Genomic DNA, 57,671 nt, shown 5'->3' with positions numbered 1-57,671 from the left:
AGTATGCCAATTTTTGTAAAAGAAGGTGCTATAATTCCTAAATACCCTATTCAACAATACGTTGGAGAAAAGGAAATTACAGAAATAACTTTAGATGTTTATTATAAGGAAGGTAAGGAATCTAGTGAATTATTTAGCGATGCTAATGATGGTTTCGATTATACAAAAGGAAGATATAGTTTAAGGAATTTTACACTTAGAGGAAAGGCTAATGAGTTAATAATTAACCAATTTAAAGAGGGTAAATACGTAACAACTTATGAAACGTTCAATATTCAATTTCATGGTTTACCGTTTGATATGGTTGAGGTACAATTAGATAATGAGAAAATTGCTCACAAGAGTCTGAAAGTAAATGGGATAACATCCATTGTTGTAGATAAGAATTTTTCTGAGTTACATATTCTAGGTATTAAGTCAAACGAATAGTGACCAAATACCTAATTTAGGGTCAAATAAATACAAACTATAAGTTTGTACACGTAATGTTTAATTAAATGTAAACTATGAAATTTAATAAAATAGTATTGAGTCTTACAGTTGTTGCTTTCATATCTTCATGTGCAACAAATCCATTCACAGGTAAGAAAACGATGGCATTTGTAAGTAACGATCAGTTATTTCCATCTTCATTTGCGCAATATAATGAAGTGCTAACAGAGAGTAAAGTGGTTACAGGAACATCTGATGCAGAAATGATTACTCGTGTTGGTCAGCGTATTGCTGCCGCTGCAGAACAGTATTTTAATGCAAACGGTAATCAAGGTTATTTGGATGATTATAAATGGGAATATAAACTTATTGAATCTGAACAAGTAAATGCATGGTGTATGCCAGGAGGAAAGATAGCATTTTACACAGGCATACTTCCTATTGCAGCAAATGAAACTGGTGTTGCAGCAATTATGGGACATGAAGTTGCACACGCTTTAGCAAACCATGGTCAGCAACGTATGAGTGCTGCTTACATTCAACAAGGAATATCTCTAGCAGGTAATGTTGCTTTGCAAGACGATAAAAACTTAGGGATTTATAATCAAGCTTTTGGTGTTGTTTCTAGTGTTGGAGGTATGTTACCATTTAGTAGAAGTCATGAAACAGAAGCAGATGACATAGGTATTTATTTAATGGCAATTGCAGGTTATAACCCTGACGAAGCTTCAGTGCTTTGGGAACGTATGAAAGCCAATAGTGGAGGAGAATCGCCACCAGAGTTTTTAAGTACACACCCAAGTAATGATTCTAGAATTGAAAATTTAAAAGCTTTAGCACCTAAAGCGAAAGCAGAGGCTAAGAAATTTGGTGTAACATCATTTAGACCTATAAATTAAAAAACTAATAATATTTGTTTACTTTAGAAGCTGCTCAATTTGAGCAGCTTTTTTATTACAAAAATTTATGAGTAAACTAGAAAAAGGAAGTAAAAAATTACTGAATGCATGGGCATTTTACGATTGGGCAAATTCGGTTTATACCCTAACAATTGCGTCTTCAATATTTCCAATATTCTATTCGGCATTGTTTGTGTCTCAAGTAGAAAAAACGGTTCCTGCTTTTGGAATGGTTTTTAAGAGTACAGCATTAATAACTTATGTCACTGCGTTCACGTTTTTGGTTGTTGCTTTTACATCTCCAATTCTTTCTGGTATTGCAGATTATGTAGGTAATAAAAAGAACTTCATGAAGTTTTTCTGCTACGTTGGTAGCGCGGGTTGTATCGGTTTATATTGGTTTAGTCTTGAAAGCATCCATTTAAGTCTACTGTTTTATTTCATGGGATTGATTGGATATTGGGGAAGTTTGGTGTTTTACAATTCATATTTACCAGATATTGCATTTCCAGAACAGCAAGATCGCATCAGTGCCAAAGGCTTTAGTATGGGCTATTTTGGTAGTGTTATTTTATTGCTTGTTAATTTAGCAATGGTAATGAAACCAGATTGGTTTGGATTTGATATTAGTATATCTCAGACCATTTTAAAAACAGGTACAGAAGCAGAAATTACAGAGGCCTTGCAGACAGCAAAGAATAAAGCATCGTTTGAAGCCATGAGAATCTCCTTTATTACAGTTGGTCTGTGGTGGGCAGTATTTAGCCAATATACATTTTACATACTTCCAAAAGGGGTGTCTAAAGGAGGTAAGGTGACCAAAGATGTTGTGTTTAATGGCTTAAAAGAATTGAAAGAAGTTTGGCATCAATTAAAACAAAACTTAAGACTAAAACGTTACTTAGTGGCCTTTTTTGTTTTTAGTATGGCAGTGCAAACTATTATGTTGGTGGCTGTTTATTTTGGTGAAGAAGAAATTGCATGGGGAGGATCCGATGCAAAAACTCAAGGATTAATTGTTAGTATTCTTGTAATTCAATTGGTAGCAATCCTTGGAGCATTTTTAACGTCGAGAGCCTCTGCTAAATTCGGAAATATAAAAACACTGATTGTAATCAATTTCTTTTGGATGGCACTTTGTTTTTATGCCTACTTTATGGAAACACCACTCCAATTTTATATTGCAGCGTCTTTTGTTGGTTTAGTAATGGGAGGAGTACAAGCTTTAGCAAGATCTACATATTCTAAATTTTTGCCAGAAACAGAAGATACAACCTCATATTTTAGTTTTTTTGATGTCGCTGAAAAAATAGGAATAGTTATAGGAATGGTCATTTTTGCTACCATAGATCAAATAACAGGTAGCATGAGAAATGCCATATTATTTTTGGTTCTCTTTTTTATTGGAGGTATTATCCTTTTATTCAGAGTACCAAGCAAAAATAAATAAATGTAGTATGTTTGTTTTATATAAAACTTAATTATGATGAAAATTACCAAACTAGCCTTCGCTTTTATTATTTTAATTTGTGTTTTCTCAATGCAATCTTGTGAAAATGAACCATTAGATTCGGATTTGATTTCAGGTGTCTCTGATGATACCGGAAATGATGATATCGGAAATGATGATGGAGGAACAGATGATGGAGGAACAGATGATGGAGGAAATGATGATGGAGGAACAGATGATGGTGACACTTCAGGAACAGGTGAGGATTCTACAGGAGATTATTGGCCAAGAGCAATTGGTAATATTTGGAATTTTGATGATACTTTTTATGGCAGTGTAACATATAATATGATTGGAACTGAAGAAATTAATGGAGAAACTTATTACAAGTTTGACGACTTATTTAATTCTGAATCTTGGTTACTAAAGTCTGGAGATAGTTATTATATTAGAACAGCAATTGGTGGTTATACATTACCTGGTTATGATGTTACAACAAGTTATATTACAACTAAAATGTTAGTAGATACTGCCGAAGTAGGAGAGGAATGGGTAAGTAATGTTAGTTATACAATTTCTTATGTACCTAATGATTCAAATTACCCAGATGTTCCAGATATTGATTTTAGTGCAGTGTATAATTTTGAAATGATGGGAAGAGATTTAACTCGAACTGTAGAAGGTGTTGAATATGAAAATGTTTTACATGTAAGACTTACATTAGTAGCAGCAGGAACAGGTTCTATTGTAGACTATTTTTATGCGAAAAATGTTGGGTTAATTGAGTTTGTTGGCGACCAAAGTGCTGGAACATTAGTGAGCTATAGCCTTAATTAAGGTACAATTTTAAATAACAAAAAAAAAGGATAAGTGTACGCTTATCCTTTTTTTTATTTTTCGTTGTAAATAAAGATTAATCACTAATTTCAATAGATCTTACAATTTTTGCTTTTTGTGTTTTGCATCAATAGTTAAATCAATATTTCCAAAACCAGCTAAAAGCATTTTTAGATTTTCTCCATTGTGCACCAGATAGTGTTGTGCTTAAAAGAAAAACGAATACTGTAATTGATTATAGTCGTTTCATAATTGTTTAATATTAAGTTTTTTTACTTAATTCTTTTTAAAAGTTATGCTGCCATATTCCGAATCAATAAAAACTAAATTCTCTGTGTTTTGATCACCATGATGTCCTATATATTGTTTTCCGATGTTACCAACGTTTTTTACTTTATATATAAAACCTTCAGGTTCTCTAAAAGTACCAAAGTCAATTCCAATATTAAAATTGAAGTTAAAATCAGTATCAAACCCAATTGTTATTCCGGTGAATTCAGAATTGATGTTTACAGTCTTAGTTTTTGATACCAAACGATCAATTTTTATGGAACCATAATCGGAACTGATATTAGCAGTTTTGAAGACTGTACCAAGTCGTAGCGCTAAATAATCACCATTACCATCTAAATTGTTGATGTTATCAATTTTGAGTGAACCATAATCACATTCGTAAACGACATTCTCGGCAATTTCAATGATTGAGGTGGTGTAATCGGCTTCAAGATTTAAATCTTTAACTTTTGCAACCGTAAATTCGCTATAATCGGCTTCAATGGTGCCGTTGTTTATAAATTCAAAATAACTGTTTCTAGTGTAATCTAATCGTATGGTGTTAGATGTTCCCATGAGTTCTTTGGTGGTGACCTTACCATAATCACATTTTATATAGGCATTGCCTTTAAGTTTGTCTAAATTGATGTAGCCATAATCGTTAAAAAGCTTTACGTTGTTTGTAATAGGCATTTTAACCACATAGTTAACTTCTATCTTTACATTGTCCCCTAATTTTTTATTCCACCAAGATGTACTAGCGCTACTGCCTTCAATTGAGGTAATTGCTGTAACTTTATGAGGTGCAGCTTGCCAAGCGACATCGAGTTCTGCTAATTTTTTATTGACCTTATCCTCATTATTACCTTCCACTTTTATGGTGACTTGAATATCTATGCGGTTTTCGTCCCACGTAATAATATCAATATTCCCATATCTACTGGTAATATTAAATGTAGCATCAGCATTTACATTAAAAGATTTTTTTAGGATTTTCTGTTTTTCGTGTTTTGCCGCTTTAGGTGTCTCATTTGATGCTAGTAAAAGTGTTGGCATCAAGATTAGAAAAAAGCAGAGTTTATAAAATGTTCTCATTGGAGTTGGATTTAAATTGTTTTACAGTTTCAATTTGTTCTAAAACCGTATTTAAAATATCTATTCGTGTTTGAAAGTTGGAAATCATCGCATAAATAACACGTTGGTTTTTTCCGCTTTCGGTTAAATCTGTTTTTAATTTTTTATAATCTTTTTCAAGTATTTCAATTTGTGCTAAGGCATCTGAAATAATTTGTTCAGTTAAAGGAGAACGTTCTTTGTTTAGTTTCTTTAGTTCATTTTCAATAGTAACGGTAAAAAAGTCTTGTGTCTCTGACATTTCTATTGAAACACTTGCTAAATCTAAAGTTTCAGGTTGGTTTGGTATTGCGGTAAACACACCAAAACAAATCGCAATGACAGCAGCGACTGCCAGATAAGGTTTCCAGTTGAAACGAAATCTTTTATTGACTTCAGTTGAAACCAAGTCAGTAGCTTTTAGCTTTTCTAAAAATCGTTGTTCATGATTGCGTTGAGGAGTTTCAATATTAAACTCATCTTGTAAGTCATCAAATAAATCGTTTATATGGTCTTTTTTCATGAGGCTTTTAATATTATTTTTTTTCGCAAACTCTCTTTTGCTCTAGATATCATCGTTCTACAATTGGCATAAGTAATATCCATGATTTCGCAAATTTCTTCGTAATCGTAACCTTCAATTAAATGTAATGTTAGGCTTAAACTGTAATTAGGTTTTAACGTCTTCATAATATCCAAAATCTGTTTTACTTTTTCGTTTACGGGGTCACTTTCTACAATACCCATATCATCTTCTACTTTGTAAATTACAGTATCTAACGGAACTTCGTTTTGTTTTATAGTTTTGTTGTAATAACCAATACTATTGTTTATCACGATTCGTTTTAACCATGAACCAAACATATTAGCGTCTTCTAACGTATTCAATTTTGTAAAAGCCGCTAAAAAAGACTCTTGCATAATGTCTTCAGCTTTAAAAGAATCTTTTACAATTCTTATTGCTGTATTGTACATAGCTTTGTTGTATCTGTTATAAATTTCCAACTGTGCACGTTGGTTACCAGATTTACAAAGTTGTAATAACTGTTCGATATTTTGATTGGTTGATGTCAAAAAAACAATTGCTTTTACTTATAGAGGACGACTTTTTGTTATTGTTACAGTTTGAAAAAAATAAAATAATATTTAGTTATAAAGGTAATGGCATAACAATTGAAAATACAGTAGTGTGAATAACTTTGAATATCTTATAATCAATTGATGTTCAGTATTTAGTTAATTATTAATACATTTAAAATAATGTTGTTCTGTGGTTATTAATGACAGAATGACTTAAATATATATATGGGAAAATCAAATTTTTTAAATTTAGACAATCTGTCATTTCAGGATTTTGATGAGAATTCAGAATTAATTCCATTAATGACTCCTGAGGATGAAGAGTTAATAAACAAAGAATCTTTACCAGATTCGTTACCAATTTTACCGTTGCGAAATACCGTTTTATTTCCTGGTGTTGTAATTCCGATTACAGCAGGTAGAGACGCATCTATTAAACTAATTAATGATGCCAACAAAGGCGGAAAAGTAATTGGTGTGGTATCGCAAATAGATGAAGCGGTTGAAAACCCAACAGCTAAAGATATTTATAAAACAGGTACAGTTGCGCGTATTTTAAAAGTTCTAAAAATGCCTGATGGTAACACAACAGTGGTTATACAAGGTAAAAAGCGTTTTGCTATTAATGAGGTAATTTCAGAAAAGCCTTATTTAACAGCGACTATTTCTGATATTCCGGAAGCAAAACCAGCAAAAGATAATGAAGAATTTAGAGCCATTATTGAGTCTATTAAAGACTTGTCTTTAGATATTATAAAGGAAAGTCCAAACATACCTTCAGAGGCTAGTTTTGCGATTAAAAATATTGAAAGCGATTCGTTCCTAGTGAATTTTGTATCGTCCAACATGAATCTTAAAGTCGAAGAAAAGCAAGAGTTACTAAAGATTAATGATCTTAAAGAACGAGCACTTCAAACGCTGAAATTCATGAATATGGAATATCAAAAGCTTGAGCTTAAAAATGATATTCAGAATAAGGTTCAGAGCGATATGAACCAACAACAGCGTGAGTATTTCTTACATCAGCAAATGAAAACCATTCAAGAAGAATTGGGTGGTGGAGTATCTTCTGGAGAAGACATAGAAGAGATGAAAGCTCGTGCTAAAGATAAGAAGTGGGATAAGAAAGTGAAGGAGCATTTTGAAAAGGAATTATCAAAGATGCAGCGCATGAATCCGCAAGTGTCTGATTATTCTATTCAACGTAATTATTTAGATCTGTTTTTAGATTTACCTTGGAATGAATTTAGTAAAGATAAATTTGATCTTAAGCGTGCCATGAAAATCTTAGACCGTGATCATTTTGGTTTAGACGATGTTAAAAAACGTATCATAGAATATTTGGCTGTTTTAAAACTAAGAAATGATATGAAGTCTCCGATTTTGTGTCTTTATGGACCTCCAGGTGTTGGTAAAACATCTCTTGGGAAATCTGTAGCAGAGGCTTTAGGAAGAGAATATGTGCGTATTTCATTAGGTGGTTTACGTGATGAGGCAGAAATTAGAGGTCATAGAAAAACCTATATTGGTGCTATGCCAGGACGAATTATTCAGAGTTTAAAGAAAGCTAAAACTTCGAATCCTGTATTTGTCTTAGATGAAATAGATAAATTGTCTACAGGTCATCAAGGAGATCCATCGTCTGCTATGTTAGAGGTTTTAGATCCAGAGCAAAACAATGAGTTTTATGATAACTTCCTAGAAATGGGATACGATTTATCTAAAGTGATGTTTATTGCAACATCTAATAGTTTGAATACTATTCAGCCTGCATTAAGAGATCGTATGGAAATCATAAATGTAACTGGTTACACGATTGAAGAAAAAGTAGAAATTGCAAAAAGACATTTACTACCAAAGCAGTTAAAAGAACATGGTTTAACTGATAAATCCTTAAAAATTGCAAAACCACAACTCGAAAAAATAGTAGAAGGTTATACACGCGAATCTGGAGTAAGAGGTTTAGAAAAGCAAATTGCAAAAATGGTACGTTATGCGGCCAAAAACATTGCAATGGAAGAGGAGTATAACATCAAAATTTCTAATGAAGATGTTATTGAGATTTTAGGAAGTCCTAGAATGGAGCGCGATAAATACGAAAACAATGATGTTGCTGGTGTAGTAACAGGATTAGCTTGGACAAGTGTTGGCGGAGATATTTTATTTATAGAATCTATTTTATCTAAAGGAAAAGGTACCTTGTCTATTACAGGTAACTTAGGTAAAGTCATGAAGGAATCTGCAACCATTGCGATGGAGTACATTAAAGCAAATGCAGAAGAGTTTGGTATTGATCCTGAAGTTTTTGGAAAGTATAATGTACACATTCACGTGCCAGAAGGAGCGACTCCAAAAGATGGTCCAAGTGCAGGTGTAACAATGCTAACGTCGTTAGTTTCTCTGTTTACGCAACGTAAAGTAAAAAAGAGCTTGGCAATGACAGGTGAAATTACGTTAAGAGGTAAGGTATTACCAGTTGGTGGTATCAAAGAAAAAATCTTAGCAGCGAAACGCGCACGTATTAAAGAGATTTTATTATGTGAAGATAACAGAAGAGATATCGAAGAGATTAAACCAGAATATTTAAAAGGTTTAACGTTTCATTATGTAAAAGATATGAGTGATGTTTTAAAACTAGCACTTACAAAACAGAAAGTAAATAATGCTAAAAAGCTTTAAACTAATCGTAACATTTTTATTAAGCTTTACATCGTTAATGAGTATTCGTGCTCAAGACAATGTAAGGCTTAAAGATGTTATATTAGATGGAAAGCCTGCAAAACTAAATGCTATTACTGGTGAAATCACGTTGATTAATTTAAACAGTCAATCGGTTCAAACGGACATTGATTCAGTAAAAACAAAATCCAAGCCTGTTTTAATTACAGATTCAATTAGTACCATTTCTTTAAAGGAATCTAAATTAATAGAAGATAACACCTCCGATTTTTACATTGTAAAAGAAGGCGATAACTTATTTAAACTCTCGGTAACGTACAAAACGAGTTTAAATGAATTAAAAAAAGCCAATAATTTAGAGACTACACTTATTCAAAAAGGTCAAAAATTAAGAATTAGAAATTTTGATGTGGTAACTAAAAACTCAAATCCATCATTTTGGATTGTTAAAGAAGGAGATAATTTATATCGTATAGCTTTAGAGAATGGAACTACGGTAAAGCGTCTTAAAAGTTTAAATGGCTTAAAAACTGACACCATTAAAATTGGTCAAAAGTTGAAGATTCAGTAGAAAAAAATGACACGTGAAAAATAAAAAAATCATATCATCGTTTTAAGATAGATTTAGTTACTTTGCAAAGTCTATGATTAAGAGGATTCTTACTTTATTTTTAATGCTCATGGCATTACCAGCATTCGCCCAATTGGGTGGAGAAGCGACTTATCAATTTTTAAACTTAGTATCCTCTCCAAGACAAGCGGCCTTAGGTGGTAAAATAATTACTAATTTCGATCACGACGTTACAGAGGCACTTTACAATCCCGCTTCCATTAATTACGAAATGGGCAATCAATTAGCAGTAAATTATTCTAGTTATTTAGGTGGTATTAGTTACGGAACAGCTGCATACGCTTATACTTGGGACAGACACGTACAAACCCTTCATATTGGAGTCACCTATATTAATTACGGGTCTTTTGATGGTTACGACGTAGACGGAAACTCAACAGGAACATTTAATGGTAACGAAACTGCTATATCTGCTGGTTACAATTATAACATTCCATACACAGATATTTATATAGGTGCTAATGTTAAGATTATTACATCGGCTTTAGAGCAGTACAATTCTATTGGTGGCGCTGTAGATTTTGGTGCAATGTATATTAACGAAAAACTCGATTTCCACGCTGCTTTAACCATTAGAAATATTGGAACACAGTTTTCTACTTATGCAGGACAAAATGAACCTTTACCATTCGAAGTCAATTTTGGAATGTCTCAAACCTTAGAAAATGTACCTTTACGTTGGCATGTTACTTTAGAGAATTTACAAAAATGGCCAATCGCTGTCTCTAATCCAGCACGTGCTACAACGGATTTAGATGGCAATCAGACAGAAGAAAAAGTTAGCTTTTTAAACGAAGGATTACGGCATTTAATTTTAGGAGCAGAATTATTTCCAGAAGGTGGTTTCAATCTAAGATTAGGTTATAATTTTAGACGAGCAGAAGAATTAAGAATCGTAGATCAAAGAAATTTCTCAGGACTCTCAGTTGGTGTAGGAATCAAATTAAATAAAATGCGTTTTAGTTATACGCATGCTAGATACTCAGGAGCTTCTAACACTAGTTTTTTCGGACTTCAGATAGATTTAGGTGGAAGACGAAATTAAATCAAATACAACTTCAATGAAAAAAATTGTTATTGCCATAGATGGATTTTCGTCTACAGGTAAAAGTACAATCGCTAAACAATTAGCAAAAACACTGAACTATATTTATGTAGATACAGGTGCCATGTATAGAGCGGTCGCTTATTTTGCCCTTGAAAATAAATTTATTAGTGAAGATGTTTTTGATAAAGAAGCATTAATAAGTAGATTAGGAGATATAAGTATAACTTTTAAATTTAATGAAGCTGTTGGTTTCGCAGAAGTTTATTTAAACGGAAAAAATATAGAAGCTGATATTAGAACCCTTAGAATTTCAAAATTTGTAAGTCCAATTGCTACTTTATCTGAAGTTAGACGAAAGTTAGTAGAGCAACAGCAACTTATGGGTAAAGACAAAGGTGTTGTTATGGATGGGAGAGATATTGGAACAGTGGTTTTTCCTGATGCCGAATTAAAAATATTTATGACAGCTTCTGCAGAAACCAGAGCAAAGCGTCGTTATAACGAATTATTAGATCGTGGTGATCAATTGAGCTATGAAGATGTGCTAGAAAATGTAACCACAAGAGATCACATAGATTCTACAAGGGAAGATTCTCCATTGGTAAGAGCAGATGATGCTTTAGAGATAGATAATTCCAACTTAACTATTAAAGAACAATTAGAACGTTTAATTGGTTTAGCAGAAGAATTGATTTCTAAATAATGGTGCCAAAGTCTCTCTAATTTTACTAAATTACAGCTACATAATTTACAAAATAAGAGCAACATGAAAATTAAACATCTTTTAATAGTAATGTTTGTTAGTATTTTTAGTTGTTCAGATGACGAGTTCTCATCTGCAAATAAAATTATTGATGAATGGAAATTGTCAGAAATAAGAAATTACACCACTGCAGGCAGTTCTATAGTAGATTATTCAGATGCCAATATTATATATGATTTTCGTGAAGATGGAACCTTAATAGTATCTGGAGCGGAACAAGGTATATATACAAATGGTATATACCAGTACGAGATAGAAGAAGGTGTGGTAGAGGGTATTTCTGATTTAGTTATTTTTACGGTAAAAATAGATCAAACCTATTGGAGCTATGACTTAACCAATGGTACAATGAAATTAGGTTTGTCTCATGTCGATGGACCTGATCTCATATTTAAGAGACATTAAAAAAGCGACTTTATTTCGAATACAGTACGTAGCCGAAATAAAGTCGCTTTTTTTAATAAATTATATAGTCTTACCTATTATAAATTAGGAATAACTAATTCTTGACCAGGATGAATTACATCTGGATTCTTTAAAATATCAGTGTTTGCTTGAAATATTTTTTGATATTTTCCAGGCTCACCATAATACTGTTTTGCAATTTTTCCTAAAGTTTCACCAGAAGCTACTGTATGTCTTGCGTACACAGATTCATCAGCAACATTAATATCTGCCATAATATCAGCAGGATTATCTCCACCAACTTCTTTTATTTTATCCCAAATTAAGTTTTTATCGTATTGTGTAGCGGCTGTACCTTTTACTTGTAGTACACCTTCTTTTTCACTAATATCACCATTCTGAATGTTTAATTTTTCTCCTAAATCTAATACTTCTTGATATTTTGCTTTAACCATTGTTTTAATGTTTTAATTGTTAATACTATTGTAAATATACCAAATTATGTGCCAAGTTTTTGCTATAAAGCATCATTTTGATATTCTTGTTTATATGAAACAAAAAATAGACTTAGGTCACTTTATTTTTAATTATATGTATAAATATCATTCATCGGGATACAAAGAATATTTTACCCAATAGCGATCAACGCCTTCGTAATACCATAGTTCTAATGAATTTACAGTAATTAAATACTCTTGAGTGTAAGAATTCCCATTTTCAGTAATACGTGTTATGGTGTTATTATTTAAGTCCATACTAAATGTGCCATAGGTATCTCCATTAAAGTTGTAGTTTCCTGTTAGAATGTTACTATCATCGTCATCTTCATCTTCGTCCTCATCATCTTCAGTGAAAATTATGAATTCACAACATATAGATTCTGTTGAAGTCAAATTATTAATGCCTTTACTGTTTATTAACCATTGGCCCATGATGCTCGATTCTTGTAAGGGGATAATATCATTACTATTGTCATTACAGCTAAACAAGCATAATAATGAAAACGCAAAATAAAAAAGTAGTTTTTTCATAATTTTAATCCTTTGAGATAAAATTAAACTGAAAGAATTATAAGGGCATAATGGTTATGTTATGGTTTTGTAAACGTAATGTGATATTCATATTTAACTCACCTATTTTTAGGGTATTATATTTAAATAAATATGTTTTGTATAACTCTATAAATGTTGTACTTTTGCACTCCTTTTTAGCGGATTAAAGAAAGTAGAAGAGGGAACAAACAAATATAATTAATAACTTCTGTAGGTTTTTCCGCGAATCTTTCAAAAAACTATAGAATACAAATTATTATTCAGCACATGTCTGAAAAAGAAACAAATCAAGCTGAGGTTGAAGCAACTGAAGCAGTAAAAGCTCCAGTAATCTCTGAAGCACAAGCAAACCCAGAAAAATTCTTAGCAGATTTCGATTGGCACAATTACGAAGAAGGAATTGAGCAAGTTGAAGACACTAAATTAGAAGAGTTTGAAAAATTAGTATCAGAAAATTTCGTTGACACTTTAGATGACGAAGTTGTAGAAGGTACTGTAATTACAATCACAGATCGTGATGCAATTATTGATATTAACGCAAAATCTGAAGGTGTAATTTCTCTTAATGAGTTCCGTTACAATCCAGGTCTTAAAGTTGGTGACAAAGTTGAAGTATTAATTGATGTGCGTGAAGATGCAACTGGTCAATTAGTATTATCGCACAGAAAAGCTAGAGTAATCAAAGCTTGGGAGCGTGTTAACAATGCACATGATACTGGAGAAATCGTTAACGGTTTTGTAAAGTGTAGAACTAAAGGTGGTATGATCGTAGATGTATTTGGTATAGAAGCTTTCTTACCAGGATCTCAAATCGATGTGAAGCCAATTAGAGATTACGATCAGTATGTAAATAAAACTATGGAATTTAAAGTTGTGAAAATCAACCACGAATTCAAAAACATAGTAGTTTCTCATAAAGCTTTAATTGAAGCTGATATTGAAGAACAAAAGAAAGAAATCATTGGTCAACTAGAAAAAGGACAAGTATTAGAAGGTATTGTAAAAAATATTACTTCTTATGGTGTGTTTATCGATTTAGGTGGTGTAGATGGTTTAGTTCACATTACAGATTTATCATGGTCACGTATCAACCATCCAAATGAGATTGTTGAGTTAGATCAGAAATTAAATGTTGTAATCCTTGATTTTGATGAAAACAAATCAAGAATCCAATTAGGTCTTAAGCAATTATCTAAGCATCCATGGGAAGCTTTAGGTGAAGGTGTAAAAGTTGGAGATAAAGTAAAAGGTAAAGTTGTTGTAATCGCTGATTACGGTGCTTTTGTTGAAGTAGAAGAAGGTGTAGAAGGATTAGTTCACGTAAGTGAAATGTCTTGGTCAACGCATTTACGTTCAGCTCAAGATTTCGTAAAAGTTGGTGATGAAATCGATGCTGTTATCTTAACTTTAGATAGAGAAGACAGAAAAATGTCTCTTGGTATTAAGCAATTAACGCCAGATCCATGGACTGATATTACTACTAAGTATCCTGTAGGTTCTAAGCATTCAGGTATTGTACGTAACTTTACAAACTTTGGTGTTTTTGTTGAATTAGAAGAAGGTATCGACGGATTAATTTATATCTCTGATTTATCTTGGACTAAGAAAATTAAGCATCCATCTGAGTTCTGTAACGTAGGTGATACTTTAGAAGTTGTTGTATTAGAATTAGATGTACAAGGGCGTAAATTATCTTTAGGTCATAAACAAACTACAGATAACCCTTGGGATAAGTACGAAACTGAGTTCGCTTTAGATACAGTTCATAAAGCTGCTATCACTGAAATGGTGGATAAAGGAGCAACAATTGATTTTAACGAAGATATCGTTGCATTTGTACCAGCACGTCACTTAGAGAAAGAAGATGGTTCTAAACTTGGTAAAGGTGAAGAAGCAGAATTCAAGATCATTGAATTTAATAAAGAATTCAAACGTGTTGTAGCATCTCATACAGCAGTATTTAGAGAAGAAGAAGCTAAAATTGTTAAGCAAGCTGTTAGAAAACAGACTGCTCAAGCGGCTGAAGCTAAACCAACTTTAGGTGATGCAAATGATGCTTTACAAGCTCTTAAAGATAAAATGGACGGGAAAAAATAATCCCAATTCCTTTGAAAAAAGGAATCTCATTAATCTATAAATTAAAGCCTCTCGATTTTCGGGAGGCTTTTTTTTATATTTATAATTTAATATTTATGAGAGTTGTAAAATATATAATAGCAATATTGGCATTTATCATTGTTGGATTCTTTATTCAAAAATCGTTTATGGAATTTTCATATGCTATGGTTAAAACGGATAATGTAATTTTTGAAAACAGGTTGGTTTCAAAACAATTTTATTCCAATTTATTATTTTCACTCGCTATTGGGGCCGTTCCAATTCTTTATTTAATTATTCGAAAAATTACTAAGATTCATTTTTTTTACAAAGGTGTAATTGCTGTAGGTTTATTAATTGGAACCGGAATTATATCTTGGCTTTTAAGAGTGTTTTATATAAATAGAGAGTTAAAATTTTTATCGAGTGTAGACTTTTTGGCTGAAACAAAATTAACATATCCTATTAATGAATTTTATTTTGAATATTTTCTATTCTTAGGGTTCGTTGTTGGAACATTGGTTAGTATTTTAATATTCAGAATAAAAAAGAAGACTACTTAATCGATTCCTGTATTGTTATCTTTCCTACTCTGCGCCTTTGCAAGAATAACCATTGCAAACAAAGATTTTTATCCTAACTTTGTAAACCAACAATGCTTGGAAACTATATGAGTCATAAAGTACTACTAAACTCAAAAGAAGTTAATATTACCCTTCATAGATTGGCTTGTCAACTTATTGAAAATCATGACGATTTTTCTGAAACCGTTTTAATAGGTATTCAACCTAGAGGGAAATTTTTAGCCAATAGATTAGCAAAAATATTAACTGAAGAATATCAGATTAAAGATATTGAACTCGGTCATTTAGATATCACATTTTTTAGAGACGACTTTAGAAGAGGCGAGAAACCCTTAGAAGCAAATACTACTATTATAGATTTTATTGTCGAAGATAAAAACGTGGTTTTTATTGATGATGTCTTATATACAGGTCGAAGTATTAGATCTGCACTAACAGCTATCCAATCGTTTGGAAGGCCAAAAGATATTGAGTTATTGACCTTAATAGATAGACGTTTTAGTCGTCATTTACCAATTCAGCCCAATTATAGAGGACGACAAGTTGATGCTATTGACAACCAGAAAGTAAAAGTAAAGTGGGTTGAGAATGAAGGAGAAGATGCTGTTTATTTGGTAGATAAATAAAATTTTTAATACATATAGAGAATCGCTAAAAGCTAATAAGCTTATAGCCAAAAGCCAATAAAAAAATGAGCGAATTAAGTGTCAATCACTTATTAGGAATTAAATATCTTACCAAAGAAGATATCGACCTTATTTTTGAAACTGCAGATCAGTTTAAAGAGGTTATTAATAGACCTATAAAAAAAGTACCATCATTAAGAGATATTACCATAGCAAATCTGTTTTTCGAAAATTCTACGCGTACTAAATTATCGTTTGAGTTGGCAGAAAAACGTTTGTCAGCAGATGTTATTAATTTTTCAGCATCGCAATCTTCAGTTAAAAAAGGAGAAACACTTATAGATACCGTTAATAACATATTATCTATGAAAGTAGATATGGTTGTTATGCGTCATCCAAATCCTGGAGCTGGAGTATTTCTTTCAAAACATGTAAATGCAAGTATTATTAATGCAGGAGATGGAGCACATGAGCATCCCACACAAGCCTTGTTAGATTCGTATTCTATTAGAGAAAAATTAGGAAGTGTAAAAGGGAAAAATGTAGTTATTGTTGGAGATATTTTGCATAGTCGTGTTGCACTTTCAAATATATACGCACTTCAATTACAAGGAGCTAATGTTATGGTTTGCGGACCAAAGACATTATTGCCAAAATATATTAAAGATTTAGGTGTTAAAGTAGAAACCAATCTTAAAAAAGCTTTAGAATGGTGTGATGTTGCTAATATGTTACGTGTGCAGAATGAACGTATGGATATTAGTTATTTTCCTTCAACAAGAGAGTATAAGCAACAATACGGAGTTAATAAAGAACTATTAGATAGCTTAGAGAAAGAGATTGTAATTATGCATCCAGGGCCTATAAATCGTGGTGTAGAAATTACAAGTGATGTTGCAGATTCTAAACAAGCCATTATATTAAATCAAGTAGAAAATGGTGTTGCTGTAAGAATGGCAGTAATTTATCTTTTAGCATCTAAAATAAAACAATAGCATATGATCATAGATAGAGACCAAAATATTACCATAATTACTCAAGAAAAAGCATCTGTTACATCTTTAGTTAGTAAAATAGAGGAAGGATATGCTGAATATGAAAATTATCATCTTATTGTTAAATTGTCTAGTTTAGATGAAATTTCATTAGAAGATATTATTGAATTTTTACGTTTAAGTAATAATCATCGTGGATCTAAAAAGAGCTTTGTTATAGTTTCTGAAAAAGTGGATTTAGACAGTGTTCCAGATGAAATCGTTGTAGTGCCAACAATGCAAGAAGCTTACGACATTATTGAAATGGAAGATATAGAGCGTGATTTAGGGTTTTAAAAACCATTTATTCGTCTGCTTTAAAAGATTTCAATACCTTAATATTTAAGAAAAAAATATTTAATGAAATTAACTATTCTTGGCTGTCATAGTGCAACACCTGGTATTAATATAAATCCAACGTCACAAGTTTTAGAGATTAAGAACCATATGTTTTTGATTGATTGTGGAGAAGGTACACAAGTAGAGTTAAGACGTAATAAGGTTAAGTTTTCACGCATTAAACATATTTTTATTTCACATCTTCATGGAGATCATTATTTAGGTTTAACAGGCTTAATAAGCACATTTGGTTTATTAACTCGTGAAACAGAACTTCATATTTATGCACCAAAAGGATTAAAAGAAGTGATAACGCTTCAAATGAAACTATCGGATAGTTGGACAAAGTACCAACTTATTTTTCATGAGTTAAGTTCTAAAACATCTGAATTAATTTACGAAGATGATAAAGTTGAAGTTCATACGATTCCTTTAAAACACCGCATTTACACAAATGGGTTTCTATTCCAAGAAAAAGAGAATGAGCGTAAAATTGATATTAATTTAGTAACCGAAGCTAATATTGATAAAGCATATTTCAGGAAATTAAAACAAGGCTTTGATGTAGAAAATGAAGACGGCATTTTAATTAGTAACAAAAAAGTAACTAAAGATCCGATACCAGCAAAAAGTTATGCGTTTTGTAGTGATACTATTTATAATGAAGATATCATTCCAATTATTAAAGACTGTTCAGTTTTGTACCATGAGTCTACTTTTTTAGATAAAAATGAATCGCTTTGTGCAAGAACAAAACACAGTACAGCAAAGCAGGCCGCTACGATAGCCAAAAAAGCTAATGTTGGTACATTAATATTAGGACATTATTCTACACGTTATAATAGCTATAAAGAATTTAAATCTGAAGCAAAAATGGTGTTTGAAAATGTATTACTGTCTAAAGATGGTAAAGCATTTAATTTTGATTAGCCTCAATTTTAAATTCATTTAAATCTAAAATCCATTCAACGGCTTCATCTAAACTCTTACAGCGTTTTAAACTTTTACTAAAAAATTCTTTTTCTAAAGAAGCATTGAGATAGCTAAAGTTAGAGTACGTTACAATTGCAGCGGCAACAAAAATATCGTATTCATTATTGAAATCAACCCAAAGTTGTGGATCAAAAGAGTATGAGTTATAACGGTTAGCGATATAACCAATTTTTACACCTTTCATAATATGGTCATTAAATCTAGATATTAACTCGGTAGCAATGTTAATATCTACATGAACACCTTCATTTATCTCTGATAGTAAAAATTGCTCTGTAACATATAGTGTTCCAAATGAAAATACTTCTTTTTTATATGTAAAACGCTTAGAATATTTACTGTCTTCAAATCTCATTTATGTGTTTTTATGCTTAAATTTATAGGGAATATTGTAATTGAAAAAATAAAAAAGGAATAAAATTTTAAATAAATTTGTAATGAATGCAGACTTAGGTAATTATAGAAAATCTTACGAAAAAGGAGAATTATTATTAGATAATGTACCAGAGAACCCAATTGAGCTATTTAGAAATTGGTTTGTAGAAGTAGATAGCCATTTTAATGTCGATGAAACCAACGCTATGACTATTTCTACAATAGGTTTAGATGGTTACCCAAAGAGTAGAGTAGTGCTGCTTAAAAAATACACACACGAAGGTTTTATTTTTTATACCAATTACAATAGTGAAAAAGGAAAAGCGATTCTAGCAAATCCCAATGTCTGTTTATCCTTCTTTTGGCACTCTGCAGAACGCCAAATTATAATTAAAGGTAAAGCCGAAAAAATTGCAGAAAACTTAAGTGATGGTTATTTTGAATCTAGACCTCGAGGAAGTCAATTAGGTGCTATTACTTCTAATCAAAGTGAAGTTGTTAAAGATAGAGCAGAATTAGAAAATAAATTAAAAGCTTTAGAATTAAAATTTGAAGGTAAAGAAATAGAACGACCGAATAATTGGGGAGGATTTATTATTAAGCCAGTAGAACTAGAATTCTGGCAAGGTAGACCAAACCGACTTCACGATAGAATTCGTTACCAATTACAAGAAGACTATAATTGGAAATTAGAGCGGTTAGCACCATAATTTAATTTGGCTAATTTGAGATCTTATATTAGAATTATCGGTTGTCTTTATCTAAGAATAAGATCTTTTTATTAGGCCTCATTATTTTAAAAATCGCAATACCGAATAATCGACGAAATACATTATTTACATGTTTAAAAACATAATATTTAGTTTGTAAAGTGTATTTAATCGATGATTTACATTAAATATCGACAAACTACATGCTGTTTACCGATTTTAACGTTTTATTAACAGTTAAACAAAAATGTGTGGTTAATTTAGTATTCCCAAACCTAAATAACCTACATTATGAGAATCGCTAAACTAGTCCCTATCTTAGCTATTATTACACTTTTTAGTTTTACATCTTGTGCTAAAGACACTATGGAAGACGAAGCTTTAAACTCAATTGAAGTTCCTGTTGCTCCAGATGCTAAAGACATTGAGATTGAAATTATGAGTCTTATTAATGCTTATAGAATCAATGAAGGTTTAAGTGCTTTACAACATCACCCTACGGTTAAAGCTGTTGCTTCTACACATACAGATTACATGATAGAAGTTGATAATGTATCTCACGATAATTTCTTTTTAAGAAAACAAAGTTTACAAGAAAATGCAGATGCTAATGTTGTTTCAGAAAATGTAGCTTATGGTTTTAGTTCAGCACAATCAGTTGTAAATGCTTGGATAGCTAGTCCTAGTCATTTAGATAATATTATTGGTGATTTTACAGATTTTGATGTGTCTGCTGAGCAAAATAGCAATGGTAAATGGTATTTTACAAATATGTTTATTAAGCGATAATAGTATAGTTTAATAGTGTTGAGTTTTATCTAATCCTTCTCATATACTATATTTAATTTTAAAAAAGGAACAGCAAATAATCTCTTTTTAAAAACAGATTTCCTAGATTTTAGAGACCAATCATTAGAGCCAAATCGGGTATACTTTAATGCCTTTTTAGTATGCGTATGAAGAAGACTAGGTGTTGTAAGATACATCGAGCTTTTTAGTTTTACGTTGTCTGGTTTTACCGTTTCGAGACTAACAAAGATGCCTTTTTCTGTAAAAGGTATAGCTTTATCTTCTAAATCAAATTTATAATTTTTTTTATCTATTTCTGGTTTTATAATTATGCTTTCATAATATAAGAGTTGGCCAGGAAATCCTAAATCATTAATAGTATAAAAAGCCAATCTGTAATACGTTTGATGTGTTTCGTAGAGCTCTCTACTAGAATCCTTAAATTTTATGTGTAGCTCAATTAGCTTTCCTTTTTTTTGTTTTGGATTTTCAATTAAGGTTGCTGTTTCGTAACCAAAAGGTATTGTAGCAGGAAAAACTTGGTTTCTATTTCCTGTTGTTAGTTTTATAGAATGATTATAATAGGTCTTCGCTTTATTGAGTATAAAAACTTCTTCTAATTGTTCTGTTTTAGGTGAAAGTTCAAAATTATAATTTAGATTTTTGGAACCTATGAAGTCTGCTAAACTAATTTTTTGAGGGTGATAACCTATTAAGGACACCACTAGAGTATCTTTACGGGATACTTTTATAATAGATATGCTATAGTTGCCTAATTCATCGCTATAAGCACCTATATTTTTACCTTTTATTACAAAGTTGGCATAGGATAATGGTTTCTTAGAAAGACTGTCTAAAACGGTTCCTTTTAAAGTTTGGGATTGTGAGGTAGGGGATAACCATAATACTATGAATGGTAATATGTACTTCATTTTTAATAGGTTTTATTCAATATAAAAAAAACGATATTTAAAACTATTATTTTGAAACATATTGGATTTAATTTTATTCAATAGTCATGCGTAAAAAATAAACACAAAAAAAAGCAAGCTCTTTACAAGCTTGCTTTTATTACAATTCATTATTAGAATAGACTATTATTCTTGATCTATAATATAGAAATATGAACGTCTATTTAATTGGTGCTCTTCTGCAGTACAATTAGAATTATTGCCACAGTCATTTAAAAGTTGAGTTTCACCATAACCAATAGCGCTTTCTATTCTATTTGTAGCGATATCTCTTGATAAAAGATAATCTCTAGTAGATTTAGCACGCCTATCTGATAGTTTCAAGTTATAGCGATCACGACCTCTACTATCTGTATGAGATTCAATTTTAATAACCATTTCAGGATGCTTACGTAGAACATCTACGATGTTTTCTAATTCATATTCTGCATCAGTTCTAATATTTGATTTATCAAAATCAAAGAATATTGGATTAATTACAATTTGATTATTTTTAATTAAAGAACTTAGAGATAAATCTAAAGTATTAACCTTTTCGTTTTCTTTATCTGTAGTAATAGATTTTTTGTCATCCTTATAATCAGGCTTGCTACCTAATACAGTATAAGGCTTACCACAATCTACATCAAAAGTATACATACCATCTTCAGTCGTTGTAACTTCTTCAATTATTTTACCTGTTTCGTCAATTAATTGTACTGTAACTCCACTAAGGATAATATCTGTACCTTCTTCTTTAGCCGTACCTGTAATTACTTGTTTACATTCATTTATTGTGTAACTGTAAATATCATCACTTCCTTTACCACCTGGTCTATTAGAAGAGAAGAATCCTTTTTTAGTTTCACTATTTATGAAATATGCAAAGTCATCATAACCACTATTAAATGGTGCTCCAAGGTTTATAGGTTCTGAGGTTGCTTCTTCTGTTAAGATATTAGACTTAAAAATATCTAATAAGCCTAAGTTTAAATGTCCATCTGAAGAAAAGTAGAATGTACCATCATTACTTATGTAAGGAAACATTTCTCTTCCTTCAGTATTTATGGTATCTCCTAAATTTTCTGGAGTACCATATGTGCCATCAGAATTAATTACAACTGAATAGATATCAGTCTGTCCAATGCCACCTTCACGATCAGATACAAAGTATAATGTTTTATTATCTGGACTTAAAGCGGGATGACCTGTTGAAAACAATTCGTCATTAAATGGTAATTCTACAACATCTGACCATTGCTCATCAACTAAAGTTGCTTTATATAGTTTTAGATGTGTTGTACCTTCCTTATCGTATTTAAGTCTATTACGTTTAGATGTATTATCTCTAGTGAAATACATAGTTTTACCATCATTTGTAATAGCAATAGAAGCTTCATGATAATTGGTATTTATTTTATCGGCTTCGATTTCAGTAGGAGTACCATAAGATTGTGTACCGTCTTCTTCATCTTTAAGTTCAATTTGTAAAATATCTAGAAAAGGTTCTTTATTCCAATTATATACTTTTTTGTCATCACTGTTAGCAGAGGCAAAGTAAAGTGTATTGTTAAACACATAAGATCCAAAATCTGAATTTTCCGAATTGAATGGTAAATTTTCAATGGTTACTATAAGGTCATCATTCTTTGAAGTTAATTTATCAAAAATGTCAACTTCATCAGGATTATAACCTTTAAGTCTACTATCTCCTTGCTGTGCGTCGCTTAGTTTTTTAAACCAAACATCTGCTTCTTCGTATTTTCCAACACTTCTTAGTGATTGAATATATTTATAAATATACTCTGCTTCAATATTACTATGTTCTGTTAAAGCTTCATTGTACCAATAGGCCGCTTTTTCAGAGTTAGAGTTATTATAATAGGCATCACCTAAACGGGTTAGTACGTGTGCACTTTTATCTCCTTTGTCAACAGCTTTTTCATATAATTCTATGGCTTTAACGTAACCATAATTCTCAAAGAATTTATCCGCTAATTTTGTTTGTGCAAAAGAAAACGAACTGCTTAAAATTATAACGAGCGCTAATATTTTGATCTTCATAATTGGGGTCTTTTTAGAAATATCTTGGCGATTTAATACGTTTACTTTTAAAGACTTCAAACATTAGTAATACTTCATGTGTACCACTTGTGTAAGGTCTAATATCTGAAAGTGGATACTCGTAAGCGTAACCAATTCTTAATTGTTTTGATATTTGAAAATCTGCAATACCACCAATAGCAGCAGTATATTGATTAACTCTGTATGCTCCGCCTAACCAAACTTTATCATTGAAGAGAAAGTTTGCAGAAAGATCAAAAGATAAAGGCGCTCCGTTTGTTGCTTTTAGTAATGCTGATGGTTTTAATTTAACACTATTACTTAAATCAAAAACATAACCACCTGTAAAGTAATAACTAATACGTTCTAGAGCAACATAGTCTACAGAACCACTACCTCCGTTGTTATAATCTGTATTTAAAATTCTCGGTGCAGATAAACCAAGATACCAACGTGATGAATGAAGATATAAACCAGCTCCAAAATTTGGACTCCAACGGTTAGATACATCATTGAAAAATTGATCGTTTACCACAGAAGGATCTGTTAGTAATTCTTCGTCTAGGCTATAATGCGTTAATCCACCTTTAATACCAAAGGCTAATTTTACGTTTTCTGTAGCTTTAATAGTATATGAGTAATCTGCATAGAGGTATGAGAAATTTTCATATCCTAATTTATCATTGATAAAGGATACTCCTAATCCCATGTTTTCATTACGCAAAGGAGCATGAATAGATAATGTTTGTGTTTCTGGTCCTCCATCTAAACCAACCCATTGACTTCTATGTAAACCCACAACACTTAGTGTTTCTCTACTACCAGCATAAGCGGGATTAATAGAAATGGTGTTAAACATATATTGCGTAAATTGAGGTAGCTGCTGAGCAAAGACAGTAGAACCACTCAAAACTAGTATCGCAATACTTATAATTTTTGATAACTTCATCGGTTAAGTTTTAATTAATTTGTGGCTACGTAGATAGGACCTGCAATAGGTGCTAATCCACTATTTTTTAGATTAATAATATAATAATATGTACCTGTTGGAACTTTTCCAGAGCTACCTACAGAAGAACTGTGTGCATCTCCATTCCAATTGTTTAAGTAATTATTAGACTTGTAAATTTCAGCTCCCCATCGATTGAAGATCTGAAGCTCTATTACAAATCCACAATCTTCAACACCAGTAATGGCGAAGAACTCATTGTAAGCATCTCCATTTGCAGTAACTGTTTTAGATATTACAACATCATCTTCTCCACATGCTAATACAACACAATCATCATCTAAGGTTACATTTACTTCTATTTCTGAAGAACAAAGGTCATCTGAAATACTGTACATAAAAGTATAAACACCAACTTCTGCAGTAGAAGGGTCAAATAAACTTCCATTAATATTAGCATCACCAGAAGTAACACTCCATGTTCCATTCATATTAAAATCTCCAGATAATAAATCGAACAGATCAAATTCAGTATCAAGTATACAACGGTTTGCATCTGTCGCTTCTATTACATTACTTAATTCTACAGTGATAGTTTGAGTAAATATACCTTCGTTACCACAATCATCTGAAGCCGTCCAAGTTCTAATAATATTATAAGTGTCAACACCATCAGCCTGATTAGTTGTCTCGTTAAATGATACAGCTATATTACTTGAGCATGAATCTTCAAATACTAAACTAGGTACTACAGGAATACTATCGCAAGTAACGTTTAAAGTTGTGTCAAGCGAGCCTGATAGTGTAGGAGCGCTATTATCTTGAACAGTTATTATTTGAATATGTATCGCTTCATTTCCGCAAGTATCTGTTGCTGTCCATTTACGCTCTATAATATAGTCACTATCACAAGATCCATTTGTAATTTCTTCTACAAAAACAACATCTGCAGTACCACAACTATCAGTAGCAGTTAATGTTTCTGCTGAAGGTACAGCATCACATTCAGCATTTAAATCAGCTGGTAATGTTTCATTAAATACTGGTGCAGTTGTATCTTGGATTGTAATAGTTTGAATAAAACTTGTTGTATTATCACAATCATCAGATAAAGACCAAGTTCTTGTTATAATAGAAATTGATGGACAAGTTCCGTCTGCAACACTATCAGAATAAGTAGCTTCTAGATTAGAAGCACAATTATCTGCTTCGTCAGTAACATCACCAGTTAAGGCTAAATCCGTAACATCAACATCACATTCTAAACTGATATCCGCAGGAACTGAAAAGGTTGGTGCTGTTGTGTCTATAATTGTAATGGTTTGAGCAAAAGTTGTAGTGTTATTACAATCGTCAGTTAAAGACCAATTTCTTGTAATAATTGTTGAACCAGGACAAATCCCGTCAACTATACTATCAGTAAAAGTCGCTTCAAGATCCGTAGCACAGTTATCAGCTTCGTCAGTAACATCACCAGTTAAAGTTAAATCAGAAATATCAGCATCACATTCTATTGTAATATTAGCAGGTACTGAAAAAGTAGGTACTGTGGTATCGCTTACAACAATTAACTGTGTGCATTCTTCACTATTTAAAATTGTAGTTTCATTCTCATCATGAATTCCATTTGCATTGGTGTCTTCGTATGAGGTAATCGTGTAAGTACGTGTAATTGTTTGTTCACAAGTACCTTGATCGCTACTATTTTGAGCCGTAATTTCAATGACTCCACAAGGATTATTTCCTATTGTACCATCACCATTTCCTAAGGCTTCAAACTCTGCAGTTGTGTAAGCTATTTGAGAAGGTAAATCTCCGTAACACTCTAAAGTAGTTTCCTCGAAAGTAGGACAAGTAACTTCAAACTCACAACATATAGCTGCTTCTCCTGATAAGGTAATTGTATTACAAGAATTTACATCTTGTATTTCAACATTATATGGTTGATCACCTGAAATTGCATCAGAAGTCCAAGTAAATGTATCGTTACTGTTAGTAACCCAAGTACCAGGTTGACCATTACCATTTGCTGTAAAAGGTACAGACCCTGTAAATGTAGCAACTATGGTATATGTAGAACCATCATCTGAACATTCTAATGCTTCGGTAGTTACCAAGGTAATGTCCGCAGTGAAATTAACGGTTACAGCTAATCTTTCTATACTCTCACAACCTTCAGAAGTAGTTTGAGTTGCGTAATAAGTTTCCCCATCAACTAACATTTCTGTAGAATCGATTGGTGATGTGCTAGTTTCGTCAGTATACCATTGTATGTTTTCTCCAGTAGCATTTAGATTAGCAATTGTAGGTTCACTAGATGCACAAAACTCTTGAACATCATCTCCAGTAGGCATTGGAGTTTCATTTAAACTCACTGTAATAGTTGCAGGCGATGATATGGATCCAATGATATCTGCAATTGTATATTCTACAGAGGCTCCAGTAAAACTTGGTAAAACTTCAAAGACTACAATGCCATTGCTACCAACAGTAAATGTTCCTTGTCCAGAAATAGTTACTGTATTAGTAGGTGTTAATGTAATTGGATCTATAAGTAGAACAGAGTTAGGATCTATGCTGTAAGTTCCTTCACTATCATTTTCTAAAACATTGATTTCAATTTCTGTGTTTTCTTCAATAAAGCAAATAGAATCATCATCAGCCATTGGAGTTACTAACTGAGAAGGGCATCGAGCACCATCTCCAGGTTGTACATCAATTAGACTACTAAATAGTGTTGCTACCAAATTCCCTGTGTGTGGTGTAGCAATCCTATAAATATTCCCTGAACTGTTGTTTGCTATAAACATATTTCCAAGTATATCCATGTAAGCGGTTCCAAAAGAGTTATTAGTCTCTGAACTTAACCCAGTTACTAAACCAAGGTCATCTACTGTATTAGTATTGGTATTAAAACGCAATAACTTTCTGTTAGTTGTACTTGTAACCATGTAGAAATTTCCATCTACAGGATTGTGTGTTATATCATTAATATTTACAGTATAGTTTAATAATGTTGTAGCTGTTAGGTAATTAGGGCTTGACGGGTTTAAGTCAATAGAAACAAATTTGTTCTCACCATGTAAAACTAACATCCCATTATCGTCTATATCTCCAGAACTGTAATCTCCAATAGTAAATGAACCAGTAATAGGAAGAAACTCAACATTCGCAGAGGCGTCAATTTTTACAATATTATTGGTGAATTGTTGTAAACCATAAATATTATTATCTAAAGTATTATAACCTATGCCGTTAACAAATTGAGATACTGAGGTGTCTTCAATTAATGGAGCTTTTATTAAGGTTTGCGTATGTGTTGCTAAATCATAAGAATATAACCCCGAAACAAAATCATTTTGACTGTCTCTTTCATTAACAATAATATAAGCAAAACCATCGTCACAATCAAAAGGTGTATTTAAACATTCAGCAGGTGAAGAACCTGTTAGAACTAGAGATCCACACTGATCAGATATTGTAACATTATAAGTTTCAACAGAACTTTCAATTTCACTAGAAATCCAAGTAGTAGTACCATCGTTATTATCCGTAAATGTTCCTGATTGTCCATCTCCAGAAGCTGTAAAAGGAGCTGTACCAGTAAACGTAGCTTCAATTGTATATAGAGTTCCGCCGACAGCAACGCAACTTGTTTCTTCAGGACTAACCAAAGTCATGTCGTCACTAAAATTAACTGTAATGGCTAATCGTTCTGTGCTTTCACATCCTTCAGAGTTTGTTTGAGAGGCATAATAAGTAGTGCCATCATTTAAAGTCGCATTAGAATCTAACGCTGTATTATTGTTAGAACTAGAGTACCACGTGATATTATTTCCCGTAACCTCTAAATCTGCTATTGTAGCATTTTCGTTCTCACAAAATTCTTGAGTTGCTTCACCTGTTGGTGCTTCAGTATTATTTAAATTAATTGTAATCAGACCTATATTAGAAGAATATCCAATAACATCTAAAATAGTATATTCAATAGACGTTCCTGTAAAAGTAGATAAAGCTTCAAAAGTTACCTCGCCGTTAGCGCCTATGGTAAAGGTACCTTGACCAGCAACAGTTACAGAACTTGAAGCCACTGAAGTTGCAGGATCAATAAGTTGAACAGATGCTGGATCTATAGCGTAAGTTCCTTCAGAATCATTAGCAGCAACATTTATTATAACATCCGACATATCTGAAGTAAAACATATATCGTCAGGGTTTGCCATTGGTTTTGTAGGTTGCGAAGGGCAACGCGCACCATCACCAGGACTAACGCCAGGTAGATTACTGTAATAAGTCGCTGTTAAACCACCTAAGTGAGGTGTTCCTATTTTATAAGTATTTCCTGAATTATTATTTGCTACATACATGTTACCTAGAGCATCCATGTAAGCTGTACCAAAAGAATTATGAGTTTCTGACTCTAAACCAGATACTTGTCCTATAGTACTTATTGTATTTGTTGTTGTATCAAATTTTAATAATGATCGTGATCCTGTACTAGTTAACATGTACAAGTTATTGTCAACAGGACTAAAAGCCATGTCATTAATAGTAACAGAATAATTTAATACAGTATTAGCAATTAAATAATCTGGACTTGTTGGATTTAAATCAATTGCTACAAACTTACTGCTTCCGTATATATATAGTATGCCGTTTTCATCAATATCTCCAGAGGCATAATTATTACTAGTATAATTAGTTAAACCAGTAACGGTGAATAATTCTAAATCTCCATTACTATCAATTTTAACAACCTTATTGCTACGTTGTAATAAACCATATAAATAATTATCCACAACATTGTAACCAATTGCGTTTACAAACTGAGAGGTTGTCGTATTCGGGATAAGTGGATCTTTAACTAAACTAAGTGTGTTTGAAGATAAATCAAATGTATATAAACCTGTAACGTATCCATTAGAAGTTATTACGTTTGTTAGAATATAGCCAAAACCATCATCACAATTAAAATTGAGATCTGCTTCTCCTCTTGACATACTTTCTAAATCATCGTAGTTAGACTGCGGGAAATTTTTAGAAAGTGAAGCTGCATTTAGATCACCAGTCGGCAATTGTTTAGAATTAGACGTATTTTGTTTTACCGGAGCCAATACTTGACTAAAAGCGTTAGAACTTACCATGACAAAAACCATAATTAACGCTAAGGTTAAAATAGGTCTCGTAGGTATTTTTGATTTGGGACTGTATAAGTGTTTCATTTTGAACTTTATTAAGTTAACCAGTTTATGATTACTTTAAAATTTGATTTTGCTGTTTTAATGATGAAAATGTTTTGTTAAAATTTAAATACTTGTGCTATACATAATCATATACATTTAAATTAATTTTGTTACCTATGTTCTCAATTTTATTTAAAAGAAATAGTTTAATACTCTTCATCGTTGGCTAAAGCTCTTAATAATTAATAGCTTTAAGCTTTGGTATTTAGAAGGTAAGAAACCTATTACAAATATAATAGTAATATTTGCTTTCTTATTTAAATTTATTAAACAAATTTTATAGTCGCTTTGCGATGTTTTATTTTTTTCGATAATTAAATAAAATAATTACGGTTTAGACTGGTTTAGCCTAAATTAGATAATTAAAATATTCAGAGGGAGGGAATACTTGGTATACAATACCAAAAAATGGATTTATTAAAATATTTATTAATTTGGGGTTTTTAAAATCATTTTATTACTGCAAAAGAACTTATAACTAATATGTTATCCAAATATCAATGTTAAAGGGGCAATATACTCGTCAAAACGGACATACGCAACCTTTTGTCGAAAAAAAACGCGTTTAATCGAATAAAAATGAAAAAAGTTATACTTATTAGACATGGAAAATCATCATGGGAGCATGATGTAACCGATAGAGACAGGCCTTTAAAGGCAAGAGGTGTAAACGATTCTGAGTTGATTTCTAAGGAGTTAGGAGTTAAAGGTGACATTCCTAAGACCATTTTTTCAAGTCCTGCAAATAGAGCCTTAAGTACTTGTAAGATTTTTCTAAAATCACTTGATATTTCAGAAAGCGAAATTACCGTTGTTGAAGACTTATATGATTTTGAGGGGCAAAATGTTATTAACTTTATAAAAACATTACCAAATGACGTTAATGAGGTTATGATTTTTGGTCACAACCATGCTTTCACGTCAATTTCTAATATATTTGGGGACACTTATATTGACAATCTTCCAACTAGTGGCTTAGTTAAGCTAAACTTTGAGATTGACGATTGGAAAGATTTAAAACAGGGAATTACAGAATTTGTAATTTTCCCAAAGGAATTAAAAGCATGATAAAAAACAAAAATGTTTACATTAATAGAGAATTAAGTTGGTTAAAATTTAATGAACGGGTTCTGCAAGAAGCTGCAGATAAGGATGTTCCACTGATTGAGCGCTTACGTTTTTTAGGTATTTTTTCTAATAATTTAGATGAATTTTTTAAAGTACGATATGCAACTGTTAAACGAATTTATGAAGCAGGAAAAGGTGGTAAATCTGAATTAGGAGGTATTAAAGCAGGAGATCTTTTAGAAGAGATAACTCAAGTTGTTATTGAGCATCAGAGTCGGAGTTTAGAAATTTTAGAAGAAATTGATGTTGAGCTTAAAAATGAGAATATTTATCATATAAATGAGACTGAAATTGATGAGGCTCATCATGAATTTATAAAGAATTATTTTTATCAAGAGTTAAGTCCAGCTCTGGTTGTTATTATGCTAAATGAAGATGTGGCATTGCCAGATCTTATGGATATTTCTGCGTACTTAACAGTGAAAATGACGAACTCAGACGGGAAAAATCAGGTGGCACTGATTGAAATTTCTTCCGAAATGGATCGTTTTGTGGTGCTACCAAGTACAACAGATAATAACTATATTATTATGGTAGACGATATTTTAAGATATTGTTTAGATGATATTTTTAGTATCTTTAATTACGATACGATTAGTGCTCACATGATTAAGATTACAAGAGATGGTGAGTTAGATTTTGATAGTGATTTAAGTAAGAGTTTTATCGATAAACTGTCGGAAAGTGTAAAAGATAGACAAAGTGGTGTTCCTGTTCGGTTTGTTTATGATCAGAGTATTGATAAAGACACTTTAAGTTTTCTTTTAAAATATATGTCTATAGACGAAAAAGAAAGTATTATTCCAGGAGGACGTTATCATAACCGGAGAGACTATATGCGTTTTCCAAGTTTAGGAAGAACGGACTTATTATATGATAAAATTAAACCACTTCCCGTTAAGGGCTTAAATTTAGAAGAGAGTATTTTTAAAACTATTGCTAAAAAAGATTATTTAGTTTATACGCCTTATCATACGTTTTCATATATCGTGAGATTTTTAAGAGAGGCCGCTTTAGATCCCAAAGTAAAGACTATAAAAATTACTATTTATAGACTTGCTCAGATTTCTCATGTAGCCAGTTCTTTAATTAATGCAGCTAAAAATGGTAAAAAAGTAACAGTTTCAATTGAACTTAGAGCACGTTTTGATGAGGCTGCGAATATCAATTATGCAGAGCAAATGCAAGATGAAGGCATAACCATGTTATTTGGCGTTACAGGCTTAAAAGTACATTGTAAAATGTGTGTTATTGAGCGCGAAGAAAATGATAAGTTAGTGAGATACGGATTTATTAGTACTGGTAATTTTAATGAATCTACAGCCAAAATATATACTGATTTTACGTTAATGACGGCGAATTCGAAAATTTTGAAAGATGTAAATAAAGTATTCGACTTTTTTGAAGCTAATTATAAGGTTAATCGCTACAAACATATTATAACCTCACCTCATTATACAAAGAGCAGAATATTTGCATTAATTGATAACGAAATAGAAAGCGCTAAAAACGGTAAGCCAGCTTATATTAAGCTAAAAATGAATAGTATAAGTAGCTACAAAATGATTGATAAATTGTACGAGGCAAGTAGAGCTGGAGTAAAAATACAAATGATAGTCAGAGGTCTTTGTTGTTTGGTGCCAGGAGTAAAAGGTATGAGCGAGAATATTGAAATTATAAGTATCATTGATAAGTTTTTAGAACATACGCGTTTATATGTATTTTGTAATCATAATGATCCCAAAATCTATATTTCTTCTGCAGATTGGATGACAAGGAATATAGATAATAGAGTAGAAGTAAGTTGCCCTATTTATGATGTTGATATTAAACGCGAGTTACAGCATTTGTTTGATATCTGTTGGAATGATAATGTGAAATCACGTATCATAGACGAAAAACAAAATAATTACTATCGCAGAAATAACAATCCAAGTGTAAGGGCTCAATTTGATACATACAAGTATTATTTAAATAAATTAGAAGGATAATTATGCTGAAAATACAGAAATATGCAGCAATAGATATTGGATCTAACGCCGTTAGGTTATTAATCTCTAATATTATAGAACAAGACAACGAACCTACCATTTTTAAAAAAAATTCCTTAGTTCGTGTGCCTATTAGATTGGGAGCAGATGTTTTTCTTAAAGGTGAAATATCTGAATATAACCAAGAACGTATGATTGATACAATGAAAGCGTTTAGTCTTATTATAAAATCACATGGAGTAACACGTTATAAAGCTTGTGCAACATCGGCAATGCGAGAGGCTAAAAATAGCATTCCATTATCAGAAAAGATATTAGAAACTTGTGGTATAAATATAGAGATTATTGATGGAGAGGAAGAAGCAGCTATTATTGCGGCAACCGACTTGCAATCCTTTATAAATCCTAATAAAACTTATTTGTACGTAGATGTTGGTGGAGGAAGTACTGAGTTTTCTATCATCCATAACGGCGATAAAAAACAGTCTAGGTCATTTAAAATAGGAACAGTAAGGTTATTAAATGATATTGTTAAAAATGAAACTTGGCAAGAATTAGAGTACTGGATTAAAGACAATACTAAGCAGTATGATAAAATAGAGTTGATAGGTTCTGGTGGTAACATTAACAAAATTTTTAAAATCTCAGGTAAAGATGCTGGTAAGCCGTTAACTTATTTTTATCTAACCAGTTACTATAAGATGTTGCAGAATTATTCTTATGAAGAACGTATAACAAAGTTAAATCTAAATCAAGATAGAGCAGATGTTATTATTCCTGCAACCCGAATTTATTTATCGGCGATGAAATGGAGTGGTTCAAAAGATATTTACGTACCAAAAATTGGACTTTCTGATGGTATTATAAAAAGTATGTATTTTGAAACTGTTTCTAGTGTAGAGCTATAAATTAAGCAATAAACAACCCATTCGACCGATATTTTTTATAATAAACCTATAAATTATCCTTAAATTATTATTTAATTTATCTTCGAATTCTCAAATCGAAAATTATGAAAAAATATTTATTTGCCTTATTATTTGTTTCGGCAACATCAATTGTAATGTCTCAAGATATTCTATATGGAGTTAGAGGCGCACTTAATGTATCTAACTTAGATTTTGATCCAGATGCTAATTTTGAAAACAAACACAGAAATGGTTTTGCTTTTGGTGGCTTCGTAGATTTTAGTCTTTCGGATGATTTATCGCTACTAACAGAATTACAATGGTCTGCAGAAGGTGCAGAAGATCGTAACCTTAGAGCAGATTATATTAAACTTCCAATTCTTTTAAGATTTGCATTGTCTGATGATCTTACTATAGGCGCCGGACCACAAATAGCATTAAAAACTTGGGGCTATAGAGATGGTTTTTCTACGTTTGCATTTTCTGGAGTAGCAGGAGTAGAATATATGATCACAGACGAATTGTTTCTTGATGTAAGATATTATTACGGAATCACTAATATCCTCGATGAAGATTCAACAGATTTAGAAGCTAAAAATCATGTTATGCAATTTGGTTTTGGAATAAAACTCTAAAACATATCACTTACAATATATTTTATAAGCCTTAACTTTTGTTGAGGCTTTATTTTTTAACAAATTTTAAAGTCTGTATGGTACCATTATCAGCACTGAAACTTATAAAATAAAGTCCAGATAATAAGCTGTTCATATTTATGCTTGTTGTATTTAATTCTGAATTTGAAACTAATTTTCCTTCTGTGTTAAATATTGAATACTTTAAATTTTGAAATAATAAATCATCAGAGATTTCTAGTAACAAATTATCCTCAGCAGGATTCTTTATAATGCTTATTAATTGAGTTTTACGATCAAAATTAGTTGTAGAAAGGACTTGCTTACTAAATGTTATAACGGTGTTGGTGTCAGTAGCAGAACGATCTTCACTGGCAGAAAGACTTGTCAGGATTAAATTTTCGCCATTATTTATAATTTCAAAACTAAAGGTATTTGCAGGTTCATCATTTAATAATGAAAAATAGGCATTTTCAAAGTCGCTAGATGGATCGCAAACATTTGTTGTTGGTGTAAAATTTAAAATATCAATTTCATCTCCATTACCTAGATAAATATCATAATCTCCATTAAATGTGTTGCAGACTCCAGTGCCATCAAAGGGAATTAACCCAAAAATAATATCAGGTTCAGATCCAAAATTTAGACTGGGTGATTCTGTAGATTGTTGGTTGTATGTTATTCCATTATCTGTTACGGCTTGTAAATACCAATCTCTAATTAATACAGCGTTTGTTTCTGTTTTCTGGTACACTATTGAATCTCCATTAGCGTTACTAAGTGTTAACGTTTGTTCGTCTCCGTTACCAGATATTACATAAGAGTGAATACTAGGATAAGTGTAATTATTAGTTAAAACTGGTAAATATAAATTCTCGTAAATGCCGTTAGGTTGATTATAGCAATCTGCTAATGTGATGGTAGCTTGATTAATTGTAATCTCAGTATCTGTTGAAGAATATGAGCCATTTATATAATTACACGATGATGAGGCGGAAAATTCTAAGTAATTGTCCGAGTCATTAGTATTTGTAAAAGTAATAGGTAAATTATCATACACATTGTTATAAGTTGCCCCATTTTTAGTAACAGATTTTAAATACCAATTATCAACTATTTGCTCATTAGGAGTATTGATTTTTGTAAAGTACCCAGTTACACCTTCGGGTGTTTCATCATTGGTAAAAAGTATACGGTTTAGTTCTAAAGAAGTGGTGGTGCCATTCTCGGTTATACTATAAGTTAAATCATTAGGAGCTCCATCGTTAATATTGAAAAGAAGACTAATAGCTGTTTCCCAACCGACGTTGTCTTCACTACAAGTAGAGAGGTCCCAATTTGATTCAGTAATTTCAATAATATTTTCTGTGGTGGATGTTGTATATAAATCGAGATAGGTGTTACCGCAATAACTTTGAATCGTTATACTATTACTATTAATTTCTATTGTAATTGGATTGGAAGGGGTCTCATAAATGACATCGAATTCAAAGAATGAATTCATGGTCCATTGACCTAATAATGCTTCGTCTTGAGAATAACAAATTGATGATAAGAAAATAAAGGCTAAGTAGATTTTTTTCATAATGAATATCTTTTGATTATGCTAAAGCTACAAAATTATCCATGAATAGTTTCCTTGTCTCCTAAGTTTTTCATAATACTAGCTTCGTAATCAAGAAGTTGATCCCATTTTTCGTCAACCTCTTTTCGGTCTCCATATTGTCTAGCAAAATTTAAAAACATCGTATAGTGTCCTGCTTCACTAATCATCAGTTTTTTATAAAACTTGGCTAGTTTTTTGTCTTCTAGTTCTTCAGATAGTAATCTAAAACGCTCACAGCTTCGTGCTTCAATAAGAGCAGCGTAAAGCAAACGATGTACTAACTGCGTTGTTCTGCTGCCTCCTTTAGGAAAAAACTTTATAAGGGCAATTACATAATCGTCTTTTCTATCTCTTCCCAATGTCCAGCCGTTTTCTAAGAGTCTATCATGTACCATTTTAAAATGGCTCATTTCTTCGGTAGCTAAGGCTACCATTTCTTGTACAAGTTCCGTGTATTCCGGGAAACCTACAATTAATGAAATAGCAGTACTTGCAGCTTTTTGTTCGCAATAGGCATGATCTGTTAAGATCTCTTCAATATTCTTTTCAACAATATTTACCCATCTAGGGTCGGTTGGTAATTTTAGTCCTAACATAATTATTTTTGTGTTACATGTACCATATTTATAGTTCCATTATCATTAACAAATAGGGTATGGATCGCAGAGCGGTTGCTTTCTGGTATTGCATAAATAACATCTATAAGTACTGTGTTTTTTAATGAAGGTTCGTCATCTACTTGTATAGATTGTAAGACGCCTAGTTTATCAAAGTCATATAGTGGAGAATCTGGTACATAATCATCGCGATAACCAAAAAGTTGATTTGCTTTGTGTTTATCAAAACTTTCTTTATAAATGAGTTGACCTTCTTTTTCTACAAGAATATCAAACTTGAAATTTCTATAATGTGTCTGTTGGTTTATGGTGTCTTTTATTTTTGAAAACTGAACAGCATTAGACATATCAGCATAGGTCTTTATCTTCACGCGATATCCATTACTCATTAACGTATCTATTTCTTGTTCTAAATAGGTTTCTGGTATAAAGGTGTTGGTTTCAAAATTAACAGTTTTATTAAACTTTTGTATACTTTCAGATAAGGCTTGACTTTTTGTTTTTCGGCCTTCGCAGCTCGTGAAGCTAATTATGATGATTAAAAGTCCTAATAAATGTTTCATCTAATTGATTTTTAAATAAATTGATTATTTATTTTTTTGCTCTTTAATGGTTAAAACCATAGAAATAATAATTAAAAGACTTGATATGGTAGATATCCAAAAACTACGATCAAATTTTTCTGCAAATATAAAATTGATAATAATTAAAAGCGCACTAGCCATAAGAACTACTAAAGGTAGGTGTTTTTTCATTCGTTATGATTTTATAAATTCTAATGATATCAATTCATATGGAATAAATATCCATTATCGACTATATGTCTAATCCAAAAGTCTGTCTTAAAACCTCGAGGTTAGGATTTTTTTCTGCTAACTTTTCGTATTTCTCTAAAGGCGTAAATGCGTATTTTTTAGCCACTTCTTCGTTAACTGTAATATCTAATTTAAGGTCGTAATTCAGTAATTTCTTCTTTAAAAAAGCCATTAATGGAAACTCTGCACGCTCCAATTCAATTTTATTGGTATTATTAGAATATGTTAAGTAAATGGTAGTGTCTTTTAATTTAGGCATATCCATTTGTAAAATAGACGCCATGATTTTTTCACCTTTCTGATCCATTTTAGCGGTGTACTCTTTCCAAGCTTCTGTTAAAGCTTCTTGTTTTACTGGCTGTTTTGGTAAGTTGTCTTCGTCAATAACAACTTCCATTTGTCGTAATTGATGTGCTCGCTTTTCTCTTATGCTTTTTAAGGATAAACCAGATGTGGACTTTTTAGACTGACTTATGGCTATTTTAGGAGTATTAACAACTGGATTTTGAATTGTTGAAACTGGGGCTTGCGCAATTACAGCTTCTTTTGAAACGATAGCTTTTGCAGGAGCTTCCGCTTTAGGTTTTGTAACAGGAATAGGAGTAATACCTTTTGCTCTAAAATACGAAGGTGGTATTATGAAGTGCTTAAGATTTTTTTTTTCTCCATCAAAAGTGATAGAGGCAAGTTGCATAAGCGTTAATTCAACTAATAAGCGTTGATTTTTACTGGTCTTATATTTAAGGTCGCAGTCATTAGCCAACCGAATCCCTTCCATGAGAAAACTATGAGATGTTTTCTGTGATTGTTCCATGTATTTCTGGCTCGTATCTTCACCAACTTCTAACAATGGAATAGTCGCCGGATTTTTACAAACCATTAAATCTCTAAAATGAGAGGCTAAACCAGCAATATAATGATGGCCATCAAAACCTTTAGAAAGAATGGTGTTAAATTGTACTAGTAAATCAGGAATCTTATTTTCTAAAATAAAGTCAGTACTTGTAAAATAGGTTTCGTAATCTAGAACGTTTAAATTCTCAGTAACGGCCTGTCTTGTTAAGTTTTTACCAGAAAAACTAACCACGCGGTCAAAAATAGATAAGGCATCTCGCATAGCACCATCTGCTTTTTGAGCAATAATGTGTAAGGCATCATCTTCTGCGGTAACACCTTGTTCTTTGGCAATATATTTTAAATATTCTTTAGCATCTGAAACCGTGATACGCTTAAAATCAAAAATCTGACAACGCGATAATATCGTTGGGATAATTTTATGCTTCTCTGTTGTTGCTAAAATGAAAATACAGTGCTTTGGTGGCTCTTCTAATGTTTTAAGAAACGCATTAAAAGCGGCTTGAGATAACATGTGTACCTCATCAATAATATAAACTTTATACTTTCCTACTTGTGGTGGAATCCTAACTTGATCAGTTAAACTTCTAATGTCATCTACAGAGTTGTTAGATGCAGCATCGAGTTCAAATATATTAAAGGCAAAATCTTCGTCTTCTGAAGTGTTACCATCACTATTTATCATTTTAGACAAAATACGAGCACATGTTGTTTTACCAACTCCTCTTGGTCCAGTAAATAATAAGGCTTGCGCTAAGTGATTGTTTTCTATAGCATTGAGTAATGTATTGGTAATAGCTTGCTGGCCCACAACATCCTGAAAGGTCTGTGGTCTGTATTTACGAGCTGATACTACAAAATGTTCCAATATTTACGGCACTATATTAAACATCCTTCGATGTTATTAAACTTAAATAAGTAACTGAATTACAAATTTAAGAATAACCAATTAATAGCTGTTTATATGAATTAAAATTTAAGATGAGTTATTAACAATTTATGTACTTTTGCAACAAGTAGATCGCCTTATCGATTCTAAATTTATTTAGGGTAGGAAAGTCCGAACACCATAGTGCAATCATAGTGGCTAACAGCCACCCATCGAAAGGTGAGGAAAAGTGCAACAGAAAGTATGTACAGGTAATGCTGTAGTGAAACCAGGTAAACTCTATGTGGTGCAATGTCATGTATACTAACGTTTGAGCGTACACGCGCGATTGTTAGAGGGTAGGCAGCTAAAGTTTGCTGGCAACAGTAAGCGTAGATAAATGATAAGGGCTTTTCTTTTTAGGAATTCATTTCATGAAAAGAAAACGTACAGAATTCGGCTTATAGATTTACTTAAACAAACAAGCTCTTTGATAGTTCAAAGAGCTTTGTTTTGTTATAGTGTTTTTGATGTATCGTTGTGCTTTATTTTACGGCTTCTAAAGTTGGTCGTTCAAAAAAGCTAAACATATTACCTCCATAACCTTTAGAATAGGCAAAATATTGTAATTGGCTCAAATCGGTATGTTTTGAGTGTTCTACAACCAATATGCCGTTGTCTTCTAATAATTCATTTTTAAAGACTAATTCTGGGATTTTTGAAAAGGCATCCAATTCAAGTGCATAAGGAGGATCTGCAAAAATGATATCGTGCTTTTGTTTAGACTTTTCTAAAAATTTAAAAACATCACTTTTAATAGTGGTAATGGTCATGTCAAAATCTTCGGCTGTTTCATTTATAAATTTAATACAACCAAAATTAGCATCTACAGCAGTAACGTTTTCTGCTCCTCTTGATGCAAATTCATAACTAATATTACCAGTTCCAGAAAACAAATCTAACACAGAAATGTCATCAAAATAATATTGATTGTTCAAAATATTAAAAAGGGCTTCCTTAGCCATATCTGTAGTTGGTCTTACAGGTAATTTTTTAGGGGCAGTTATACGTCTGCCTTTATACAATCCAGATATTATACGCATTAAAAGGAATTTAAAATTAAAAAGTGTTGGTGAGAATAGCGTTTGTCTATTTCTGCAGCTATTACAAAATCATAAGCTCTTTCTATAAAAGTCACATCTCTTACATAAGTATAGAGAATTACATATAAGTCATCTCCGATTATAATATTGCCACTTAACTGTATATGTGTGGTTTCTGCATTGAGTTTTAATTGTTCGAAAACGAATAAAACATAATAGATAAAATCTTCTTTACTATAATAGTTAAACACATTAAACAGTTGAAGTTTATTGTTTTCTACCACTATTAATTCTATCGTATCTGTATTTACATTGATGTAAACTACGGAGTCTTCAGACGTTTTGGAATCTTGTAAAATGGAATCTATTAGTATACTAGATGAATGTTTGTAAACAAACTCTCCAAAAGTTTCAAAGATGTAGTTGTTAATGTTTACATAGGGTACGTATACATTTACACTATTATTTATAGCAATTTCATCTTCAGTAATAAAATCGTTTCTAAGTATTTTTGAGTTAAATTTTAGATAATCGACTTTATGTTCTGCATCATATAGATTTTTAGGAACTAATGTTGCTAATTCATTTTGATGAATTACAATCACTGAATTAAAGTCTCCAGAGAAAACCGTGTTACTACTTAATTCTGCTTTTAACTCATTAAGAACATCAATAGGTGTAAGTTTTTGTTCAAATGGAATAGTTTTGAGAAATTCAATAGTGTTGGTTGTTCTATTTAATATACAAAAAGAAAGCCCATTCAAATTAATTTGAATGGACAGTTCTTTAATATCGTTTATTTTCAAACTATTCTTTATTTGTGTAGCTTTTTGGCCAGTTTCCTTTAGTGAACACTTCTTCCATAGAACCTACTTTTAAAGCCGGACCGTTAACACCGTCAACAGATACTACTTGTTTTTCTTTTTCTACTAAGTAAGGCTCTTGGTCATCTAAAACAATTGATTTATCTACGCTTGCTTCAAATACTGAAAACTCATCTAATTTTCCAGCTTTAAGAACAAACTTAGCACCTTCTTTACCAACAGTAACATCCATCATTTTTTTGTAACGATCACTTCCTTTAAAAAGAGAATCTTTTACAGAGTAATAACTTAGCGTATCTATTAATGTAATAGTTTTCATGGTTTCTACACCACCAAATGCTTTGGTGCGCTCTTCATCTAAAACTAAAGTATCACGTCTTTGTGTAATTGGCACTTTTCCTGTTTCTACAAATTTGATAAGCTTATCAAAATTGTCTGTGTAAGATCCGTTAACATCTTTATAGGCTAATTCAGAATCTCTAATGTCAATTAATCTATCAATAACAACAGAAAAACGTTTTTCTTTTAATTCATTAAACTGTATTTCTTTATATACAGACATATAAGTTGTGTAACCTAAGAAAATAATTAAAATCCAAAGTAATATATTAATTACCGGCTTTATTTTCTTCGGAACAAATTTATCAATTACCCACACAATCACTATAGTCAATACTATAATTAATACAATTGCTAAAATTACCATAGATACATTTTTATTAGTTAAGGTCTATCGCAAATCTACAATTTTTTTTTGTTGCTTAAAACTATCTAAATAAAATTAATTAAAAAAATACAACTTAATTGAATATGGCCTCTAAAAATAGAGAATAATAGTATCTTGCTATATATTTATTTTGAGTTGATTTCCACTTTTTTACACGTTATAAAATATATTCTTTTTTAATTAATTAAAGGTTTTTTTAGACCAATTAAAAAGGGTGAAATATCGTAAAAAAGACAATAATTGAATGTAAATATCAGCTATAATCAATTTAAAATGTTTTAAATCAGTTCTGTATATGATTTCTAATGCTTCTGCATTCTATTCGCTTTTAAAATCTAAATTTCCTTTTGCACCAACGTCTAAACAAGACATGGTGTTAATGCAATTGTCTCAATTTATTTTTGATACTAATAAAAATTCAATCTATTTACTAAAAGGGTACGCAGGTACCGGAAAAACGAGTATTATTGGTACAATTGTATCAAATTTATGGCAAGTAAAGCAAAGTGCCGTGTTATTAGCACCGACAGGAAGAGCAGCTAAGGTCATTTCAAATTATTCAAAAAAAGAAGCTTTTACCATTCACAAGAAGATTTATTTTCCTAAAAAAGATAAAGGAGGAGGAGTTAATTTTGTGATGCAACCTAACAAGCATAAAAACACAATTTTTATAGTTGATGAAGCATCTATGATTCCGGATACACCATCAGATACAAAAGCATTTGATAGCAGTTCGCTTCTCGATGATTTAATGCAATATGTATATTCGGGTCATAATTGTAAATTATTATTAATTGGCGATAAAGCGCAATTACCACCTGTAAAATCAGATTTAAGTCCAGCCTTGGATGAAAACAAACTCAGTTTAAACTATAATAAAGATGTTGTAGGAATAGAATTGGATGAAGTTGTAAGACAAGAACAAGATTCCGGTATTTTAAGCAACGCAACAGAATTAAGAGCCGTTTTAGAATCTAACTTTTATGAGAGTTTTAAATTCGATTTAAACGGATTTACAGATAGTGTACGTTTAATTGACGGTTATGAAATTATGGATGCTATTAACGATGCATACAGTGCAGATGGTTACGAAGAAACCGCTATTATTGTTAGAAGTAACAAGCGTGCAAATGCATACAACCAACAAATAAGGCAACGTATTTTATTTAATGAATCAGAATTGTCTGCTGGCGATTATTTAATGGTGGTTAAGAATAATTATTTTTGGTTGAAGCCTGCAAGCGAAGCTGGATTTATTGCTAATGGCGATATCATTGAAGTGCTCGAGATTTTCAGCATTAAAGAATTATATGGTTTTAGATTTGCCGAAGTAAAACTGAGATTGGTAGATTATCCTAATATGAAACCTTTTGAAACGGTTTTACTGTTAGACACAATTGATGTAGAAAGTGCTTCACTCAGTTATGAAGAATCTAACCGCTTATACCAAGAGGTTTCTAAAGATTATGAAGGTGAAACAAAATACAAGCGCTTCCTTGGCGTTAAGAATAATAAGTATTTTAATGCCTTACAAGTCAAGTTTTCTTATGCTATAACTTGTCATAAATCTCAAGGTGGACAGTGGAATACCATTTTTGTAGAGCAACCGTATTTACCAAATGGTATGGATAGAGATTACATACGTTGGTTATATACAGCGATTACTAGAGCGAAGGATAAACTCTATTTAATAGGCTTTAAGGATGAGATGTTTGTTGAAAAGAATGATTTTTAGTCTAAAAGTCTAAAAGTCTAAAAGTCTAAAAGTCTAATTAATCTATATAAATATGACAGAAACAATACTAAGTATATTTTTAGGTATCGGTCTTTCCGCTTCAGTAGGTTTTAGAGTGTTTTTACCTTTGTTCGCGTTAAGTTTAGCAGCCTATTTTAATGTTTGGGAACTTAATGAATCTTGGCAATGGATTGGCAGTGTAACAGCTGTTATTACGTTGGGCATAGCAACTATAGTAGAAATTGTAGCGTATTATATTCCTGTGGTTGATAATTTTTTAGATACCATAGCTATTCCATTGGCAACTATTGCAGGTACTGCAGTTATGGTCTCGACGGTTGCAGATTTAAGTCCTGTTATAACTTGGGCATTAGCGATTATTGCAGGTGGAGGCACAGCAGCAGCTGTAAAAAGTTCTGCAAGTGCAACACGATTAGGCTCTACAGTATCTACAGCAGGTTTTGGAAATCCAATAGTTTCAACAATAGAAACCGGAACCTCAATAGTAATGTCCATAGTCTCTATATTTTTACCAATACTGGCTATTATTTTAGTCTTCTTTATATTCTATATGGTTTTTAAACTCTATAAAAAGTTACGCGGAAATTGATCGAAATCGGCTTTTAAATCTTATTTTTGAATCTGAACTCATTTTATAGAGATGAAAATTATATCCATGATTCCTGCACGTTATAGTGCGTCGCGATTTCCAGGTAAGTTGATGCAAAATTTAGCAGGAAAATCCGTTATTTTAAGAACATATGAAGCCACAGTTGCCACTGAATTATTTAGTGAAGTCTACGTGGTTACAGATAGTGACATCATTTTTAATGAGATTGTAAATAATGGTGGTAAAGCTATTATGAGCATTAAAGAACACGAATCTGGAAGTGATAGAATAGCGGAAGCTGTTGCTCATATAGATTGCGATATAGTAATAAATGTGCAAGGAGACGAGCCTTTTACAGAACGTGAAAGTCTGGCAAAAGTTGTTGAAGTCTTTAAAGCGGATAAAGACAAAGAAATAGATTTAGCCTCTTTAATGGTAGAAATTAGCGATTGGGAAGAAATTAGTAATCCCAATACGGTTAAAGTTATTGTAGATCAGCAAAATTTTGCGTTATATTTTTCCCGAAGTCCAATTCCTTTTCCAAGAGATAAAAATGTAGGAACCCGTTACTTTAAACATAAAGGAATTTATGCGTTTAGAAAAGAAGCTTTATTAGAATTTACCGTTTTACCAATGCAGTTTCTTGAAGCTTCAGAGAAAATTGAATGCATCAGATATTTAGAATACGGAAAACGTATTAAAATGGTCGAAACCAAAATAGAAGGAGTAGAAATAGATACACCAGAAGATTTAGAAAAAGCTAAGCGTTTGTGGAAGTAGATTACAGCAACATAAAAGTCATTGGTTTTGATGCAGATGATACGTTATGGGTTAACGAAACTTACTTTAGAGAAGCTGAAGAAGAAGTTGGTCAACTATTATCGCATTACGAGACGCCAAATAAAATAGACCAAGAGCTATTTAGAATGGAAATTGTAAACCTTCCAACATACGGTTATGGAGTAAAAGGTTTTATATTATCTATGATTGAATTGGCTGTGGATTTATCCAATGGAACAGTTTCTAATGATGTCATTTCTAAAATACTAGTTCTAGGTAAAGACATGATTAATAAACCCATTGAATTGCTCGATGGAGTAGAAGAGGTACTTAAAGTATTGTCTAAAGATTATAGGTTAATTGTAGCTACAAAAGGCGATTTATTAGATCAAGAACGAAAATTAGAAAAATCAGGATTGTTAAAATATTTTCATCATATTGAAGTCTTAAGTGAAAAGCATGATACTAATTATGAACACTTATTAAAACGATTAGATATTAAGCCAGAAGCTTTTTTAATGGTTGGTAATTCCCTTAAATCTGATATTTTACCATTAGTAAAAATTGGATCTCAGGCCATTCATGTGCCATTTCATACCACTTGGCAACATGAAACCGTATCAAAAAAAGAAGCTAATGGATCGGATTATAAAACGGTAGAGAATTTAACGGAAATTTTAAGTTTTTTTAATTCGTAATTTGAAAATATTAGATAAACATACCTGGAATAGACAAGCTCATTTTGAGTTTTTTAATACATTTAATGATCCCTATTTTGGAGTTACTATAAAGGTAGATGTCACTAAAGCTTACGAGTTTTCTCGTTTGCACGAGGTGTCTTTTTTTGTGACTTATTTGCATGCAACTATGAGTGCTGTAAATGACGTAGAGAATTTAAAATACAGAATAAACGACGCTAACGAGGTTGTTGTTTTTGATACTATTCATGCCTCTCCAACGATATTAAGACCAAATAAAACGTTTGGATTCACGTTTGTGAAATATGATGAAGATATTCTTAAATTTCAAGCTAATTTTTTAGAAGAAAAAGAAAGAGTATTTAATTCAAATGATTTGTTTCCGCCTGAAAATTCAATGGATTGCGTACATTGTTCATCGTTGCCATGGGTTAATTTTACAGGTCACAAAGAACCGTTTAAAGGTGAAAAAGATTCCATACCAAAATTAGCTTTTAGTAAAATGGAAAGTATAGGATCAAAAAAAGAAATGCATGTAGCAATAAGTGTTAATCATGCCTTGGTAGATGGCTACCATGTTGGACTTTTTAATGAAAGATTACAATTTCATTTAAATAGTCAAGAAATCTAAACTAAGTTGTTATTTTTGTTAAAGATATAAAGTAAATGATATACAAAAATTATCCAATGGTGTCCAGAGTAGTTTTCGGACGTGGAAGTTTCAATCAACTCGATGAAATTCTCGCGCCAAAACGCAAAGGACGTAATGCACCATTTATATTTTATGTTGATGATGTCTTTAAGGGCAATCATTGGTTAACGTCTAGAATACGATTGTCTTACAAAGACAAAATTATATATGTTCCTACATTAGAAGAGCCTAAAACAGATCAAATAGATCAGTTGGTAGAAGATATTATCCTTGAGTATAGCGAACTGCCATCTGGTATTATTGGTATCGGAGGTGGTATTGTTTTAGATGTTGCAAAAGCGGTGTCTTTAATGCTTACTAATAAAGGAGAGTCTAAAGATTACCAAGGTTGGGATTTAATTAAACAACCAGCTATTTTTCATGTTGGTATTCCTACAATTTCTGGTACAGGAGCAGAAGTATCTAGAACTACGATTTTAACAGGTCCTGTAAGAAAACTAGGAATTAATAGTGATTTTACACCTTTTGATCAAGTAGTCTTAGATCCAGAATTAACTAAAGATGTACCAAAAGATCAATGGTTTTATACAGGTATGGATTGCTTTGTACATTGTGTAGAATCTTTAACAGGAACATATTTAAATGCCTTCAGTCAGAGTTATGGAGAGAAAGCATTTGAGCTTTGTAAAGAAATATTTTTAGAAGATACTTTAAGCAAAGAAGAGGCTCAAGATAAGTTAATGATGGCATCATGGCACGGCGGAATGAGTATTGCGTATTCTCAAGTTGGTGTTGCACACGCATTAAGTTACGGTTTAGGCTATTTATTGGGTGTTAAGCATGGTATTGGTAACTGTATTGTATTTGATCACTTGGAGGATTATTATCCTGAAGGTGTTGCTATTTTTAAGCAAATGAAGGCCAAACACAATATTGAGTTACCTCAAGGTATTTGTGCTAATTTAGATCAAGATCAATTTGATAAAATGATCGATGTGGCGTTAAGTTTAGAGCCGCTTTGGGAAAATGCCATTGGTAAAAACTGGAAAACCATTATGACCAGACAAAAACTTCTGGACCTTTACAAAAAGATGTAATTCTAATTCATGTTTTTTAACCTTATAAATCAAATAGTTGTAGATGCTTTGGTTAGCTAAATTTATTTATTTTAAGTTATTAGGTTGGAAAGTTGTTGGAAACACTACTTTTTCTCAAGACACCGTTAAAAAAGCGGTTATAATAGCAGCTCCTCATACAAGTTGGGCAGATTTCTACATATCCCTTTTGTTAAGAAAAGTGACTCACCTCAATACTAACTTTATTGGAAAGAAAGAACTCTTTACATGGCCATTTGGTTATTATTTTAGAGCTGTAGGCGGAAAAGCTTTAGATAGAACTTCCGGACAAAACAAAGTAGAGTCTATTGCAAAGTTTTTTGAAGGCGAAGACGAGTTTAGACTGGCATTATCACCAGAAGGAACGAGAAAAAAAGTAGATAAATGGAAAACAGGATTCTACTATATTGCTAAAAAAGCCAACGTTCCTATTATTATGTACACGTTCGATTTTAAAAATAAGCAAAATAAAATATCAGAACCTTTCTATCCTACAGACAATGTAGAAGCCGATTTTAAATTTATGAAATCTTTTTTTAAAGGAGTTGAAGGAAAAGTAAAAGCATATAGCTAGATACTATGATTTGTGGCACAAGATTTGATTTATATAAAGTGCGATGAAACATAAAGTAAACTCTGAGTCCCTAAAAAGAAACATTGTAAATTAAATATTATAAAAAAAGCTATCTATTAATTTAGATGGCTTTTTTCTTTTAAAAACTGATCTAAAAGCGCATTGGTTTTTCCTTGTAGTTTATTTTTAAAGAATTGCATACCACCAAAAAATATACCTTTAATTCCCATAGCTTGTTTTGCCCATTTGTGTAAATCAAATTCATCAGTCTGTTCTATAATTAGACCATCTTTAAATTTAAATGAAGCATCAATTTTGTTATGTACTTTTCTACCTGTTTGACTAAACGTATAAAACGCTTCCCAATGTGCAGAACCAATGGTGTCATTGGCTTTTATTTCTGAGAATTCAACTTTAAACCCTTTTCCATTTTGAGACTTACAGAGCATTAACCACATCGCTTTGGCACGTTCTCCTTTTAAAATACCAAAGGCAGGATCTTTAAAGACAACATCGTCATGATAACAAGACACCATAGTTGGACCATCGCTATTGTTTAAAGCTGTGTAAAATTTTTCTATAATAAGTGTCATCATGTTCAAATTATTTTAAGAGTTATAAAACCATAAATATCAAAATTACGTAAGTAAAGTGCTATTGATAACTATTCTTTTATTTGAATGGGATTTAATTGTCATGAAAAGGAAAAGGCCATCTTTAATTAGGTGGCTTTTTTATTCAATAGTAATTTTGTTTCTAAAACCAATATCAGTGCGTTCGTCAAACAGAAAATCATAATAATTTGCTTCGCCTTTTGTACCATTAATTAAAATTTTGGCTCTTCCTATTTCTAATCCAGATTTATTATATGCTTTGGCAATTACTTCTTTATTCAGGTCTTTATCAAATATTAGGTATAACGTGAGTTTATTATTTTTACTGCTAGAATGACTGTCAATATCATAAACACCAGTTTTTAAACCATTTTCTTGTAAATCCTTAGAAAGGGTAATCTTACACTCTAATGTCTTGTCTACACCTTCAGAAACCCCTTCAAAAAACTCAGTCGCACTTTCTCCAACAACTTCTCCTCCTTTGTTAATTCCTTCTTTTGTCTTCGTCGCTATTCTGTTACAAGATAGAAAGCTTAATAGAATAACTAAGGTTGCTAATTGGTAAATCTTCATATCGAAAATATTTTATAATTTAAAAATAAATAAAGTTACTGCAATTAATGCGTATACTTTTTAATCTTATCCATGATCTTCTGTAATTTAGAATAGACAAAAGCATTGGTTTTTCCATAATAAAATGAAATAAAACAAACTGTGGTAAGAAAAACTAAAGCACCAAGTATTGCTTGCCAAGGTTCTAGAGTTCTACCAATAAGTTGGTGTAAGCCAAGACCTGTAAAACTACCGTAAATGATAATAAAATGAATCACGTAAATGGATAAGGTTTTTTGCCCTATTCTTAGAACTAAAGGCTGCTTTATATAATCCTCTGCCAAATAGAATAACCCAAATAAAACTAAAACATTTCCAAGTCTAGTGAATAAATAATTATAATAAGCAACGTCTTTACAAATTGAAATATCAAAAACGTGATACAGTTTCATGAGTAACCAAGACGACCCAAATACGAGAGAAATACCAAAGACAAAAAATCCAGACACAATGGCTATTTTAAACTTAGGACGTTCCACATAACGATAAAATAACGTCGAAATAAAAGCTCCAAACGCGACATAGCCAAACCAAGGAATTATAGTAAAAACAGATCCATTAGCCTTACTAAAATAATTAGAGAGTCCTAAAGGAATATGTGGTAATTCTAAATATCTGTAAAGCGGTTCAGTTACAAAGATGGCTATGCCTAAGATGAGCATTAACAGGGAAAAAATTAAGGTCTTTTTGCACGTAATTCTATAGATAATAACAATACATATTAGAGATAAACCAATGCATTGTAAAACATCAACAATAAGAAAGTAATCGTTAAATTCTCCTATAAGCCATTCAAAAAGCGGAACACGAAGTAAGTAGCCAATTCCAATGAGCATAAGCCCTCGCGTGAATCCTTTGCGCATACGTTTCTTTATATTTCCGCTGTTTTTTGCACGTATTAATAAGTAAGAAAAAATAAGACCAGAGATGGTGAAAAATGTCGGAGCTGTAATCCCTCTAAAATATTCCCAAGTTTTAAAAACAGTATTACTGCTGTCTCTATAGGAGGCATCTAAAAGTGTGTCTATAAAATGACCTTGCAACATCATTAAGATGGCAAATGCTCTTACAGCATCAATAAAATACAGACGATTTACTTTCAAATTAATAGTGGTTGGACTGCAAATGTACTATTTAGGAATTAACTGAGTTTTTATTCCGTTTTATTTTGTGAAGATTGCTTCTTTTTAGACTTAGCAGCGTTCGCTAACGGATTAAAATCCAAGCATAAGTCTATCCAATAAGACAAGTCGTTTTCGGTATCAAAACCATCTGGAGTTATATAAATATAGCCTTTCATTGGTTTTCGGCTAAAATCCATGGGTAAGCAGTCTGGTTTTTCAATTTCGTTTTGGTAAACCGCTTCTCCAATTCTAGCCATTATGAGGCTGTCTCCATAATTTTTATTAATATGGATGTGACAAAGCATTTTGTTATCGACTTTAAAAAGTAAACCTCCCATCATTTTTAATTCATCAAAATGTATGTGTTTTTCATTTAGTTGAAGCCTAATTCGGTCTGCTAAATATTCATCGTAAGCCATGAAGGTTTTTTTATTAAGGGAAATCGTATTAATTCATTTTAGGGTCAGATCTAAGCACTCCAGAATTTGTGTGCACATTTCCTACTTCTGTAATTACCACACCTTCAGGTCCTGCCATTTGCCAGTGTGGAGATTCCGCTTTTGCTAATGACGCAAAATCACCTTCTTCAGCTTCAATAATATAGTTGGAGGTAACTTTACCATCCCAATGTTCTTTTGGGACTACAACTTGCGGAAATTGATCACGATTGTTTTCTCCAATACCTACAATATAACTTTTGCCATGTCTTACTTGCCAACCTTCCATTTTTACAGGATTACCTTCGGCAGCAAAATGCATGTGTTCGCCAAGCATTTGATTGGGTAATAAGAAGATATCCATTAGCATATATTTGTCTTCTGTATTATTCACAAACATTACAGAAGCCAAACCTAATTGGGCATAATTACCTTGGTTATAATCTGTAAGCCATATTTTTTCTCTTAAACCATCAAAAATTGGATAATTATGATATTCAAGCATTTCCATTAAAGCGTCTTTTGCTTTTTCTTCTAAAAATTTTCCATCTGCATCATAGAATTGCGCATTGGTAAATTTTAATTCTTTTTTTACGTCTTTTTTAATTTCTGTTTTAGATTCTACAACTGTGGTTTGTTCGGTTTTATTGGCACAACTAGATAATAAAACACCAATAATTACAGTACATGAAAGCATAATATGTTTCATAAAATATTTGATTTTAAGATAAAAGTTAATCTAAATATAGTGGAATCAAATGTGGATTGCGAATGCCTGTTTTATTTTTAATCCGATTTTAAGAATTAAGAATATCATCACTATTTTATTTTCAATTTTCGAAAAAATTATGAAAAACAAGATGCAATTGATAATGTGAGATTATGGTCTTTTGAGTTAAAAAAGGAAGTGAGCGCTTTGATGTACTTATGGTTTGTTTTTTTAGTCTTTAACACTTAATCCTTTTTTTATTGGTTTTAGCCTTACAACTTTAATGTTTTCATAATTAATATTTTCATCCTTTATTTTATATTCCAATTTAAAAAAATCAATGCATTTTAAAGGTTGAAAATACACATCCTGATAATAAAGGGTCAAAGTTTTGTTGATTATTTTGTATCCTCCTTCAAAATGGGGACAACCCGTTTCTTCAGTAAAATAGGTCAAAGTCAAAATTCCATTATTCCTTTTCTCTATAACTTTTCCATGCGTATTATTTTCAGCATTAGCATAACCAATTGTTTCTTGTCCAAAGGAAATAAGTTTCGTTTTCATTTCGTCATTAATTCCGCCTTCTTCATAAGTACAGCTCAAGAATAGAGTTATAAAAGTTAAAATGATAGTTAAATTTCTCATAAGGTGTTAAACAAGGTGTAATTGATAATGTCTGGTTGTGGTCTTCTGAGTTGAATTAAGAATTATAAGAATAGATTTTGAAGTTACGCTTACGGTCTTGTGTATAAATTAGTTGCGTGGTTTAGCAAGTAATTTAGCAAAAATTGAACGAACCTGAGAAAATTCCAGCGGAATTTTCACACGTAATCTAAAAAAAGCAATTAATTATACACGGTGTTATATGCTGTTTAATCAGTAGTTTATTCAATTTCACAGATATCATAACATGATTTTTTCCACAAGTATAATTTTCAATCTAATTTGGCTCTTAAAAATTAATAGAATCTTTTACTATAGTTAGCATAAATTCTATTTTATTACAATTTACCTTGTCTTTCTTTTAAAAGAAAAAATCAGTAAACTTAACAACAGTATTGCACCAACAATTAAATAATATTTTAAATAACTAGCAGTTTCTGTGGTGATATTAAAAGATGAAGCAGTGTTGTCTGTAATTGCTTCTTCCTTTTTTCCGTCCTTGTTTACATACCAATGATAGTTTTTTTGAGAGTTACTCTGTTCAAACATCATGGTATTTGAAACTTTACTAATATCTGAACCCTCGAATATTAATGTGTAACGTGTGGCATGGTTATGTTCTTCATTATTCTTTTCAAGAACAACTTTTAATAAATGTAATTGTTTGTCTTTTGTGTCAAAAATTTTTAACTTCTCTTTGGTGTAACGTAAAAATATGTCATTAATATCTTCTATTGTTTTAGCATTATTATAATTAGAATCGAATGCAATTAAGGCATTTCGAATACTCCATGAAAATTCAGCATGAATTATAGTTTGAGTACCTTCTGTTGTAATATCAAAATAAGCTATATCAGAATCATGTGCATACGTAAAAGGTATACACATGATAAAGAATAAACATGATAAATATAATTTATACATATTTGATTCGTTTTTTAAGATTTTTTTTAATTCCCTGGCCCTTGTTGGAAGTCATCAGAAGGTGTTCCTCTAAAGTATCTTGGGATACTTGGAAAAGAATCACCATCAGTCAATATATAATAAAATGTACCATTAGGAAACTCAGGGGTTACACCTGTTCTTCCATTCGCCTCATCAAGAGTTCCGAGTCCATCAACATACTCGTAATCTGCAGAATATGCACCATTGTACTCAGAACAAGGTGCCGATACACCATCTCCAGGTCTATCGCCTGTTAACAATTCATAACTTGAGGTCATTTCTATAACAGCAGAGCTACTATCATCAGCATCAGTGTATGCGTATTTATAATAAATAGGATAACCATCAGCAGCCCATCCAACTTGTACCATTTCAGTTCCGTCGGCATCTGCAACTAAATCATATAATGTTGGTGTACCATGATGATGATATTTACCAGTAGGTTGAACATGTGAGTAGTTACAGTCTAAACCTATTGGAACATTTAATGCTTCTAAATTCCAATCCCAATTTACATCAGGATCCATAACTCCAAGATCACTATGTGGCCAAGGTTCAGCTGCAATAGGGTCTAATTCAACACCATCTAATAAGACACCAAAAATATATTCAGGACCATTATCGCCCTCTAGCGAAATTAAATTTCCTGTAAGTTCAGGATCTGTAGTTATTGTATAAGTTTCATTCTGTTCGGTAATATCTCCATTAATAAAGGTTCCTACTAAATGATCAGGAATACTATTAGTTGTGATAACCCTATCAGTTCCATCAATACTAATTGTTACAGATGAATCAAAAGCTAATTGTGTATCACAAACTCCACTTCCTTCTGCCAATTCTTGTTGAACACATTCTGAATTGTCCGTTTCCTCATCTGCATCCGAATTATCATCAGAACTACATGATTCTAAACCTAAAGCCATTATAAAAAGTGATAAGGATAAGGCAATAAAGCGCATTGATGTTAGTTTAATTTTCATAACTTTATAAGTTTTAATTTAATATATTCTATTTTAGATGTCTTCTTATTAAAAAGACCTTGTGCAAGTTAGTTTTTTTTAAATTTTTTTATGAGGTTTTCTTTTTTTTTAATAGCATATAACGGTATTGCCATTTCGTTGTTTTTTTTAGAGATGCAACTTATTTACTTGAATTTTTAGTTTTTTTATATATTGCCCATAATAGTAGTCCACTAAAAAACACAATACAACTTGTTCCGATTATTTTTCCAAGAGTTGAATCATTCGTGTTTAGAATATAAATTCCTAATAAAATAAATAATATAGAATAGCCAAACCCTTGTAATAATTTCATCATTTTTTATTTGTTAAGTTTATTAATATTATTCTTTTCAATTCCGATTGAGTGAGCAAATCCGCAACTTGCTTACTCCTAATTCAATTCGGGTTTAGTCTTACAGTTCAGATTTCAATTTTACAAACAAGCTAAAAACTCTATTTTTCGTTTCATTTCTTTTTCATAAATGTCTCAACTTTTGCGAAAATATTTATAATCCCTAAAATGACACCAGTTATAATTCCAACAAAAAGTCCTTTTGCAAATGTTTTCATAATAGCAGAAATGTCATAAAGTCCAATATCAAATAAGTCACGAACAATTACAAATACTGCAATTGGAATACTCAAAATAATGGCTTTTTTAAAATAATAGAAATTGTTTTTTTTCATAATTTTTGTTTTAGTTAGATTGCTTTTTGCCAATGTCTAGTCCTGAAATATGGCTACAGGTTAAAATTGAATGTAGGCTGATAATTTGTATACCATATTTGGTGTTTTATAATCTAAAGATAAGTGTAATCTTATTTCGTTGTATAAATTAATTGCATTTTTTGCAGCTCTCTTTGCGTGTGCTACGTTTTCAAAGGTTTGGTCTAGATAGAACTCATCTTTTAAGATGCCATTTACACGTTCTGCCATCGCATTTTCGTAACAATGATTTTCCTCTGTCATACTAATATCTATCTTTTTTCTTTTGAGTATTTGTGTGTATACGTTGCTACAATACTGTATTCCTCTATCAGAGTGGTGTATTAGTCCTTTAATGTTTTTAGCTTGATAAATGGCCTTATTTATGGCTCTCACGCATCCTTTAAGCTCTAGGCTATCACTTAGGTCATAACCAACTATTTTCCTAGAGTACATGTCTGTTATTAAAGCTAGATAACAAAATCCTTTTATTGTTCTAATGTATGTTATATCAGATGCCCAAACTTGATTTGGTCAACGACTAAAAGTTTGGTCTCTAAAGTGGCTTTTTGGTAGCTTTTTTTTCGCCAGTGTTCATTTTGTGTTTTCATAAGTGACTATAATTAATGGTTTAATTTTTAGTCAACCTATTTCAGGAAAGTTCATCGTTCATATGTTGCACAACGGTCTTGTATATGAAAAGTAGCGTTTAGGTATTCAATACTTTTCTCTTTGCCTAAAGATATTAAAAAAGCGCAAACCATTATGATTTGCGCTTAATTAGCTATTTTTTATATACGTTGTTAGCAAACGTTTTATTCTATTTAGTTTGTAGCGAAATTAGCTATACTAGTTCCGCCATTTGTTACTGTATTGTCAGCATATTTTACGTATGGCCTAAAATAGTATTGAGTTCCTGACATTAGAGGTTCTGCTACAGCAGAATAACTAGTAATTACAATAGTACCTTCGTTATGTATACCATCAAAATTCTCAATTGCATTTGTACTACTGTTAGTGAAATCGCTATTTACACTATATTCAACACCAAATTCTATAGGCATTTCTTTAACAACATTATTAATATTTAATGTTACTGTGATAAAGTCTGTCTGAATTAAAAACGCGTCTGATTCTATATCTATAGTAACATTTCTACTAGTACTCGCATCAACATCAGTACTTGCTTGTATCTCGTTTCCATAGAAATAAGTGCCATCACTGTATTCAAAATAACCTCTTATAAAATAAGTTTGACCACTTGTTAAATTTTCTATATAGCCTGTTGCATCAGAATTACTACCAGATATACCTGAAGTATTATTAGCACCAACTTCAGGGTTAGATGAAGTACCATAAACAAAACCTCTGTCTGTTACTGTCCCAAAACCACTATCTTCTTGAAAAGTTCCCGAAACTATTAGATTTACAGTCCCATCAAAATTTATAAAAAAATCTGTGTTGGAATTAGTTGTAAAGCTACTATTATCTGTTGGTGGATTCATAGAATCATCATCGCTAGAACAACTAAATGTTAAGCTTAAAGTTAATAAGCAAATTACTGTTTTAAATAAATTTTTAATTTTCATTTTTTTTAATTTTTAGCGCACTTTTGCGCAATTATTTATTTTGTTATTTTGGTTTTACTAAATACTTTAATTAATGTATAAATTGTAATAAACTGAAGTAGTGGAAAAATAATAAGTAGGTCTACCCTAAATGCATCTTTGTTTTTTATAAGACTCCATTCTGTTATAAGTAATTCCCAAGAAATGAAAAGAATCCAGATAAAGATTATTACCATCAAAGTCAGTTTATTAGTCTTCATAATTCTAATTCTTGATTTGCTGGTGCAAAGATACGGCCAAGGACTATTTTTTAAGTCTTAAAAAAGGCTTGTTGAGTCTAGAAAACCGTTTTCTAGACTTATTACATAATTATAGACTCGTGTAGTTTTATGATAATGTGTTGTTTTTAAACGATGTAGGTGTAAGGGAAGTGTGTTTTTTAAAAACACTATAAAATGTTGCTTTTGAGCTAAATCCTGAGTCAAAAGCTATTCCTAACATATTTAAATGATCGTTTGAAGTATCTAATAATAACTTTTTTGCTTCTTCTACTCGATAATGATTTACAAATTGATTAAAGTTTTTGTCAGACTCGTCTCGTATGAGTTCCGATAAATTCCGTTGCGTTATTTTAAGTTTTAAAGACACATCTGCTAAAGATAAATTGGGCTCTAAAAATAATTTTTCATCATCCATTAATGCAATTAACTTTTCATAATGATCTTTATTATTAGTTTTTAATCTATTATTGGTTTCATTAACATCACTTTGTTGATGGTCTATCTTTTTAATACTAGCGATTTTAGTAACAAAAAGCTTAGACTGCTTTATACCGGAAATCCCTATCCAGAAAATAAAAACGACATTAATTATTGAAATGGCTGGATAGATGTAATCAACATAAAATATTCCTTCTAAAAAAAGTGAAGACAATATAATAATCAGAAAGGTAAACAGAAACATAAGAACACCCTTTGCCCAAGTGAGTAATTTTCCTTCTGTATTTGAGTAAAATTCTTCAACTTTTGTTTTTTGCTTATTAATGAATTTAATAGTTAGAAAGATATAATATATTGAATAAGCAAATGATAATATTTCAATCAGAGACAATACATTAGAAAAACTTTCTGAATTATGCAATTTTACTTTTGTACCCACACTTAGCATAAAAAGTACTGTATAACTTATAAATTCTAGTATTCCAGGCAAAAGGATGAGTACAATTTTCTTTTTAGTTAAATTAATATTAGAAATTCCTTTAACATATATATAGAATAAAGGAAGTATTAAATAAAAAAAGTTAAATGGTAAAAACAGCAACCAAGGTTCAGATTCAAGAATGTTTAAATCGTGAAGGATTGAGTTTAAGAGTTCTGCGCAATACGCAATTAAAAATAAGCCTAAAAAAAGCTTGGGTTTTATGCGTCTGCCCTCGATTATTAATACCAAGCCTAAAAACACACCTTGAACTAACCCGAGTATATCGATTAAACTGACAATGTTATAGTTAATTTCCATTTACGTAATTATGAATAGAATTCTAGGAATGAATAATGTTGATGTATTATACTGATATAGGTTGACTCTTTTTGGTTAATATTTAGACGTTCAAAAGATTTCTTTTAGCCGTTTAGAAG

Annotated in this window: 58 protein-coding genes and 1 other RNA gene (1 of these 59 running past the window's edge); 29 read left to right on the top strand and 30 right to left on the bottom strand. The window is 31.5% G+C overall.

What is annotated here, in order from left to right; translation table 11 throughout:
- The 4 genes from HM981_RS06205 to HM981_RS06190 all read left to right on the top strand — a co-directional run.
- Nucleotides 1-429, top strand: partial view of a glycoside hydrolase family 31 protein gene (locus HM981_RS06205; RefSeq protein WP_179337748.1) — the end only. Its footprint begins 1,989 nt before the window's first position; only the last 429 of its 2,418 coding nucleotides appear in the window; its start codon lies off the left edge, out of view; it ends in the stop codon at nucleotides 427-429.
- Between the two features lie 77 nt (nucleotides 430-506).
- Complete coding sequence (locus HM981_RS06200; protein WP_179337747.1) at nucleotides 507-1,331, top strand: M48 family metallopeptidase; 825 nt, start codon at nucleotides 507-509, stop codon at nucleotides 1,329-1,331.
- 67 nt (nucleotides 1,332-1,398) lie between these two features.
- Nucleotides 1,399-2,781, top strand: coding sequence for an MFS transporter (locus HM981_RS06195; protein WP_179337746.1), 1,383 nt, complete (start codon nucleotides 1,399-1,401; stop codon nucleotides 2,779-2,781).
- Between the two features lie 33 nt (nucleotides 2,782-2,814).
- Nucleotides 2,815-3,618 carry a hypothetical protein gene (locus tag HM981_RS06190; protein ID WP_179337745.1) on the top strand — a complete coding sequence of 268 codons (804 nt, stop codon included), beginning with the start codon at nucleotides 2,815-2,817 and terminating at the stop codon, nucleotides 3,616-3,618.
- Between the two features lie 276 nt (nucleotides 3,619-3,894).
- On the opposite strand, the gene HM981_RS06185 is transcribed toward HM981_RS06190, so the two are convergent.
- Genes HM981_RS06185 through HM981_RS06175 form a run of 3 tightly spaced genes read right to left on the bottom strand, consistent with a single transcriptional unit; the run spans nucleotide 3,895 to nucleotide 6,078 of the window.
- Complete coding sequence (locus HM981_RS06185) at nucleotides 3,895-4,986, bottom strand: hypothetical protein (RefSeq protein WP_179337744.1); 1,092 nt, start codon at nucleotides 4,984-4,986, stop codon at nucleotides 3,895-3,897.
- A complete protein-coding gene (locus HM981_RS06180; protein WP_179337743.1) occupies nucleotides 4,970-5,527 on the bottom strand; it encodes a hypothetical protein in 558 nt (185 codons plus the stop codon). Before HM981_RS06180 ends, HM981_RS06185 begins: the two co-directional genes overlap by 17 nt.
- Entirely contained in the window at nucleotides 5,524-6,078 is a 555-nt protein-coding gene (locus tag HM981_RS06175; RefSeq protein ID WP_179337742.1) for an RNA polymerase sigma factor, read from the bottom strand. The genes HM981_RS06180 and HM981_RS06175 overlap by 4 nt, the downstream gene beginning before the upstream one ends.
- Nucleotides 6,079-6,309: 231 nt before the next feature.
- Here HM981_RS06175 and lon point away from each other — a divergent pair, with 231 nt between their 5' ends.
- The 5 genes from lon (at nucleotide 6,310) to HM981_RS06150 (ending at nucleotide 11,610) form a co-directional block, all read left to right on the top strand.
- Nucleotides 6,310-8,763 (top strand): endopeptidase La, encoded by a 2,454-nt coding sequence (gene lon, locus HM981_RS06170; RefSeq protein ID WP_179337741.1) that lies wholly within the window; start codon nucleotides 6,310-6,312, stop codon nucleotides 8,761-8,763.
- 37 nt (nucleotides 8,764-8,800) lie between these two features.
- A complete protein-coding gene (locus tag HM981_RS06165) occupies nucleotides 8,801-9,334 on the top strand; it encodes a LysM peptidoglycan-binding domain-containing protein (RefSeq protein ID WP_179337740.1) in 534 nt (177 codons plus the stop codon).
- Nucleotides 9,335-9,407: 73 nt separating this feature from the next.
- Nucleotides 9,408-10,439, top strand: coding sequence for a type IX secretion system protein PorQ (gene porQ / locus HM981_RS06160; protein WP_179337739.1), 1,032 nt, complete (start codon nucleotides 9,408-9,410; stop codon nucleotides 10,437-10,439).
- Nucleotides 10,440-10,455: 16 nt separating this feature from the next.
- Nucleotides 10,456-11,145 carry a (d)CMP kinase gene (cmk, locus tag HM981_RS06155; RefSeq protein ID WP_179337738.1) on the top strand — a complete coding sequence of 230 codons (690 nt, stop codon included), beginning with the start codon at nucleotides 10,456-10,458 and terminating at the stop codon, nucleotides 11,143-11,145.
- A 63-nt stretch (nucleotides 11,146-11,208) separates the two neighbouring features.
- Nucleotides 11,209-11,610, top strand: coding sequence for a hypothetical protein (locus tag HM981_RS06150; RefSeq protein ID WP_179337737.1), 402 nt, complete (start codon nucleotides 11,209-11,211; stop codon nucleotides 11,608-11,610).
- A 77-nt stretch (nucleotides 11,611-11,687) separates the two neighbouring features.
- Here HM981_RS06150 and HM981_RS06145 read toward each other — a convergent pair whose 3' ends face one another.
- A complete protein-coding gene (locus HM981_RS06145; protein WP_179337736.1) occupies nucleotides 11,688-12,065 on the bottom strand; it encodes a LysM peptidoglycan-binding domain-containing protein in 378 nt (125 codons plus the stop codon).
- A gap of 147 nt (nucleotides 12,066-12,212) precedes the next feature.
- On the bottom strand, nucleotides 12,213-12,641 hold the full coding sequence (locus tag HM981_RS06140) for a hypothetical protein (protein ID WP_179337735.1): 429 nt from the start codon (nucleotides 12,639-12,641) through the stop codon (nucleotides 12,213-12,215).
- A gap of 288 nt (nucleotides 12,642-12,929) precedes the next feature.
- Here HM981_RS06140 and rpsA point away from each other — a divergent pair, with 288 nt between their 5' ends.
- The 6 genes from rpsA to HM981_RS06110 all read left to right on the top strand — a co-directional run bounded on the left by rpsA (nucleotide 12,930) and on the right by HM981_RS06110 (nucleotide 18,272).
- Entirely contained in the window at nucleotides 12,930-14,759 is a 1,830-nt protein-coding gene (rpsA, locus tag HM981_RS06135) for a 30S ribosomal protein S1 (RefSeq protein ID WP_179337734.1), read from the top strand.
- 95 nt (nucleotides 14,760-14,854) lie between these two features.
- Complete coding sequence (locus HM981_RS06130) at nucleotides 14,855-15,322, top strand: hypothetical protein (protein WP_179337733.1); 468 nt, start codon at nucleotides 14,855-14,857, stop codon at nucleotides 15,320-15,322.
- A 107-nt stretch (nucleotides 15,323-15,429) separates the two neighbouring features.
- The gene (pyrR, locus tag HM981_RS06125; RefSeq protein WP_179338336.1) at nucleotides 15,430-15,969 is read left to right on the top strand and encodes a bifunctional pyr operon transcriptional regulator/uracil phosphoribosyltransferase PyrR; all 540 of its coding nucleotides are present in this window, start codon (nucleotides 15,430-15,432) and stop codon (nucleotides 15,967-15,969) included.
- A 65-nt stretch (nucleotides 15,970-16,034) separates the two neighbouring features.
- Entirely contained in the window at nucleotides 16,035-16,964 is a 930-nt protein-coding gene (locus HM981_RS06120) for an aspartate carbamoyltransferase catalytic subunit (protein WP_179337732.1), read from the top strand.
- A 3-nt stretch (nucleotides 16,965-16,967) separates the two neighbouring features.
- The gene (locus tag HM981_RS06115; protein WP_179337731.1) at nucleotides 16,968-17,300 is read left to right on the top strand and encodes a ribonuclease Z; all 333 of its coding nucleotides are present in this window, start codon (nucleotides 16,968-16,970) and stop codon (nucleotides 17,298-17,300) included.
- 63 nt (nucleotides 17,301-17,363) lie between these two features.
- Entirely contained in the window at nucleotides 17,364-18,272 is a 909-nt protein-coding gene (locus HM981_RS06110; RefSeq protein ID WP_179337730.1) for a ribonuclease Z, read from the top strand.
- Here the strand turns inward: HM981_RS06110 and HM981_RS06105 are convergent.
- Nucleotides 18,259-18,690 (bottom strand): hypothetical protein, encoded by a 432-nt coding sequence (locus HM981_RS06105; protein WP_179337729.1) that lies wholly within the window; start codon nucleotides 18,688-18,690, stop codon nucleotides 18,259-18,261. The two genes, HM981_RS06110 and HM981_RS06105, sit on opposite strands and share 14 nt — an antisense overlap.
- Nucleotides 18,691-18,772: 82 nt before the next feature.
- On the opposite strand from HM981_RS06105, the gene pdxH reads away from it, so the two are divergent.
- Nucleotides 18,773-19,420: a pyridoxamine 5'-phosphate oxidase gene (gene pdxH / locus HM981_RS06100; RefSeq protein WP_179337728.1), complete on the top strand. Its 648-nt coding sequence runs from the start codon at nucleotides 18,773-18,775 to the stop codon at nucleotides 19,418-19,420.
- 291 nt (nucleotides 19,421-19,711) lie between these two features.
- The gene (locus tag HM981_RS06095) at nucleotides 19,712-20,209 is read left to right on the top strand and encodes a CAP domain-containing protein (RefSeq protein ID WP_179337727.1); all 498 of its coding nucleotides are present in this window, start codon (nucleotides 19,712-19,714) and stop codon (nucleotides 20,207-20,209) included.
- Between the two features lie 29 nt (nucleotides 20,210-20,238).
- Here the strand turns inward: HM981_RS06095 and HM981_RS06090 are convergent, their stop codons facing one another.
- The 4 genes from HM981_RS06090 to HM981_RS06075 form a co-directional block, all read right to left on the bottom strand.
- Nucleotides 20,239-21,141: a carboxypeptidase-like regulatory domain-containing protein gene (locus tag HM981_RS06090; RefSeq protein ID WP_179337726.1), complete on the bottom strand. Its 903-nt coding sequence runs from the start codon at nucleotides 21,139-21,141 to the stop codon at nucleotides 20,239-20,241.
- Between the two features lie 165 nt (nucleotides 21,142-21,306).
- Nucleotides 21,307-23,223 (bottom strand): OmpA family protein, encoded by a 1,917-nt coding sequence (locus HM981_RS06085; protein ID WP_179337725.1) that lies wholly within the window; start codon nucleotides 23,221-23,223, stop codon nucleotides 21,307-21,309.
- A 13-nt stretch (nucleotides 23,224-23,236) separates the two neighbouring features.
- Complete coding sequence (locus HM981_RS06080; RefSeq protein ID WP_179337724.1) at nucleotides 23,237-24,172, bottom strand: PorP/SprF family type IX secretion system membrane protein; 936 nt, start codon at nucleotides 24,170-24,172, stop codon at nucleotides 23,237-23,239.
- 14 nt (nucleotides 24,173-24,186) lie between these two features.
- Nucleotides 24,187-29,394, bottom strand: coding sequence for a DUF6923 family protein (locus HM981_RS06075; RefSeq protein WP_179337723.1), 5,208 nt, complete (start codon nucleotides 29,392-29,394; stop codon nucleotides 24,187-24,189).
- Nucleotides 29,395-29,994: 600 nt separating this feature from the next.
- Between HM981_RS06075 and HM981_RS06070 the strand changes: the two genes are divergently transcribed.
- From HM981_RS06070 to HM981_RS06055, 4 genes are all read left to right on the top strand, one after another.
- On the top strand, nucleotides 29,995-30,483 hold the full coding sequence (locus HM981_RS06070) for a SixA phosphatase family protein (RefSeq protein ID WP_179337722.1): 489 nt from the start codon (nucleotides 29,995-29,997) through the stop codon (nucleotides 30,481-30,483).
- The gene (ppk1, locus tag HM981_RS06065; protein WP_179337721.1) at nucleotides 30,480-32,534 is read left to right on the top strand and encodes a polyphosphate kinase 1; all 2,055 of its coding nucleotides are present in this window, start codon (nucleotides 30,480-30,482) and stop codon (nucleotides 32,532-32,534) included. The genes HM981_RS06070 and ppk1 overlap by 4 nt, the downstream gene beginning before the upstream one ends.
- A 2-nt stretch (nucleotides 32,535-32,536) precedes the next feature.
- Nucleotides 32,537-33,442: a Ppx/GppA phosphatase family protein gene (locus HM981_RS06060; RefSeq protein WP_179337720.1), complete on the top strand. Its 906-nt coding sequence runs from the start codon at nucleotides 32,537-32,539 to the stop codon at nucleotides 33,440-33,442.
- A gap of 104 nt (nucleotides 33,443-33,546) precedes the next feature.
- Nucleotides 33,547-34,077 (top strand): porin family protein, encoded by a 531-nt coding sequence (locus tag HM981_RS06055; protein WP_179337719.1) that lies wholly within the window; start codon nucleotides 33,547-33,549, stop codon nucleotides 34,075-34,077.
- A 49-nt stretch (nucleotides 34,078-34,126) separates the two neighbouring features.
- Here HM981_RS06055 and HM981_RS06050 read toward each other — a convergent pair whose 3' ends face one another.
- From HM981_RS06050 to dnaX, 5 genes are all read right to left on the bottom strand, one after another.
- Nucleotides 34,127-35,662 carry an META domain-containing protein gene (locus HM981_RS06050; protein WP_179337718.1) on the bottom strand — a complete coding sequence of 512 codons (1,536 nt, stop codon included), beginning with the start codon at nucleotides 35,660-35,662 and terminating at the stop codon, nucleotides 34,127-34,129.
- A 35-nt stretch (nucleotides 35,663-35,697) separates the two neighbouring features.
- Nucleotides 35,698-36,279 carry a tRNA-(ms[2]io[6]A)-hydroxylase gene (miaE, locus tag HM981_RS06045; protein ID WP_179337717.1) on the bottom strand — a complete coding sequence of 194 codons (582 nt, stop codon included), beginning with the start codon at nucleotides 36,277-36,279 and terminating at the stop codon, nucleotides 35,698-35,700.
- 2 nt (nucleotides 36,280-36,281) lie between these two features.
- On the bottom strand, nucleotides 36,282-36,863 hold the full coding sequence (locus HM981_RS06040) for a hypothetical protein (protein ID WP_179337716.1): 582 nt from the start codon (nucleotides 36,861-36,863) through the stop codon (nucleotides 36,282-36,284).
- A gap of 24 nt (nucleotides 36,864-36,887) precedes the next feature.
- Nucleotides 36,888-37,055 (bottom strand): hypothetical protein, encoded by a 168-nt coding sequence (locus HM981_RS06035; protein ID WP_179337715.1) that lies wholly within the window; start codon nucleotides 37,053-37,055, stop codon nucleotides 36,888-36,890.
- Nucleotides 37,056-37,116: 61 nt separating this feature from the next.
- Nucleotides 37,117-38,838, bottom strand: a complete 1,722-nt coding sequence (gene dnaX / locus HM981_RS06030; RefSeq protein ID WP_179337714.1) for a DNA polymerase III subunit gamma/tau — start codon at nucleotides 38,836-38,838, stop codon at nucleotides 37,117-37,119.
- A 145-nt stretch (nucleotides 38,839-38,983) separates the two neighbouring features.
- On the opposite strand from dnaX, the gene rnpB reads away from it, so the two are divergent.
- Nucleotides 38,984-39,318, top strand: an RNA gene (rnpB, locus tag HM981_RS06025) — RNase P RNA component class A.
- 65 nt (nucleotides 39,319-39,383) lie between these two features.
- Here rnpB and rsmD read toward each other — a convergent pair.
- From rsmD to HM981_RS06010, 3 genes are read right to left on the bottom strand one after another with little or no spacing between them, the layout of a single operon-like run.
- Nucleotides 39,384-39,941: a 16S rRNA (guanine(966)-N(2))-methyltransferase RsmD gene (rsmD, locus tag HM981_RS06020; RefSeq protein ID WP_179337713.1), complete on the bottom strand. Its 558-nt coding sequence runs from the start codon at nucleotides 39,939-39,941 to the stop codon at nucleotides 39,384-39,386.
- The gene (locus tag HM981_RS06015) at nucleotides 39,941-40,747 is read right to left on the bottom strand and encodes a DUF3822 family protein (protein ID WP_179337712.1); all 807 of its coding nucleotides are present in this window, start codon (nucleotides 40,745-40,747) and stop codon (nucleotides 39,941-39,943) included. The genes rsmD and HM981_RS06015 overlap by 1 nt, the downstream gene beginning before the upstream one ends.
- A gap of 1 nt (nucleotide 40,748) precedes the next feature.
- A complete protein-coding gene (locus HM981_RS06010) occupies nucleotides 40,749-41,471 on the bottom strand; it encodes a hypothetical protein (protein WP_179337711.1) in 723 nt (240 codons plus the stop codon).
- Nucleotides 41,472-41,787: 316 nt separating this feature from the next.
- Here HM981_RS06010 and HM981_RS06005 point away from each other — a divergent pair, with 316 nt between their 5' ends.
- From HM981_RS06005 to HM981_RS05975, 7 genes are read left to right on the top strand one after another with little or no spacing between them, the layout of a single operon-like run.
- Nucleotides 41,788-43,227 carry an ATP-dependent DNA helicase gene (locus HM981_RS06005; protein ID WP_179337710.1) on the top strand — a complete coding sequence of 480 codons (1,440 nt, stop codon included), beginning with the start codon at nucleotides 41,788-41,790 and terminating at the stop codon, nucleotides 43,225-43,227.
- 52 nt (nucleotides 43,228-43,279) lie between these two features.
- Complete coding sequence (locus HM981_RS06000; RefSeq protein ID WP_179337709.1) at nucleotides 43,280-43,837, top strand: DUF4126 domain-containing protein; 558 nt, start codon at nucleotides 43,280-43,282, stop codon at nucleotides 43,835-43,837.
- 51 nt (nucleotides 43,838-43,888) lie between these two features.
- Entirely contained in the window at nucleotides 43,889-44,617 is a 729-nt protein-coding gene (gene kdsB, locus HM981_RS05995) for a 3-deoxy-manno-octulosonate cytidylyltransferase (RefSeq protein ID WP_246286158.1), read from the top strand.
- Nucleotides 44,608-45,315: an HAD family hydrolase gene (locus HM981_RS05990; protein ID WP_179337708.1), complete on the top strand. Its 708-nt coding sequence runs from the start codon at nucleotides 44,608-44,610 to the stop codon at nucleotides 45,313-45,315. Before kdsB ends, HM981_RS05990 begins: the two co-directional genes overlap by 10 nt.
- Nucleotide 45,316: 1 nt before the next feature.
- The gene (locus HM981_RS05985) at nucleotides 45,317-45,946 is read left to right on the top strand and encodes a CatA-like O-acetyltransferase (RefSeq protein ID WP_179337707.1); all 630 of its coding nucleotides are present in this window, start codon (nucleotides 45,317-45,319) and stop codon (nucleotides 45,944-45,946) included.
- A gap of 35 nt (nucleotides 45,947-45,981) precedes the next feature.
- Nucleotides 45,982-47,064 carry an iron-containing alcohol dehydrogenase family protein gene (locus HM981_RS05980; protein WP_179337706.1) on the top strand — a complete coding sequence of 361 codons (1,083 nt, stop codon included), beginning with the start codon at nucleotides 45,982-45,984 and terminating at the stop codon, nucleotides 47,062-47,064.
- A 43-nt stretch (nucleotides 47,065-47,107) separates the two neighbouring features.
- Nucleotides 47,108-47,656 (top strand): 1-acyl-sn-glycerol-3-phosphate acyltransferase, encoded by a 549-nt coding sequence (locus HM981_RS05975; protein ID WP_179337705.1) that lies wholly within the window; start codon nucleotides 47,108-47,110, stop codon nucleotides 47,654-47,656.
- Nucleotides 47,657-47,772: 116 nt separating this feature from the next.
- Here HM981_RS05975 and HM981_RS05970 read toward each other — a convergent pair whose 3' ends face one another.
- From HM981_RS05970 to HM981_RS05915, 12 genes are all read right to left on the bottom strand, one after another.
- Nucleotides 47,773-48,252 (bottom strand): nuclear transport factor 2 family protein, encoded by a 480-nt coding sequence (locus HM981_RS05970; RefSeq protein ID WP_246286156.1) that lies wholly within the window; start codon nucleotides 48,250-48,252, stop codon nucleotides 47,773-47,775.
- Between the two features lie 138 nt (nucleotides 48,253-48,390).
- Complete coding sequence (locus tag HM981_RS05965; RefSeq protein ID WP_179337704.1) at nucleotides 48,391-48,843, bottom strand: hypothetical protein; 453 nt, start codon at nucleotides 48,841-48,843, stop codon at nucleotides 48,391-48,393.
- Between the two features lie 44 nt (nucleotides 48,844-48,887).
- Nucleotides 48,888-49,985 carry a heparan-alpha-glucosaminide N-acetyltransferase domain-containing protein gene (locus tag HM981_RS05960; protein ID WP_179337703.1) on the bottom strand — a complete coding sequence of 366 codons (1,098 nt, stop codon included), beginning with the start codon at nucleotides 49,983-49,985 and terminating at the stop codon, nucleotides 48,888-48,890.
- A gap of 50 nt (nucleotides 49,986-50,035) precedes the next feature.
- Nucleotides 50,036-50,425, bottom strand: a complete 390-nt coding sequence (locus HM981_RS05955; RefSeq protein WP_179337702.1) for an RNA methyltransferase — start codon at nucleotides 50,423-50,425, stop codon at nucleotides 50,036-50,038.
- 28 nt (nucleotides 50,426-50,453) lie between these two features.
- Complete coding sequence (locus HM981_RS05950) at nucleotides 50,454-51,152, bottom strand: cupin domain-containing protein (RefSeq protein WP_179337701.1); 699 nt, start codon at nucleotides 51,150-51,152, stop codon at nucleotides 50,454-50,456.
- A 231-nt stretch (nucleotides 51,153-51,383) separates the two neighbouring features.
- Complete coding sequence (locus tag HM981_RS05945; RefSeq protein ID WP_179337700.1) at nucleotides 51,384-51,797, bottom strand: hypothetical protein; 414 nt, start codon at nucleotides 51,795-51,797, stop codon at nucleotides 51,384-51,386.
- Nucleotides 51,798-52,160: 363 nt separating this feature from the next.
- On the bottom strand, nucleotides 52,161-52,739 hold the full coding sequence (locus HM981_RS05940; protein WP_179337699.1) for a hypothetical protein: 579 nt from the start codon (nucleotides 52,737-52,739) through the stop codon (nucleotides 52,161-52,163).
- A gap of 26 nt (nucleotides 52,740-52,765) precedes the next feature.
- On the bottom strand, nucleotides 52,766-53,740 hold the full coding sequence (locus HM981_RS05935) for a YHYH protein (protein WP_179337698.1): 975 nt from the start codon (nucleotides 53,738-53,740) through the stop codon (nucleotides 52,766-52,768).
- 486 nt (nucleotides 53,741-54,226) lie between these two features.
- A complete protein-coding gene (locus tag HM981_RS05930) occupies nucleotides 54,227-54,448 on the bottom strand; it encodes a hypothetical protein (RefSeq protein WP_179337697.1) in 222 nt (73 codons plus the stop codon).
- Between the two features lie 60 nt (nucleotides 54,449-54,508).
- Nucleotides 54,509-54,958, bottom strand: coding sequence for a DDE-type integrase/transposase/recombinase (locus tag HM981_RS05925; RefSeq protein WP_317167170.1), 450 nt, complete (start codon nucleotides 54,956-54,958; stop codon nucleotides 54,509-54,511).
- Nucleotides 54,959-55,290: 332 nt separating this feature from the next.
- Nucleotides 55,291-56,055 (bottom strand): hypothetical protein, encoded by a 765-nt coding sequence (locus HM981_RS05920; protein ID WP_179337696.1) that lies wholly within the window; start codon nucleotides 56,053-56,055, stop codon nucleotides 55,291-55,293.
- Nucleotides 56,056-56,421: 366 nt separating this feature from the next.
- Nucleotides 56,422-57,552, bottom strand: a complete 1,131-nt coding sequence (locus HM981_RS05915) for a helix-turn-helix domain-containing protein (protein WP_179337695.1) — start codon at nucleotides 57,550-57,552, stop codon at nucleotides 56,422-56,424.
- Between the last annotated feature and the right edge of the window lie 119 nt (nucleotides 57,553-57,671).

It is taken from the genome of Winogradskyella ludwigii, from assembly GCF_013403985.1.
Taxonomy (GTDB): Bacteria; Bacteroidota; Bacteroidia; order Flavobacteriales; family Flavobacteriaceae; genus Winogradskyella; species Winogradskyella ludwigii.
The sequence above is the reverse complement of the archived record's forward strand: the minus strand, read 5'-3'. Positions and strand labels throughout refer to the sequence as shown.

What these genes read in the sequence shown, in the direction of transcription:
- HM981_RS06130 (WP_179337733.1), top strand. Translation starts at nt 14,855, where the DNA reads ATGAGAGTTGTAAAATATATAATAGCAATATTGGCATTTATCATTGTT.
- HM981_RS06050 (WP_179337718.1), bottom strand. Translation starts at nt 35,662, where the DNA reads ATGAAAAAAATCTACTTAGCCTTTATTTTCTTATCATCAATTTGTTAT.
- HM981_RS06060 (WP_179337720.1), top strand. Translation starts at nt 32,537, where the DNA reads ATGCTGAAAATACAGAAATATGCAGCAATAGATATTGGATCTAACGCC.
- HM981_RS06055 (WP_179337719.1), top strand. Translation starts at nt 33,547, where the DNA reads ATGAAAAAATATTTATTTGCCTTATTATTTGTTTCGGCAACATCAATT.
- HM981_RS06010 (WP_179337711.1), bottom strand. Translation starts at nt 41,471, where the DNA reads ATGGTAATTTTAGCAATTGTATTAATTATAGTATTGACTATAGTGATT.
- HM981_RS06180 (WP_179337743.1), bottom strand. Translation starts at nt 5,527, where the DNA reads ATGAAAAAAGACCATATAAACGATTTATTTGATGACTTACAAGATGAG.
- HM981_RS05920 (WP_179337696.1), bottom strand. Translation starts at nt 56,055, where the DNA reads ATGAAAATTAAAAATTTATTTAAAACAGTAATTTGCTTATTAACTTTA.
- HM981_RS06120 (WP_179337732.1), top strand. Translation starts at nt 16,035, where the DNA reads ATGAGCGAATTAAGTGTCAATCACTTATTAGGAATTAAATATCTTACC.
- lon (WP_179337741.1), top strand. Translation starts at nt 6,310, where the DNA reads ATGGGAAAATCAAATTTTTTAAATTTAGACAATCTGTCATTTCAGGAT.
- HM981_RS05935 (WP_179337698.1), bottom strand. Translation starts at nt 53,740, where the DNA reads ATGAAAATTAAACTAACATCAATGCGCTTTATTGCCTTATCCTTATCA.
- pyrR (WP_179338336.1), top strand. Translation starts at nt 15,430, where the DNA reads ATGAGTCATAAAGTACTACTAAACTCAAAAGAAGTTAATATTACCCTT.
- HM981_RS05915 (WP_179337695.1), bottom strand. Translation starts at nt 57,552, where the DNA reads ATGGAAATTAACTATAACATTGTCAGTTTAATCGATATACTCGGGTTA.
- HM981_RS06140 (WP_179337735.1), bottom strand. Translation starts at nt 12,641, where the DNA reads ATGAAAAAACTACTTTTTTATTTTGCGTTTTCATTATTATGCTTGTTT.
- HM981_RS06105 (WP_179337729.1), bottom strand. Translation starts at nt 18,690, where the DNA reads ATGAGATTTGAAGACAGTAAATATTCTAAGCGTTTTACATATAAAAAA.
- HM981_RS05945 (WP_179337700.1), bottom strand. Translation starts at nt 51,797, where the DNA reads ATGAGAAATTTAACTATCATTTTAACTTTTATAACTCTATTCTTGAGC.
- HM981_RS06090 (WP_179337726.1), bottom strand. Translation starts at nt 21,141, where the DNA reads ATGAAGTACATATTACCATTCATAGTATTATGGTTATCCCCTACCTCA.
- HM981_RS06075 (WP_179337723.1), bottom strand. Translation starts at nt 29,394, where the DNA reads ATGAAACACTTATACAGTCCCAAATCAAAAATACCTACGAGACCTATT.
- HM981_RS06040 (WP_179337716.1), bottom strand. Translation starts at nt 36,863, where the DNA reads ATGAAACATTTATTAGGACTTTTAATCATCATAATTAGCTTCACGAGC.
- HM981_RS06000 (WP_179337709.1), top strand. Translation starts at nt 43,280, where the DNA reads ATGACAGAAACAATACTAAGTATATTTTTAGGTATCGGTCTTTCCGCT.
- HM981_RS06115 (WP_179337731.1), top strand. Translation starts at nt 16,968, where the DNA reads ATGATCATAGATAGAGACCAAAATATTACCATAATTACTCAAGAAAAA.
- HM981_RS05930 (WP_179337697.1), bottom strand. Translation starts at nt 54,448, where the DNA reads ATGAAAAAAAACAATTTCTATTATTTTAAAAAAGCCATTATTTTGAGT.
- HM981_RS06190 (WP_179337745.1), top strand. Translation starts at nt 2,815, where the DNA reads ATGATGAAAATTACCAAACTAGCCTTCGCTTTTATTATTTTAATTTGT.
- HM981_RS06200 (WP_179337747.1), top strand. Translation starts at nt 507, where the DNA reads ATGAAATTTAATAAAATAGTATTGAGTCTTACAGTTGTTGCTTTCATA.
- HM981_RS06185 (WP_179337744.1), bottom strand. Translation starts at nt 4,986, where the DNA reads ATGAGAACATTTTATAAACTCTGCTTTTTTCTAATCTTGATGCCAACA.
- HM981_RS06110 (WP_179337730.1), top strand. Translation starts at nt 17,364, where the DNA reads ATGAAATTAACTATTCTTGGCTGTCATAGTGCAACACCTGGTATTAAT.
- HM981_RS05955 (WP_179337702.1), bottom strand. Translation starts at nt 50,425, where the DNA reads ATGGCTTACGATGAATATTTAGCAGACCGAATTAGGCTTCAACTAAAT.
- kdsB (WP_246286158.1), top strand. Translation starts at nt 43,889, where the DNA reads ATGAAAATTATATCCATGATTCCTGCACGTTATAGTGCGTCGCGATTT.
- HM981_RS05980 (WP_179337706.1), top strand. Translation starts at nt 45,982, where the DNA reads ATGATATACAAAAATTATCCAATGGTGTCCAGAGTAGTTTTCGGACGT.
- HM981_RS06150 (WP_179337737.1), top strand. Translation starts at nt 11,209, where the DNA reads ATGAAAATTAAACATCTTTTAATAGTAATGTTTGTTAGTATTTTTAGT.
- porQ (WP_179337739.1), top strand. Translation starts at nt 9,408, where the DNA reads ATGATTAAGAGGATTCTTACTTTATTTTTAATGCTCATGGCATTACCA.
- HM981_RS05970 (WP_246286156.1), bottom strand. Translation starts at nt 48,252, where the DNA reads ATGATGACACTTATTATAGAAAAATTTTACACAGCTTTAAACAATAGC.
- HM981_RS06005 (WP_179337710.1), top strand. Translation starts at nt 41,788, where the DNA reads ATGATTTCTAATGCTTCTGCATTCTATTCGCTTTTAAAATCTAAATTT.
- ppk1 (WP_179337721.1), top strand. Translation starts at nt 30,480, where the DNA reads ATGATAAAAAACAAAAATGTTTACATTAATAGAGAATTAAGTTGGTTA.
- rsmD (WP_179337713.1), bottom strand. Translation starts at nt 39,941, where the DNA reads ATGCGTATAATATCTGGATTGTATAAAGGCAGACGTATAACTGCCCCT.
- rpsA (WP_179337734.1), top strand. Translation starts at nt 12,930, where the DNA reads ATGTCTGAAAAAGAAACAAATCAAGCTGAGGTTGAAGCAACTGAAGCA.
- HM981_RS06095 (WP_179337727.1), top strand. Translation starts at nt 19,712, where the DNA reads ATGAGAATCGCTAAACTAGTCCCTATCTTAGCTATTATTACACTTTTT.
- HM981_RS05975 (WP_179337705.1), top strand. Translation starts at nt 47,108, where the DNA reads ATGCTTTGGTTAGCTAAATTTATTTATTTTAAGTTATTAGGTTGGAAA.
- HM981_RS06080 (WP_179337724.1), bottom strand. Translation starts at nt 24,172, where the DNA reads ATGAAGTTATCAAAAATTATAAGTATTGCGATACTAGTTTTGAGTGGT.
- HM981_RS06165 (WP_179337740.1), top strand. Translation starts at nt 8,801, where the DNA reads ATGAGTATTCGTGCTCAAGACAATGTAAGGCTTAAAGATGTTATATTA.
- miaE (WP_179337717.1), bottom strand. Translation starts at nt 36,279, where the DNA reads ATGTTAGGACTAAAATTACCAACCGACCCTAGATGGGTAAATATTGTT.
- HM981_RS06195 (WP_179337746.1), top strand. Translation starts at nt 1,399, where the DNA reads ATGAGTAAACTAGAAAAAGGAAGTAAAAAATTACTGAATGCATGGGCA.
- HM981_RS05940 (WP_179337699.1), bottom strand. Translation starts at nt 52,739, where the DNA reads ATGTATAAATTATATTTATCATGTTTATTCTTTATCATGTGTATACCT.
- cmk (WP_179337738.1), top strand. Translation starts at nt 10,456, where the DNA reads ATGAAAAAAATTGTTATTGCCATAGATGGATTTTCGTCTACAGGTAAA.
- HM981_RS06070 (WP_179337722.1), top strand. Translation starts at nt 29,995, where the DNA reads ATGAAAAAAGTTATACTTATTAGACATGGAAAATCATCATGGGAGCAT.
- HM981_RS06035 (WP_179337715.1), bottom strand. Translation starts at nt 37,055, where the DNA reads ATGAAAAAACACCTACCTTTAGTAGTTCTTATGGCTAGTGCGCTTTTA.
- pdxH (WP_179337728.1), top strand. Translation starts at nt 18,773, where the DNA reads ATGAATGCAGACTTAGGTAATTATAGAAAATCTTACGAAAAAGGAGAA.
- HM981_RS05950 (WP_179337701.1), bottom strand. Translation starts at nt 51,152, where the DNA reads ATGAAACATATTATGCTTTCATGTACTGTAATTATTGGTGTTTTATTA.
- HM981_RS05965 (WP_179337704.1), bottom strand. Translation starts at nt 48,843, where the DNA reads ATGAAGATTTACCAATTAGCAACCTTAGTTATTCTATTAAGCTTTCTA.
- HM981_RS06145 (WP_179337736.1), bottom strand. Translation starts at nt 12,065, where the DNA reads ATGGTTAAAGCAAAATATCAAGAAGTATTAGATTTAGGAGAAAAATTA.
- HM981_RS06085 (WP_179337725.1), bottom strand. Translation starts at nt 23,223, where the DNA reads ATGAAGATCAAAATATTAGCGCTCGTTATAATTTTAAGCAGTTCGTTT.